The organism is Enhygromyxa salina, from assembly GCF_000737335.2.
Lineage (GTDB): Bacteria > Myxococcota_A > Polyangia > Nannocystales > Nannocystaceae > Plesiocystis > Plesiocystis salina_C.
Window position 1 is genome coordinate 1 of the sequence record NZ_JMCC02000011.1, and the last position, 56302, is coordinate 56302.

A 56302-nucleotide genomic window follows, 5' to 3' on the forward strand; every position below is an offset into this window, starting at 1 on the left:
GACCAAGCTGTGGGAGACTGGGAGGCTCGCCGCTTGAACCAAACTTGACTCAAATACACCGAAATTGGGGTGTCAAGGACACTAGAGGCGCTCGAGCGGTTCTTGCGTGAGGCGGACTTACACATCGACGCCAGCACGGCAACGCCCAAGTGGGATGGTCGGCCGATGAATCTGTCGGACACGTTGGATTGGATGTTCATCGCCGACAAGAGCCGGGCGGTGGGTACGCGCGTGGTGCCCCCCAATTGAGCGATTGCCCCTATCTGTGGGCACTTCGATGGGACGCAGCGGTACAGACACGTGCTCGACTCGCACAGAGGTCTTCGTGCACCACAGCTCGGTGTCCAAAGATGAGCGCGAGCTGCCGCGATGCGGTGCACCCCGGGGCCGACGCGTGCACCGTGTGCACGTCCACGCTCGAACTCAAGATCGACGTGGGCTGGCCCCTCACAGGTTGCTCTCGTCGGTATCAGGCTCGAGACGTAGCACGTATGGCGGCACCTTGAGCGCCATGGCCAAGTCGAGGTTGCCATTTCGCGAGGCACCAAACAGCAGATTGCGCGCCAGCGTCATCCCAGAGATCAGCGTATTCGCCTTCGCGTACTCTTGAATTGCTGAGCGAAGGTGGCTCGTGTCATGGCGCGAGGCGATCAGGGCGTTGAACATGCCCGAGCCATTCTGGGCTTGCGTGATGAGCTTGGACACGGAAGCAGGCCAGGCGGGGAAGGACTCACGTCGAGCGATGAGTCGAGGTCGAGATCGAGATCGAGATCGAGATCGAGGTCCAGCTCGAGACCGAAGTTAGAGCCGAGATTGAGCGTCGGCGCTTGCTGTGACGAGCGCTGGTTGGAGACGTCGAACAGCTTGACGGGCCCACAACCGGTGAGGTGGGTCGTGCACACACCCAAGGCACAAAATGGGCACATCGGCGTGAGCGTGGGACCGCGCGCGTGCTCGGGATTGACGCAGATCCCCATCTTGCAGAACGTACACATGGCGCGACGCGGGAGGCTCGTCCACGTCTCGCGGGCGACCGGCTCCCAGTATAGAGTTGAGCCCCTCGCCGACAAAGAAACGGTCAGTGAGCGAAGCCGGCTCCCTGTTTCCGCGCGGAAATGCCGAGCCCGGGCCCGGCCGTCTTTGCGGTCGTCTTTGCGGTCGTCTTTGCGGCCGTAGTAGGCGCGGTCTCGTCGTCCTCGGCCTAGAGCTCGCCGCGGCGGGCGAGGATCACCCCAGCTTCACGCGGCAACGCAGCCGCACTACGGAGGGTCGGCGGGCCGCCATGAGTCGCCTAGCGATGGATAGCTGGGGCTCCCCCTACGATGAGGGGTTGATGCCCGTTCTAGGCTACTCTCCCCCGCGATGCTGACCGTCCATCACCTCGAGAACTCCCGCTCCCAGCGAATCCTGTGGCTGCTCGAGGAGCTCGGTGTCGAGTACGAGATCAAGCGCTATCAACGGGACAAGCACACCAGCCTGGCGCCGCCCGAGCTGCGGGCCGTTCACCCCTTGGGCAAGTCGCCGGTGATCACCGACGGCGACGTGACGGTCGCGGAGTCTGGCGCGATCACGGAGTACCTCGTCGCCAAGTACGGCGCGGGCCGGTTGATCCCACCCGCGGACACGCCCGCGCGGCTGCAATACACCTATTGGCTGCATTATGCCGAGGGCACCTTCATGCCGCTCATGGTCATGACGCTGGTATTCAATCGCGTGGAGACAGCGCCGATGCCGTTCTTCATCAAGCCGATCGCCAAGAACATCGCGGACAAGGTCCGCGCCAACTTCATCAGCCCCAACGTCAAGCGCAACCTGGACTTCATGGAGTCGACCCTGGCGACCACCGAGTGGTTCGCCGGGCCCGAGATGACGGCCGCCGACATTCTGATGAGCTTTCCGGTTGAAGCCGCCGCGACGCGGAGCGGCATGGCCTCGCAGTACCCAAAGCTGAACGGGTTCTTGCAACGCATCCACGCGCTGCCGGCGTATGAGCGGGCGCTCGAGCGCGGCGGACCGTACGAGCTGTTGAGCTGACCGTGGCTGACAGCGGTCGCCAATTCACTGGATCTCGAGCGCGTCTCCGCGACAATGTGGGAATATAGCCACAACGAGTGAAGCGACACATCAGCCTATTTCTTCGCAGCTTTCTTCTTCGCAGCTTTCTTCTTCGCAGCTTTCTTCTTCGCAGCCACCGGGGCCGGAGCGTCTCCATCGAGCTGCTTGATCAACCGCTTGGGCGCCTGGGCACGGTAGCTCTCGTCGATCCACGCCTGCAACATCGCCAGATCAGGCCCCAGCCCGTCCTCGAAGCTCGCCGACACCCAGCCGCTGCGGCCCAAGCCGTACGCGGTTGGCTTGGTGTTCGGCAGCATGAGCGCGACGTCCTTCGAGCGCGGGAGCTTGCACGAGATGTTCAGCGGCTCGCCCTCGAGGCTGAGGTACGCGAAGGTCTTGTCGTTGACGGCCAGGTCCATGTGCCCCGGCCACGGGCTCTTGTAGTGGACGCCGGGATACCTCATCCCAAACGCCCGCAGCGCCAACAGCACCTCGTCGTGCGGCCCCTTCTTCTTCGCCTTTGCCATGCGCTCGATCCCCGCCTCGATGGTGCGTCCAACTCGCTCGCCCGCGCAAGCTGTGACCTTGGCCAAGCAGGATCGCACGCCGGGCAACGTGACCAAGGACCGCTGGCGGCCCAGTACGCGCTTCGTCGCTGATCGTCGGCCGTCGGGGCCAGGCGGTGGCTCGAGGCCGACGCGCCCCTCGAGTTTGCGGTACTCAGGATCCCCGTGCCGCGATCCACTGCGTCAACACTCGATCGAGCTCGGCGGCGGCGTGGCCCCTGGGGCCCTGCGACGATGTTCGGAGTCGTTGCGATCCCCATGGTCGCCTGCCGCCCCGGCCCGCCCACGCCGGTCGTGCCGGCCACCTCACCCGCCTCGCTCGATGTGCAGGGACATGGGCGTCGACGGGATCATCACGGACTACCCTGACGTGCTGCTGCGCGTGCTCGGGCGCAGTGCAACGCGTGATCCCGAGGCCGCCGACGCGTCAACCTCGATCCCGCCAGACCCGGTCGATACGGCGATCCCGAAGACTCTGCGCGCGGTCTCGGTCGGCCTGGTCAGTCGGGCCGACCGGAGCTCGCAGCTGGCGATGTTGGGGTTTCGGTGCGTGAGCGATCCACTGCCGACGACCGCCGACTGAGGTGCCCTCGATGAGGTCACGCCGGTCGTGGGCATCCCTCGGCCGCATCGGCCGGCCCCGGACCGTCGGCGACCGTGAGGCTGGGATCGAGCGCGTGCTGCCAAGCATGGAACCGGTCCGGTTCCGGTCTGGCTGGCCACTCACCGCGAGCTGCACACCAGCCGACGCGTGGGGGTGGTCTTCGCCCAGCCCGCCACGGAGCCCGCCATGGCCATGGACTGAGCCCAGCGACAAAAGCGACCACCCACCCGCCAGATCCGCGATACTATGAGCCCCACCTCGGAGCCATCCATGCCGCGCCTGATCCCCTGCCCCGCTTGCCACTCTCACGTGCTCGTCGACGAGCACACCTGCCCCCACTGCAGCGCATCACTGCGGACCGCCGCGCCCAAGCTGCCGGTCGTGCTGATGGGTCTGGCGCTGGCCGGTTGCCCAGCCGTTGGCGAGCCGGACTACGGCGTGCCGGATACGGGGCTAGAAGAGACCACGACGAGCACGGACACGGACACGGACACGGACACCGGGATGACCTCGGATACCGACTCCGGGACCGACTCCGTTGGCGAGCCGGAGTACGGCGTGCCCGATACGTCCCCGTAGCACGATCAGCTTCGGCTCCCGCCCGCTCCAGCCGGGTGCGCCAATTCCTGAATCGTGCCGATGACGTGCGCGACGTCGATCGGCTTTTGGATCAGCCGGCCAAAGCCCGACTCGCGGGCGAGCGCGCGCGCGCGCTGGCTGCCGTCGGCCGTCACCGCGATGCTCTGGACCGCTCCCCCCAAGTGTGTGGGCCGCTGCCGGATTCGGCGCATGAGCTCGTGGCCGTTCATTCGCGGCATGTCGATGTCACTCATGAGCACATGTGGCGCAAAGTTCACCAAGTCGTCGAGCACCGCTTGCGCCGTCGTGCGGGTCGCCGTGACCGCCCCAGACAGCGTCAAGATCATCGCAAGGAGCTCGAGCGTGTCGAGATCGTCATCGACCAGCATCACGCGAACGCCTGCGAGCGCGTGCGCCTGCGTGCTCATGAATCCTCGCCCCCGGACGGTTGGCCTGGACCACAGGGGTATCGGATCGTGCTCGCCCCATCGCGCTCGACCTTGTCGGCGACCGCCGGCCTCCTCGCGGTCGGGCCCAACTCGAAGCTACGCCTCACCGGTGTCCCCTGCTTCCAGTGTGAGCGCGGGGCCGAGTGAGCGCGGACTCGAGCAAGCTATGACGCACGGTTCAAATAGCTGCAAAGCCTGTGCCGCAAGAGGTGACTACATACGGGGCACCTTGCCCGACAGCTCGAAAAATCGGGCGCGACTGGAACCCCACTCGCGCCCGCCCGACTCTCACACGAATACGAAAAACTCGAATTAGATGCTTGCGATGAAATCGTCGGCCTGCTGCTCAGCCCACTCTCGGGCCTCGCCGTAGCGCTGCTGAAGCCTGGCGACCAATTGGTCGCGGCGTCCCTTGACTTGCTCGAGGTCTTGGTCGGTCAGCTTGCCCCACTTGGTCCGGGCCTGGCCCCTGAGCTCATCCCATTTTCCTTCGATCTGTGTCCAGTTCATTGGTGTCCTTTCATGCTTGGTGATATGAATTGCTGCGCTCGACGACCGCGATTGTTGGGCTACGAAGACTCGTAGGCATCGAGTCGCTCCTCGAGCTTGGCGAGGGCTTCATCGAGCTTGCGGACGGCGTCCTGCGATGTCTCGAGCGTGGCCTGCTCGACAGCCTCGAGCTTGGCGTCAACGTCAGCCTTGGCCGCGTCGAGCTCCTGCGTGACCTTGGCCTCGACCTCGCGTCCGTCGGCCTTCGCCTTGGCCTTCGCCGCCTCGACCCGGGTGGCGAACTCGTCGGCCTTGGCCTTGGCCTTGGCCTTGGCGTCGTCGGCCTCATCCGCGATCTCGTTGCCGGCCTGCTCGAGCTTATCGCCGGCCTTCTCGACCCCAGCTTCAATCTTGTCGCCGGCCTGTTCGGCCTCTTTCTTGGCCTGGTCGTCGACCTTGGTCCCCTCGCAGCTGACCGAGAAGGTGAGCGCGAGCAAGATGGCCATTGGCGTCCAGATGTTGAGTGTGTTCATTGTTGCTCCGTTTCGTGAGTTGATGTGTAAAATCGTGTTCAGCCCGGCTCGCTGGCGTTGGCGGCGTTTTGCACGTGGAGCGTGCTCGCGTCGATCGACGCGCCGCCGACCTGTTGCGCGCCAAAGTCGAGCGTGCGGATTGGAAAGGGAATGCTCAGGCCGGCCTCATCAATGGCCCGCTTGATGCGAATGATCATGTCCGAGCGCGCCTCGAGGTAGCCAAACTGCGCGGGGTCACCCAGCCACACCCGAACGTCGAAGTCGATTGAGCTCGAGCCAAAGCTCTTGAAGAACACCTCGATATCACGATCTCGATCTCGCCATTCGACCTCTTCGAGCGCCTCGATCACGACCTCACGCGCGCGCTCGAGGTCGTCCGCGTACGCGACCCCCAGCTCGATGTCGACGCGGCGCTCTTTGGTGCGACTATAGTTCGTGATCACATTTTGAGACAGATCCTTGTTGGGCACGATGACGTGCAGCCCGTCAAAGGTGCGCATCACCGTGCGGCGCAGGTGGGTCTCCTCGACGGTGCCGATCTTGTCGCCAATCTCAATGATGTCGCCCGGCTCAAACGAGCCGCGAAACGCCAGCATGGCCCCGGCCATGAAGTTGGCGGCGATGTCCTGGAACGCGAAGCCAAGCGCGAGTCCAATCACCCCGACCCCAGCCAGCAGCGAGGTCACGGCCTTGTCGAGGTGCAGGAGGCTCAGCGCGACCGAGATCCCTGCGATGACAACCCCGACCTTGGCGACGCTCCCCAGCAGGGCCGACAGCGCCTCGTTGTTGGTGACCCTGTCAAAGCCGCGCCGGGTCCAGTTGCCCACGTGACGGGCAAGGAGACCAAACAGCGCGACGACCACGGCGGCGAGCAAGAAGTTCGGCAACATCTCGATCGAGGTCTCGGTCCAGCTGGTGAGCTTGCCGTACAGACCATCGAGGGCCGAGGCGAGCGTCTCGGGAAGCGCTGGCGATGTGGCGTGGAGACCGAGGACAGATTCTATTTCAAGGTGGCCGTGCATGTTGCACGGCGCTGTTGTGCACGACGCGTACCAGACTGGGAGCGGGCTCTGTGTGCACGCCCGTCGAGGGCGGTGTGACGCGACCGCTCGGCGTGGCGCACCTGTGTGCCAAAATGAACCGCCGCGAGTCGCTGGTTCGGGTCAGCGCGGCTCAGCGCGGATCCACGAAGGGCACCGTGAAGTAGAAGCGGGCCCCGCCCTCCGCGGCTTGATCGACCGCGATCTGGCCGTGATGGGCCTCCACGAGGCTCTTGGCGATTGCGAGCCCAAGCCCGGAGCCGGAGCTCTTGGCCCGATCCTCGGCCTGCCAAAAGCGCTCGAAGACCTGGCCGCGATCTCGCTCGTCGATGCCGGGGCCACGATCGCTGATCGAGATCTCGACGCAGTCGGTGCTCGCTGGGCTTGCCCGCACGCGAACCTCGATCTGGCTCGCGCTTGGACCGTACTTGATCGCGTTGCGCAGCAGGTTGTCCATCACCTGAATCAGGCGCTCGCGGTCGGCTTGGATCTCGCCCAGGCCGTCGTCGACCTCCAGGACGAGCTCGTTGCCGTGGCGCTGGGCGAGCGCCGCGACCTCGGCGAGCGCAGCTCGGGCGAGCGCGCCAGGGTCGAGCGCCCGAAGCTCCAGCTCGATCTTCCCGCTCTCGAACTGCGAGACATCGAGCAGATCCGTGATCAGTCGATTCGAGCGAGTGACCGCGCGCCGAATGCTGTCGATCGCCATCCGCCGCGTGCCCGGGTCCTCGTTCTCGAGCAGCGCGAGCGACAGCTGAATGTTGTTGAGGGGTCCGCGAAGGTCATGAGAGACGACCGCGAGCACCCCGTCCCGGGCCGCGACCGCCTGACGCAGCTCCGTGCTGACCCGCAGCAGCTCGCGCGCGCGCGCCTCGGCCTCGGTTCGCGCGCGGGCGCTGTGACGCAGGGCGGCCCGCTGCTCCGCGCGAGCCTCCCGCTCCGCGACGCGACCCAGCAGCATCCCGAGGTTCGCCAGCAGCTGAACCAGGGCCAGGTCGCCGCGGGCGTCTGGCTTCGTCGCAAAGAACTCCAGGGCCGCGACGACGACGCTCCCCGAGATGATCGGGAGCACAAAGTAGTGATGCAGCCCCAGGGTCGCGGCCAGCTCAGCCCGCTCGCTGCCGTGCTCTGCCTCGAGGTGGTGGAGCACGAGCGGGGTCTGATCGTGGATCGCCCGATCCGCCAGCGAGAACCGCTCGAGCTCCCCGGAGTCGGTGCGAAGCCGCTCGAGCTCGGGGCCGCCAGCGAAGTGCCACAGCTGCGTGCCGCGGGCGCGGGCGTCCTCGCGGTCTACGGCGAGCGCGTGACCGACAGCCCAACCCATGTGCTCGCAGATCATCTCGAGCGCCTCTGCGACGACATCTTCGAGGTTGCCGGACTCGTTGGCGGCCTCTGACATGGCGTAGGTCAGGGCCAGGTCCTCGCGCAGGAGCGTCAGCGAGCGCCGGGTGCCAGCGAGCCGCTCGCTGGGCCGCCTGCTGCTCACTGCCCTCCCTCCTGCTCCGCTTCGTTGCCTGGACCGTCTTCGAGCCGCCCGAGCCGGCGATACAGGGTACGCCGCGCGAGCCCGAGGACCTCGGCGGCCCGCGTCTTGTTGCCCTCCACCGCCTCGAGGACCCGTCGAATGTAGCGACCCTCGAGCTCGGCCAAGGTGATTAGCTCTTCGGGTTCAGCAGCGTGAATGACCAACTTGGCGTGCTCGTAGCAGGTGACCTTGTCGGGCAAGTCCGCGAGGGTGAGCTCGTCGTAGCGAGCCAGGGCGACCGCGCGCTCCATGCAGTTTTCTAGCTCACGGACGTTGCCCGGCCAGTCGTAGGCCAAGAGCTTGTCCGCGACGGCGGCGGTGATGCCCTTGACGGGCTTGCCGCTGCGCTCGGCGATACGCGTCAAGAAGAATTGCGCGAGCAGCAGCACATCTCGACCCCGGACCCGCAGCGGCGCGACGTGAATGTTGACGACGTTGATCCGATAAAACAGGTCCTCGCGAAAGCGCTTCTCTTCGACCTCGGTCTCGATGTCACGGTTGGTCGCCGCGACCACGCGAGCCCCAACCGCCACCGTCTTGTCACTGCCGACGGCCCGAACGCTGCGCTCTTGCAGCGCCCGCAGCAGCTTTGGCTGCATCTCGATCGGCAGCTCGCCGATCTCGTCGAGGAACACGGTCCCGCGCCCGGCTTGAACGAACAGGCCGTCGCGCGAGCGCTGGGCCCCCGTGAAGGCCCCACGCACGTGACCAAACAGCTCGCTCTCGAGCAATTGAGGCGGGATCGCAGCGCAGTTGATCGCGACGAAGGGCTGCTCGGCCCGCTCGCTCTGGCGGTGCAGCTCGCGGGCCACGAGCTCCTTGCCAACCCCGCTCTCTCCGGTCACGAGCACCGGAACGTCGGCATCTGCGACCCGCTCGATCAGGCTCTGGGTCCGGGCCATCGCGCTGCTCTCGCCGATCAGGGTCGACGCGTCGGCGCGGTGGATCATCCGCCTGAGCCGGTGGACCTCGTCCTCGAGCGCGGCCTGATGCAGCGCCCGCTCGAGCCGATGAAGGATCTGCTGAAGATCGACGGGCTTGCTCGCAAAGTCGTGGGCGCCCGCGCGCAACGCCGCGACCGCGGTGGCCATGTTGGCCTTTCCGGTCATCACCAGCACGGGCATGTTGGGGTAGCGCGCGCGGACACGCGTGCACAGCTCCACCCCGCTCAGCCCGTCCATGTGGACGTCGGTCAGCAACGCGTCGAAAGGGTCGGCCTCGAGCTGCTCGAGCGCGGCCTCACCAGAACCGACCGCGCTGGCCTGATAGCCCTGCGCTCGCAAGTTGGCGCACAGCAGCTCGCGGGTGTCGAGATCATCGTCGACGACCAGGATTTTGCTGTCCATCTGGGAGCTTCTAGCATGGCTTGGTCGAGCAAACCCGCGGCCGGCGAGCCATGCGGATCAGCCCGCTGCCCTCGGTGAACCTGACTACGAAGGTGTCCGCAAGCGGGCGATCGGTGAACCTGTCCACGAAGGTGTCCGCAAGCAGGCGAGAAGCCCTCGCCCGAGCTGAAAACACCCCGACACTTAGTGTCAGCTTGTCACGACCGGCAGCGAGCGCCGGCCCGCGGGCGGCGGCAGGTCCGACCACGGCTGTTCGCGCAGCTCGAAGCCGCCAAAGTCATAGGGGCTCCCCGGCGCAGCGCGGGCGTGCACGATCACCTCGCGCAGCCCTTGCTTGCGCAGCTTGTCGGCCCGGTAATAGCAAAACGGATTGTTGCCCCGCCGCCCCAATGTGCTGTGGCTGGTGAACGAGCACCCGGCCCGGCACACGTCGGCGTAGTAGCAGCTCGCGCAGTGGCCCCACAGCTCGTCGGTGCTGCGATCACGGGTGAACCTGATCGCCTCGCTGTCCCAGATCTGTTCGAGGCTGAGCTCGCGCACGTTGCCGCCCTGATACGGCGCGGTGGGTAGCGAGGGGCAGCCCTTGACGGTCCCGTCGGACTCGATGCCCAGCACATAACGGCCAGCCTGGCAGCCGGGAAAGAACCGGTCGCGCCGATCCGGGCGCGAGCGTAGCAGCGGCTCGTGCGGCCCGTAGTAGCCCAGGTTGTTGCCAAGCGTGACGCGAAACGATTCCATCTCCGAGGCGCCGCGAGCCTGCGCGCGGGCGCTGGCTCCCGCCTGGATCTGCGCGAGCGTGTCAATGATCTCCAGGACCATGTAGGGCTGCACGATCCACTCTGGGTGATCGGCCGCGCGACCCATCGGCGCGGTCAGCTGCCCACGCCAGACCAACACTCCAGCGGCCTCGAGCTCGGCTGCGATCGCCGGGAGCTCGTGCATGTTGAGCTGGTTGATCTGCGAGTTGCTGGTCACCACCATGCCGGCCGCGCGCGCGTGCTCGATCGCTCGCATCGCCGCGTCGTGGCTGCCTGGGCTGGCCCGCAGCCTATCGTGGACCGCGGCCGTGCCGTCGATCGACACACCGACGGCGGCCAGGCCCGCGTCGCGCAGACGCTGAGCCCGAGCAGCCGTCAGCCCGCGGCCGCCGGTCTGCATGGTCACGCGGACGCCGGCTTTGGCGAGGTGCTCGACGAGTTGGTACACGTCGCTGCGCAGGTAGGCTTCGCCGCCGATCAGCGTGACCTCGCGGCTGCCAAGCTCGACGAGCGCGTCGGCGACCGCGAGCAGCTCGGCGGTGTCGAGCTCGTCGTCGCGCACTGGACCGGCTCGGGATCCACAGTGGGCGCAGGCGTGGTCGCAGCGAAGCGTGATCTCCCAAACGGTGTAGATCGGGCGGGGCTGATCGACCTCGTGCTCGCGAATGGTGCGGGAGCTCGACATGCGCGTCGAAGCTACCACCGACGCGGTCGACCCGGTGGCGATTGTGGCGGTTGTGGCTGGAGCTGCTCGAGCGCGAGCTGACGCAGCGTTGACGCACCGGTCCGCCCGTGAGTCAATGCGATCCGGCCGCCATGGACATCAAGAAGCTCGCACTCGATCTCGCTACTCGCTACCGCGCCGTGATCCTCGTTGGCGTTGGCCTGCCCGTGGGGCTCGCGTTCGATGCCGGCCTCCGCCTGCGCGCCAAGGTCTACGATCTGCTGGGCGCCGCACCCGAGCGCCACGACGAGAAGGTCGCCGAGGTCCAAGATCAGGTCCGCCGCTGGGCCGCGCAGCCGGCGGATCAGCGCAAGCCCATGTGCACGGATCGCAAGACGTGGATGAACCTCTCGACCCGGTTCGAGCCCAAGCACCAGTGGCACCAGATACGCATGGGCAACCTGCGCGACATCTTGCGGGTCGACGTAGAGGCCAAGACGATCCACGTCGAGCCCTTCGTGACGGTCGGCCAGGCAACAAGCTACCTGATCGATCGCGGCCACATGCTGGCCGTCAACCTGGAGATCGCGGAAGCCACGCTGGGCGGCCTGGCGATGGCGGTGGGCATGACAACGCACTCGCACAAGGTCGGGCTGCTCAGCGAGACGGTGGTCGCCTACGAGGTCGTGACCGCCAGCGGTGAGCTGCTGCGGGTCACGGCAGACTCACACCCCGAGCTCTACCGCGCGCTGCCCTGGTCGCACGGCACCCTGGGCCTGCTCGTGGGCCTCGAGCTGAAGATCATCCCGGTCAAGTCGCACGTGCACATGCGCTACGAGCCAACCCACTCGCAGGCGGAGTACTGCGCCCGCATGTACGACCTGTCAACCATGGACGACGGGCCGGACTTCATCGAGGCCACCGTGTACTCGCGGGATCAGGCCGTGATCATGAAGGGTGAATTCGCCGATCCGGTCACGCCCGAGCAGCGCGCCAAGATCAACCCAATTGGCCGCTGGTACAAGCCGTGGTTTTACACCCACGTGCGCGAATACCTCAATGGCGGGGGCGATGAGTACATCCCGCTTCGCCACTATCTGCTTCGCCACAATCGCAGCATCTTCTGGGTCGTCGAGCACATGATCCCCGGCGGCAATCACCCGCTGTTTCGTGCGCTGCTGGGCTGGATGATGCCGCCCAAGATCGCCTTCTTGAAGTTCTCGACCACGCCGGCCGTGCGCAAGATGACCTTCACCATGCAGGTGTTTCAGGACATCACCCTGCCCATGAGCGCGATGGCGGACGCGGTCAACAAGTCCGACGAGCTGTTCGACATGTACCCAATCCTGCTGTACCCGTGCCGGGTCTACGATCGCGGGCCGGGCAGCGGGCAGCTGCGCAACCCGGCGGCGAAGGATCGGGTCCTGGGTCGGGACTACGCGATGTACTTTGATCTTGGGGTCTACGGCGTGCCAGGGCCGATCCAGCGGGGCGAGAAGTTCAAGACCGTGCACGCGATGCGCGAGATGGAGGCGTTCACCCAGAGCGTGCGTGGGTTCCCGTTCTTGTATGCGGACACCTTCATGACGCCCAAGGAATTCGAGGAGATGTTCGACCTGTCGCTGTACCGGGAGGTCCGGGCCAAGTACGCCGCGGAAGGGGCGTTTCCCACGCTGTACGACAAGATCAAGCCCGAGGTCGATGTGCTCGCGGTGCTCGAAGAAGAAGATGAATGGGACGCTGAGTGGGGCGCGCTCGACCCCGACCCGAGCGCGGCCTGATGACGGGCTATCCGGCTGCCCGGCTTCCTGGCCCATCCACGATCCATCGCGCCGTGTTCAACACCAGCTGCAGGTTGTCCCGCGCGTCCGGGTGCTGCACGCCCACGCCAAACCACTCGCCTTCGTGGTCAACGTAGCGCGCTGACAGCATCGCTGCTTCGCCGAACATGGCGACCCGCCCACGTCCAAGCTCGCGCACGGCCGCCAGCGCCCAGCCCCCGGCCGCGCGCCGCTGGGTATGCTCCGAGAACTCCCAAGCGACCTCCGGCATCAGCGTGACGGCGTCAGCTGGCATCACGACCAGCGCCGTGGCGTCGTCCGGCGTCTCGAAGGTCGCGCCCGTGAATGACTGCAATTGCTCGAGCCGCTCCTCGATCCGCGCGCCGTCGGTGATGGGATGGCCCGCGAGGATCGTCCCGTCCGCCCGGCTAAATCCAATGATCGATTGTTCGATCTGCCCCGGCTCGCGCTCGCGGAACCCAAACCCATTGTTGAGCGCAAACCCAACCCGGGCCGCGAGCGCCTCGGCGGCCCCGGGAAACGGCATGTGATCCGCGACCACCCACAGCCCGCCGCCAGCTTCGACCCAGTCGCCGACCGCCGCGATCTCGTCTGGGGTGAACGCCGAGGGCGTTGGCAGCGACCAGTCGCCCACGTTCTTCGCGTTGAGTGGGTTGACGATCACCAGCAGGTCGACGCTCGCCAGCACCGTGGCGTTGAACGGGGCGTCGACGAACTCGACCGTGAAGCCATCTCCCGTGAGGGCCTCGGCGAACACCGCGTAGTTTGAGCGAATACGATAGTTGTTGTGGCCGGCGTCGATCGCCACCCGTGGGCCCGTCCCGGCGGCAAAGCTTGGTGTTGGAACCTCGATCGCCACGCTCGGCGCGGCGTTGGGCCCAGCGCCCGGCGTGACGATCACCCGTGGCGGCGCCCACTCATTGGACGCGGCTGCTGCTGCTGCGGGGGGATCGGAGCTCGCGGAAACGACCGCGGCGGCCCCGGGCGAGGGCGCGCTCGGACAGGCCAGCAACAAGCACGCAGCCGCGACGGGCAACCAGGGCATCGATCGCCAGGTCATCTGTCCCAGCCTACCAGCCTCGCTGCGCACAACATCACGATGTTTGCGGCGATCCTGGACCCAAGCGCCAGCACGATCTAGCGTGCGCCCATGGCCAACCCGACCGCCACCCTCGAGACCTCGCTCGGCACCTTCAAGATCGAGCTCTACACCGACCTGATGCCGATCACCGCTGGCAACTTCGTGAAGCTGGCCAAGAGCGGCTTTTATGACGGCCTGCACTTTCACCGCGTGATCAACAAATTCATGCTGCAGTTCGGCTGCCCGCACAGCCGCGACCCCAACAGCCGCCGGGCCGGCACCGGGGACGGCCCCGATGGCACGATCCAGGACGAGCACCCCGCGAACGCGAAGCTCTCGAACGAGCCCGGCACCCTGTCCATGGCCAACACCGGCCGCCCGAACAGCGGCAGCTGCCAGTTCTTCGTCAACACGGTGCACAACGCCTACCTCGACTGGTTCAGCGCAGGGCAGTCGAAGCACCCCGTGTTTGGCCGCGTGACCGAGGGCATGGACGTCGTCCACGCGATCGAGCAGACCCCGACCGACGGCAACGATCGCCCGCGCACGCCCGTGCAGATGATCCGCGTCACCGTCACCGACTGATCCAGGGTGTCTTCAGCTCGGGCGAGGGCTCCTCGCCCGCCTAGTCCCGAATCAAGCGCTGCGCGCTCGACTCGGGCCTACTATGTCTTCAAGGGGGCTTTCGAAAGCCCCTCGCTTCGGCGGCGGAGCCCCCTTCGCTCACCCCAAACGCTCGCCTGTCGGCTCGTACTAGCCCCAAATCACTCACCTTTTCCAATTCAGCGCTTGATTTGGGCCTACTAGGAAGGGCGCTGGGGCGCGAGCCGGGGGCCGCACCCGGCGGCCCAGTCGTCGAGGCGCGTGAGCGTGCTGTCGAGCACCTCGGCCGAGCGCGCGATGCCTGCCATCGCGGCCTCGAGCGCGTCACGAGCCCGGATCAGTCGGCTGCGGATCGTGCCCGATGGCATGCCAAGCACCCGCGCGATCTCCTCTGTGCTCAGCTCCTCCCAGTAGTGCAGCTCGAGCACGACCTGGTAGTTGATCGGGATCGCCCGCAGCCCTTCGAGCAAGAGTCGCTGCTCTTGCGCGTGAACGATCACCGAGGTCGGGCTGGGGTCGACGGCTTCGATCGCGACCTCGTCGAGCTCGACCTCTCCCGGCTTGCGGTAGGTCTTTCGCAAGTGCGCACAAAACACGCGATACGCGATGCACAGCAAGTAGCCGCGAAACCGGCTGCCGTCCGCGATCCTGTCCCGACCTTCGAGGGTCGCGGTGAAGGTCTCTTGGATCAGGTCAGCGACCTGGTCCGCCCCAACCTTGTTGCGAAAGAAGCGAGCGACTGGCGGATAGTGCCGGACGAAGAGAAGCTCTCCCGCCTCAGCATCGCCGGCCCGCCACGCAACGAGTAGCTCGGCGTCGCTGGTCGGGGTGGCTGGGTGGTTCGAGGACTCGGTCATGATGATCGACACCGCGAGCACCGCTCGCCGTGCCAATCATAATCGAGCGGAGACTGCGTCGCACCCTGCCCTCGCGTCAGGTGGTTCGACCTGCTCAGGACGGACAGGTCGTGCGCGGTTTGAAGATGATTGTGGTCGTGGGTCCCATCGTGCCGACCACGGCCTCGCCGGGCGAGCTGTCGCGAACATCGACGCTGAAGTCGATCGTCGCGCCGTTGGGGTCGCTGAAGGTGATCGAGTTGCTCGTGGTCGTTGGCAACGGATACGCGGTGGGCGGCGTGGAAGCCGGGGTGTAGAGGACCCCCAAGATGCTGTGGCCGGGGTTGACGAAGGTGACCGTGATCGTCGAGTGGGTCTCGAAGCTCAGGCTCTGTGGATCCACAGGGCCCCCGACGGAGATGGTGTAGCTGGACTGGTGACAGGTCATCTCATGGCTTGGCCTCACTCGCCCGCCAACCGGCGCTCGTCGCCAGTCGCGCTGACGCTGTCGAGCAAGATCGCCAGCGTCGCCTCACCCATGGCCACCGTCTTTGCGTGAGCACGCGCCGACGCGAGCGCCGCTGCTCCGGCTGCACGATCCGCGGGCGCCCCACGCAACGCGAGCACACCGCGAAACAACTCGAGCTCCATCCGCTCCATGCCCGCGAGCTCCTGCCCGTCGAAGCGTGCGAGCCCCGCCCGGGCCGACTCGAGCTGGCCCGAGGCGACATCGACGCTGATCAGCCCAAACCTGGCGTCCACGGCTTGCTCGTCGCCGCCGCCCTTGGCCTCGATCACCGCGAGCGCCGACTCGAACTCGACCCGCGCGTCGTCGATCTTACCCGTGGCGAGCAGCGCCCAACCCAGGCCCGCGCGGAAGTACGCGACGTAGACATCGTCGGCCCCGTAGGCGTCCGCATACCCCTGGACCGCCCGCCGGTAGGCGAGGATCGCCGGCTCGGGCTCCGCCAAGAAGTAGTGGGCTGCCGCGACCAGAGAAGCAGCCTCGGCCTGTTCAATGGATGTCTGCGACACACGCTCGAACGCAGCCGCAGCCGCGCGCCCATGCCCGAGCGCCGCGTCGCTGAGACCTCGAGCGAGCGCGAGCTGACCCAGCACCAGCTGCGCGCGCCCGGTGTTGCGCAGCTCGAGCTCTTTGGCGTGCGCCCAGATCTGCACGGCGCGCTCGAGCATGGTTTGAGCGAGCTCGGCGTCCCCGGCCTCGAGCGCGAGCTGCCCCAGGTTGTAGGCCGCGAGCGCGACGTCGGGGTGACGTGGACCGTGGACGCGCTCGAGCAAGTCGAGCGCGTGGGCGAACAGCTCGAGCGCGCGATCACGGTCACCTTGGTTGAGCACGACCACGCCCAGCGAAGTGCTGGTGTGGGCGGCGAACAGCAGGTCTTGGTGGTCTGGGTCGCCCTCGAACACCGCCACCAGCGGCTCGAGCAGGTTGAACGCGGCCACGAATTGCTTGTCGAGCAGCTCGAGGTTGCCGCGGACATAGTCGAGCCGGGCCATGGCATGCGGCTCGAGGTGATCGGCGCCGACACGCCGGGCCGCCGCGTCGGCGCGCCGCAGCCACCGACGTCCCGCCTCTACGTCCGTCTGTTGGGTCGCGGAGAAGCTTGCCATCCGCCGCCAGCTGTCCGCGACCACACGATCGTGGTGGGCGACCTCGGCGAGATCGGCGGCTTGCTCGAGGGCCTCGAGCCCCGCGGCCGCGTGGCCGCCATCGAGCAACGCCCGACCTCGGGCGTGCGCGAGCTCGGCGGTCAACGGCGGATAGTCGAGCTCACCCACTTGCGCGGTGAGCTGCTCGAGCCTTGCCAGCGCCGTTTCATGGTGAGCGATCAGCAGCTCGGCCTCGATGCCCGCGAGCTCGTCGCGAGCCCGCTCGACCGCGGCAGCGAGCGCCCTTGGGGGATCGGGCGGGCCTCCCTGGCTTGCCTCGCGCGCGCAGGCGCGTGGATCGTCTAGCCGCAGCACCGCCCGCGGGGCCTCGCGCAGCGTCTGGAGATCGCCAGCGAGCATGAGCTCGACCAGGTGTTGGGTCGATCGGCGTTGGCGCTCGAGGCAGGCGCCGAGGCGATCGAGCACGATCGGATCACCGCCAGCGCGCCCGCGACACAGCTGGGCGCGGCTGTCGATCCAGCGCGCGCGCCAGCGATCGAGGCTCGCCACGATCGCGGCCTCGCTGTCGACGAGCCAGGTCGCGTTGGGTGCTGCCGCCGCGTCGGCCAACACCTGACCAAGCTGCGCGCGCTGACTTCGATCCCACGTGAGCCCGAGCTCGCTCGCTACCCCCGCGCAGTCTTCGACGCTCGCGTCGTCCCCCCACCAGGCCACGCTCGCGCCGCTGAACAGCCCGACGCCCACCGCGACCACGGCTGAACCGAGCAGCCAAGACCGACGCCGCCGCCGACCCAGCCCATGCTCGAACGCGGCGACCAGATCGTCGAGGGTCTCCCACCGGTCATCGGGCTGTTCCGCGAGACCCCGACGGATCAGCGGCCAGATCCAGTTGGGGACCCAACCCCGACCGCGCTGCTTGGTAGGTGGTGTCAGCGGTCGCCAGTCCACGTCGCCACTGAGCATCTCGTTGAGGGTGCGCCGCGCAAACGGCCGCCGCCCCCACAGCCCCTCGTAGAGCGACACGCACAGCGCGAACTGATCCGCGCGAGCATCCGACCAGCCCTGAAACTGCTCTGGAGGCATGTAGGCCGGCGTACCCTTGACCTCGCCGCTGCGGCTGACGAGCGAACGCCGAGCGTCATCGGTGATGGACTGCGAGCGATCCAGATCCCAGGTCTGTTCGAGATCTTCGGAGGTGGAGGACTGACGATCGAGCGCCGCGAGTCCAAAGTCCGCGACCGCGACCCGGCCTTCCGCGCTGCGCAGCACGTTGTCGGGCTTGAAGTCACGGTGCACGACCCCAGCCGAGTGGGCGGCCGCCAGCCCGCGCGCGGCGTCGAGGTAGGCCCTGAGCACGGGCTCCCAGCCGGGCGCGTGGGCGATCCAATCGCGCAGGCTGCCGCCGTTGACGTACTCCATGGCCAAGAACACGCGGCCGTGCTGCTCCCCCACCTCGTAGACGTGCACGACGTTGGGGTGCGCGAGACGAGCGAGGGCCCGCGCCTCTACCCGCAGACGTTCGGTGAAGCGCTGGTTGGCGAGATGGGCGTGGACAAATTTGACCGCGACCGCGCGATCGAGCTGCTCGTCAATTGCGAGCTGAACCTCGCCCATCGCCCCCGCGCCGAGCCGCCGAACGATCCGATAACGGCCCACGCGCAGGGCCCCGCGGCCCGCGAACATGCGTGAACGAACCAACTCGAACAGCCGCTGGCCCTCGATGTCACCGGCCCAACCACCCTCTGGCTGCTCGCTGCCCCGCGTCACTCCGCCGCGCTCGCTCGGCCGGCGCGTGAAGGTGGACTCGTCATCCGTGGATGATGCCGGAGCACCCGACAGGGGCGCCGCAGCATTCGGCATCGTCGTCAACGTCATGGGCTCGCGCCTGCGCGCCGAGCATACTCGGGGCCGCTGCGCGAAACGACCGCTGGCACGCGCGAATCCATGGCCCGCGGACTTGCGCGCGGATGACAAAGATCACCGCGATTTTTTGCAGCGGTTTCGGCTGGGTCGCCACGCGAGCGATCGGAGCACGATCAGAGCAGGCGCAAGAACGCGAGCAACGCCGCGCGCTGGTCGTCGCTCAGTCCCCGCGAATCGCCGGTTGCTGGGCCAAGCTCGTGATCACACGAACGCTCGAGATCCTCGCGCAGGCGCACGCCCTCGAGCACGGCTTCGAGGCTGTCGGCGCCGCCGTTGGTGAAGTACGGCCACTTCAAGTACAGCCGCCGCAGCGCAGCCACGCGCGCACCTTCGGGGTGGACCCACGGGACGATGCCGGTCTTCGCGTAGGCGTTGCTGGCCCAGACCAGCGGCGCGTTGTCGCTGAAGATCAGCCGCCGCCACGGCTCGAGATCACCGCCGGGCCCCAGCGCGACGCGGGTGCTTGGATCATCGGCGACCAGCCGGGCTTGATGGCAACCCTCGCAGGTGCTCGCGAACAATTGCGCGCCGCGAGCCTCGAGCGGATCAAACTGCGCGCGCCCTCGCGTCGCGGGGTTGCTTGGCATCGACCACCGGATCAAGAACCGCAGCAACGCCCGCCGCAGCGTCTCGCCATCGACGCCGCCCGCAGGCCAGCCCGGGAGCTCGGCCAGCCACCCGAGCGCGTCGACATCCAGCGCAAACCAGGGCGCGCGGGCGCTGTGGCGGTTGGCCACGCCAAACTCGTTGTCGATCATCTTGGTCGTGGTCCGGTCCAGCGCGCGGCTAAAGTGCGGGCGGTTGGGGACCAGACCGATCAGCGGCTTGCTGCTGGCGTGGATCGGGCGGCCCTCGAACTCTCGACCGGTGAAGTGGACGCGGCCGTCACCGCGGCCCTCGAAGTGGCAGGTCTCGCAGGTGAAGCGGCTGCGCTTGCCGGTCGCGTCGTTCCACGGCGCCATCGCGGTGGTGAACACCAGCGCTTCGCCAAGTCGCTCCTCGAAGCTGCGATCATCGGGCGGCGCGGGCTTGGAGGTCACGGCGTCCGCGGTGATGTGCAGCCAGCGATCCAGGAGCGGATCGGCAGCCCACAGCGCCTCGGCGCCAAGTCGCGCGACGTCGGTGGTCCCCGGCAGGCCCGGCCAGCGCTCGACCTCTGGGGCCGCCTCGAACCCCTGCGCCCAGCGCAGCGTCAGCAGATCGGGCGTCGCGTAGCCGGCCAGCTGCAGCGCGGGCGTGGGCGTGGGATCGCTGGCGTTGATCCGCCACCGCGACCACTTGGGCGTGACGACCCCGAGCTCCGAGACGTTGACGCTGGTCAGCCGCTCGACCCCAGACTCGCGCAGCGCATACACGAACACGAACGAGTCGATGTAGCCAAAGCCCCCGTCGCGGCGCTCGAGTGGGTGATCTTCGACGCCAGTGAGCGCCAGCAAGCGATCCCCCACCGGATCCGCAGGCCCCAGCTCGAACGACCAGATCGGCCCGTCGTGCTGCGGGCCCGGAAGCGCGTGCAGCTGGCCATCCATGATCCGATCCACGCGGATCCGATGCTCGAGCAGGCAATTGCCAACCAACAGATCGGGCTCTGCATGCAGCGCGATCGGTCCCCGGCAGTAGGGCTGCCGCGCGACCACCTCGAGCTCGCCGTCGTCGCCGGGCTCCAAGCGGTGGAGCTGGCCGTGGCCTTCGTCGGCGACCCAGGCTGCCTTCGGTGTGGCCGCGATCGCCCGCGGCGCCAAGCCTCCGGGCAGCGCGATGTCCCCCAGTCGCTCGAGCGTCGTCGCGTCGTAGCGCGCCACTCGAGCCTCACCGGTTCCCACCACCAACAGCTCGCGGCCCCGCGTGGCCAGGTCGGTGGGGTCGTGCGGCGTCGCGGCCGTGTGCACCACCGCGCCGTGCTCATCGAACACCACCAGCTGATCGGCCCCGCGCAGCAAGCCCGCGAACCGGCGATCATCCAGGGCGAGCACGCGGTAGGGGTTCGCGCCCAGACGCTGGTCCGAAGCGGGGATCGCCGCGAAGTCGAGCTGCCCGCGCTGCGCATCCTCGAGCGCGAGCAAGCGAGCCCGCGCCTCGGCGTGTGGATCTGCTTCGGGTTCCTGGGCGACCTCGGCGACGACCGGCTCGGGCTCACGACAGCCAAGCAGCGCCGCCGCCATCCAGGCGGCGACGATCGCTCGCTGAGGCGTGACTACCAGCCGCCGTCTTCCTTGTCGTCGGCCTTCTTCTCTTCGGCCTTGTCGTCGCCGTCTTTCTTGTCGTCGGCCTTGTCAGCCTTCTCGTCGTCCTTCTTCTCTTCTTTCTTGTCACAGGCGACGGCCGTGAACGCGAAGGTCAGAGCCATGGTCAGCGCGAGCGCGTACTTTTGCATGGACCGGAGTCTACCCGACCGTCAGCTCGAACATCACCGTGGTGGCTTCGTGCGGCGGCGGATCCAGGGGGAGCCAACCGGTGGCTTCGGCCGTGACGGTCTGCGCGTCGCTGTTTGACGGAGCGCCCGTCCAGCCCGAGGGCCACCAGCGCAGCGTGGCCGGACCGGCAGCCGGACCCAGCTGAACCGACACGGGCCCGTCGATCTCGCAGCGAAGCCGCTGGGGCTGGATCTGACACGCGAGGGTCACGGGGCCGTTGGTGGCCTGCAGCAGCGGACCGCGTTCGTCTGCGAGGGTCCGCAGGCTGTGGGCCACGATCGTGCGGACCCCGTCGCGCTCCGAGCTGCTCGCCATCCGCAGCGGGCCCGTCAGCTCAACGGGCCCGAGCTCCAAGCTGCGCTCGTCGAGCACGCGCGCAAGGTCGACCCACGCCAGCGCACCGTTGGCCCAGCTGACCGTCGCCCGGGTGGCTTCGAACTCGACCGTGGGCGCGGCCGCCAGCACGGGCGCGGGATCAAACGGCTGGGTGGACACTTGCTGCAAGCTCGCGAAGCAGCGCGACCCGGTGTGCGGCTGCTCGACGCCCAGCCCGATCCACACGGCCTCACCGCCAAGCACGTGCCGGGCTGGCCCAGCGAAGTCCAGCCGCGGGCCCGCGCGCGTCCAGCCTTCCAGACCCGCGAGCAGCACCGCCCCAGCGTCCTCACCAGTGGTCTGCACATACCACCACGGCGCGCTCGTATCGGTCTGGCCGCGCTCGATTACAGCGTGTTCGCGCAGCGCCAAGCTGCCCTCGTAGGGGCGCGCGGCCGCGTCGAGGCCCGGGTACACGCAGCTCACCCGCACGCTCGGGCTTGGGCCTGGGCTGACGTCGGCGGGATCGAGCGACACGGACGACGAGAGCATCGCGCTCGAGATCCAGTCTGCTGGCAACTTCGCCCGCTGCTCGCTGGATTGCTCCGGGGGAACCGCGTACCGGGACCACGCAAACCCGGGCGCCACCTCGAACGCGTAGGCGCCCGAACGCCGCATCTCGAACCGCTGATCCAGCGCGGTGACGATCGTCGCGTCGTAGGGCCGCGCCCCCTCGGTCTCGCTCGCAAACCAAGTCGTCGCCGCATAGCTGAGCTTCTTGTAGCGATCGTGGTAGCTGGCCTTGCGCGTGCTCGAGCCAACGTTGTGGAGCACCAGCCCTGCGCCGTCGCGGTCGTGCTCGACCATCCACCCGATCGCCGGGATCGCGTGGACAAAGTCGCCAAGGTCGGCCGGCAGCGGCTGCTCGGGCGCGGTCCAAAATTCGTGGTCTGGCGGCAGGGCCAAGACCGCGAGCGCCCGGGTCATGAAGTACTGCGAGCCGGGGCGCACGTAGTTCTCGAGCACCCGCGGCTGTTCGCCATGGTGGCCGCGGGTCAGGACCTCGTTGGCGTCGAACATGCCCGCGTCCACGTGAAAGCGCAGGTTGCCCGAGCTCATCCGCCGCGCGAGCCCAGGCTCGACGAAGTCATCACCGGCGACCACCGAGCTGTGCAGGGCAGCCAGCACGGCGCTGCGATACGCCAGCGAGCGACCGATAGGCGGTACGCGCCCCTGACTGTCGAACAAGTACGGGAGCTGGGCCAAGAACGCCTGGGTCCGCGCGGCGACCCGCTGCGCCCGCGCCTGCTCGGGCGCGCCCTCGTGCTCGATCGCCGTGCGCCAGAACGTGAGCTCGGGGTGGATGACGAACGCGTTGTACCAATCGAAGCGGTGCGGGGCGCCGTCGCTGTAGAACCCGTCGCCGACGTAGTCGCGCTCGAGCAGGTCGAGCTGCCGCTCGAGCGCGCCGCGTGGAACCGGCTGTTCAAACGCGATCCTCGCGGTGTTGCGGGCGATCTGAAAGCCCAGCCAGTTGGCCGCGAGCGGCACTTCTGCGGCGCGCAGCCACGCCATGACACGCGCCCGCTCGAACGGACCCCAGCGATCCCACATGCGCGCGCGGGTCTGCACCAAGAACGCCGCCACGCTCGCGGCCTCGACCTTGCGCTGGGTCCAGCCCTCGCCGATCGGGTACCAGTAGTCGGGGCTGCGCGGGTCGGTTCCGTTGACGACGATGTCCCGCGCGAGCGCGGCGACGTCCAGCTCGTTGCCGGCCACGACCACCCGATCGGGGTTGCACGCGCACGCAAGCCAGGCGCCCAACGCCGGCAACATGCGGATCGCCCCTTCCATCGAGGCTGGCAGCTTCTCGCCGCCCGCGTAGCGCGTCCGGGCCCCCGCGGGGGAACGATTGGCGACAAAGCCTAGCAGCAGGCGACCGAACACGGCTTCGTAGTGGGCGCGGGTCCAGCCGGTGTGGGGTGATCGCGCGCGGTCCTCAGGGGGGTCGAGCGCGATGACTTGGGGGGTGGCCCGATCTTGACGCAGGTCCGCGGTGGCCTGCTCGTTGCCGCTGGGCGAAGCGGGTCCGCACGCCAGCGCCACAGCGAGGGAGCACACCGCCAGCCACCGCCAAGCCCTTCGACCGGGCCCCCGACCTGGGCCTTCGCCCGGTCCACCCACCCGGACCATGGCTCACGACACCGTCGAGATCGGGGCGAACAGTCCGTAGCCAAGCGCGAGGGCCAGGAACCCGACGAATTGCAAGGTGCCGAGCGCGCTCCCCAGGATCCGATCTGCCGTGCGCACCCCTTCGAGCGCTCGCCGTCGCGGGTCCAAGATCGTGGACGTGCCGGCGGGGTCCATGCGCGCGATCGTACCACGCGAGACGCCCTCGCCCGAGCCGAAAACCTTCGATTGACCGCGCGAACGCTCGTTCGCTTGGCGCCAAACCACGCCGTCATGCAACAGCGACGGCGCTGGCGAGACCCGCGGGCCGATGCCGCCGAGGCGACGGCTGGCGGGTGCGGCGGAGTTTGTCTTGACGTCCTGGCCGGGTAGGTCGCGCACGACCGCCGCTCAGGGCTGAACGTCGGATGCGCTACGTGGCAAGAACTCGGTGCCACAGCGACGACACGAGTTTTGCGGGCTTGCTGAGCAGGGAACGGGCGCGTTCGTGATGGATTGATCTGGCTGATTCAGCCACAGACTTGCGCGGCCCCAACTCGGGCAACAACAACACCAGCATGTTGATTGCGCTACCCACAATCGGAGTGCTGCAACACCCCCCAACCGAGCCGACGGAGAAGATCAAATGTCCCGGTTTCTAGCGGGATTCATCGCGGTCTGCGTCGCGGGTGAGGGAGCCACCATCGCCGTCTTAGCAGCGCTCGATGGGGGCTGGGTTTGGTCGCTCATGGTGGTCGTGGTGACCGCCGCGGGACTTCTGGAGTGGTGGAGGCAACGCAGGCGGAACCCAGAGGCTGCGGAATCGGCGGACAACATGCTCGTCGTGCTGTTGGTCACCATGACACTGCTCGGTTTCAGGTAGGGGCGTGCGCGGGCGAGTCGTCGTTGAGATGGGGTCGATCAGCCGCGCTCGTCGTCGTCTCGGCGCAGCAAGCGGCCAGGCATGTTGGCGCGTGTGTATTCGGGTATGAGCTTGCCGGAGGAAGCCCATACATCGAGGGTCATCTGCCAGACCATGGCGACCCGTTCGCCGGGGGTGCCATGGCGAACGAGCGCGGCGTCCGACTGCTTTGCGAGCGTCGTCACCGTCCCTGGCCACCCAGCGCGGGCACGGGCACGGGCACGGGCACGGGCACGCCGCTGACTGTCCTCGCTCACCCACTCAGTCTACCCACGGGAGCCCGATCATTCGCTGTTGATTGGCGCTCTAGACCCGAATCAAGCGCTGCGCGCTCGACTCGGGCCTACTATGTCTTCAAGGGGGCTTTCGAAAGCCCCTCGCTTCGGCGGCGGAGCCCCCTTCGCTCACCCCAAACGCTCGCCTGTCGGCTCGTACTAGCCCCAAATCATTCACCTTTTCCAATTCAGCGCTTGATTTGGGTCTAGAGCCCCACGACGCAGACCCCAACATCCTCATATCCAGGCGGCGCCTCCATGAAGAAGGGCTCGCACACGTGGGCCGGGTTGACCATCTGACACGGGCCGTCGCCGTCCAGCAGATTGCAGTAGGGCGTGCAGCAACCATCGCCAGCGCAGTCCGCAACCGCGTCGGCGCCCACGCATGCCAAGCTCGCGTCGCAGTCGTTGACGAACATGCACGCTTGGTCGGCCGGCACCGACTCGCCCTCATCGACGCAGCCAAACAACGACCCGGTCCACACACACTCCGAGCCGGCCCCGCAGTCGTTGATCAGCGGGTCGCACGCTTGTACGCACAGCGAGGGCCCCTGGGCCGCGACCGCACACACCCAGCCGTCAATGCACGCGGGCATGGAGATGTCACCAGTGCAGAACGGATGGCAGGTGCCGCCCATGAGGTCTTGGTCGTAGCCAAAGCAAAAGCTGGTCGCGTCGCAGTCGTCGTTGGCCTGCATCACGCCCTCGGTCGTGCACGGCTCCCCGGGCGCGCCCGTGCTGTTGACCGGCACGCACTTGGTGCCGTCCCAGGACGGACCGTTCTCCGCGAAGGGCACACACTTCATGCCGTCTGGACAGTCTTGCGCGAACATGTCGCAGTCGGTGATGACCGTCTGAAAGTCCCCGTCGTCGCACCAGTCGAGGCCGCCCGTGTCGCAGTCGTCGGCCTCGGTGGTGGTGGGGGTGTCCGTTGTCTCGTCGCTCGTCTCGGGGTTGGTCGCCGTGGTGGTCGCGTCGCTGCTCGACTCGGGGCTGGTCGTCGACTCGCCGCTGCTGGTGTCCGCCGAGCCAGGCCCGCACGCGCCAACTAGCAAGAGAACGCCTGTGGCCACAACGCTGCGCCGAAACCTCATCGTCGCATCATAGCGCGCAGGCACCACCTTCGCGCGCCCAACTTGATGCGCCCTCACGCAGCGCATAGCGTAGCGTTCGACGCCGCCCGCCGTCGCAACGCATGCGTGAGCACGAGCAACACCCTTCCAGCGCGGCCCATCACGCGGGCCCGCGCCCGCGCCTGCCGGCCCCGGCGTGGATGTTGGCGTGGCCGTCCGGCGTGCAGCCGGTCAGCCTGCGCGCCAACACGCGTGGCGTCGAGTTTCTGTATCGGGCGCCCGGTGATCGGTGGTTTCGCGTGGAGGCCTCGATCGATCTCCGCCGGCCCTCCGCGCTGCGCGTGCGTGGACTTCCCGGGCCTGATCCAGCCACGCTCGCGCGCTTGAGCAAGGCCGTCGAGCGCTGCTTGCTGCGCTCTCCGTCTGCGCGCGCGTGGCTGGCCGGGGCCCAGGCGTGGGTCACCAGGCTCGAGGGCATGCAGGTGTTTGGCGCCGCCGGGCCAAGCTCGGATCCGCTGATCCGCGGCGTCGACGAGCTGCTTGGCCACGCGGCGCGGGTGCGGAGCGGCGAACATCTCGGGCCGGAGCAGCCGGAGCAGCCAGAACAGCTCTCGAACATCGAAGCGGCCCTCGCCGGGGCCGGCCAGCAGCTCGGCGCGTCCACCCTCGCGCAGTTCAGTGTGGCCTTGCTGCTTGCGTGCGGAGCGTTCGAGCGCGCGCTCGCATGTTGGGGCCGCCACGCCGCCACGATTGAAGCCGACGACAGCCGCGGCGCGCTCGCGTGCGCGGCGATCATGTCGGCCTACCGTGGCGACGTCGCCAACGCCCACGCCAACGCCAAGCGCCTCGCCGCCCAGACCCGCGACGGCAGCGACGCCCGCCACGCTGGCGAGCTGCTCGAGCTGCTTGGCCAACCCCAGCTCGCGGCGCCGCTGTTGAGCGTGGCAGCCAGCGACGCGGGTGAGGACGCCAGCGCCTTCGATGTCCACTTTCGGCTCGCGTACGTCGCCGCCGCCGCCCACGGTCCCGATCAAACCCGCCGCGCCGCCGCGCGCATGCTCGAGCTCGCCCGCCGCCCAGAACAGCTGCTGGCGACCGCCCGGATGCAGCGTGAAGCAGGCGAGTTCCTGCTCGCCGAGGCCACCCTCGCGCAGCTGGTCCGCGACCACCCCCACGCCCACGAACGCACGCGACACACGGCCACGCTGGAGCTCGCAACCTCCAAGCTGTGGCGCCGCGATCACGAGGGCGCGGCCTCGCTGGCCCGGGACCTGCTCGCCACCAACGCCAACGACCCCGCGGCCCTGCGCACGCTCGGCGTCGCCCTGCACCTTGGCGGCCGCTCGCCGGCCGGGCTCGAGCTGCTGGTCCGCGCGCTCGAGATCGATCCGCGCGACGACGAGGCCAGGCTGTGGCGCGCCGAGATCCTCGATCAGCTCGGTGACTACTCGGCCGCCCGGTTCGAGGTCAACGAGGTCTCGATCGGCGACTTCCCAGCCTGGCAGCTGCTGCGCGCCCTCGTCGAGGAGCACCACACGCCCAACCGCAGGATCGATCACGACACCTGGTTCATCGTCGACACCAACATCCGCGCGCTGCTTGGCGACGAAGCCCCAGCCAACACCAAGGCCAACCACCAGATCGCAACCGCCAGCATCACCCGGGCGCTGGCGCGGCTGGGGGGCAACCGCTCGAAGCGGCTGACCACCGCGAACGCCGAAGGCGAGCTGCGCTGGCTCGAGATCGAGTCGCCCCGCCACCGCGCCGAGCTTCTGCAGCTGCACGCCTGCCACCGCCCGATCGACGACGTCGTCGCCGCGTTCGAGCAGCTCGCCGCCGCGCACCCAGCCGTCCCCTTCTTCGTCACCTACCCGGCCGAGCTGCTGATGTGGCGTGGCGAGTACGAGCGCGCGTTCTTGCTGTTCGAGCAGGTCTGGTACGCGACCCGCACGCGCTGGGGCTACGTGGGGGCCGGCGCGGCCGCGATGTTGCTTGGCCGCGACGAGCGGGCGCTCGAGCTGTGGGAAGAGGGCAAGGCTCACTACCTCTACATCGACGCCGAGGCGACCTACTGCTATCGCGGCGAGCTGCTGCGCAAGCGCGGCGAGCTCGACCAGGCCCGGCCGGATCTCGAGCTCGCGGTTCAGGCCAGGCCGGAGCGATTGGGCGCGTGGGTCAACCTCGCGCTGCTCGAGCACGCTGCCGGCCGCGAGGGCCCGATGCGCGAGGCCGTCGCCCGGGTCGAGGCGCTGTGCCCCGCGTTCGCGTGGGAGGCCCGCCGCGACGCGCAGCTGGGCGACCCCAACCCGCGCCCGCCAAACGATCTGGCCCGCTACATGTCGACCCTGCTCGAGCTGCTGCGGGGCAACCGATCTTCGGTGATGTACACGATCGTGGATCGCAATGACGCGCTGCGCGTGCTGCCGGTCGTGAAGCCGGATGTCTGGCGGGACTTCGGTCGCCGCAGCTTGGCGTTGTTCGAAGATGAGCTGTTGGCCGCGCTGGTTGGGGCCAGCACATGACAGGTTCGTGGATGTCCGCCAGCCATGGGTCGCCGCCGATCGAGTGTTTTTGTGGACCGAACGAAGCCCCACCCCGTTGGTGCGGGCCGTGCCAGCCGTCGCGCCCGCAGTCTCCGTCCCCCACGACCCAAGACTGCGCGCGACCGCCCGCAAGCTGACGATCGCCGCCTGGGTCGCACTCGCCGTCGCCGTGGTGCTGTCCAAGCTGGGGATCAGCTGGCTGTTCGCGCCCTCGAACCCTGCGGGCGAGCTCGTGAATCAGCTGCTGTGGACCCCGCCCAAGCGGTTCCTGATCGGGGTGGCCGTGATCGCCGGGCTCGCGCCGCTCCTCGCTGGCGGATGGCTTCGGGCACCGGCAAGCGTCGCAATCGAGCGAGTCCGTCGCCGCCGCGTGATCGGGCTCGTCGGCTTGTTTGGCCTCACGCTCATGGCCGCGCTGACTTCGTTCGACATGGCGCTGCTGCGGCGGGCGATCGAGCTGGGGGTCGCCCGAGAGCACTGGGACTTCGGCTGTGTCTGGCCTTCGGGTGACTACCAGGCTGCATTCGTTGGCTCCGGCCAACTCGCGGTGGTGCTGCGCATCCAAGCCGCGGTGGTCGACACGCTGGCCCGCTCCCCTCGCGCGGGCCGGGGCTCGTGGCGGCTATGGCGGGTGGGCCTGGCCTGTGTGCTGGCGGCCTGTGCTGCTGCCCCGTTCGCCTGGCTGGGCATAGAGGACCACGTGGCGTCGCAGTACCCGCGGACGTGGCTGCTGCCCAGCGTGGCCTACATCGTCGCGTTCGGCGTGTTCGAGCTGTGTGCACGGCTTGGGCTGCTTGGCCGCGCGGGTGCCCAGCGGCGCCGCAGCCAGGCTTCAAAGCCCAAGCCTTCATCCCCCACCTCAGCGCCGCCGCGCCAGCGTGGCCACACCCGCCCGCGCCTGACCCCAGATCCTGCCGCGCTCGCGCTCGGCCATCGGGCGCTCGCCCGGGCGCGAAGGTGGCTGTGGCTCAGCGGCCTGGTCGGCTCCGGCGCGGTCATCGTGCTCATCAACCTCAGCGCGATCCACTTGGCTGAATCCTTCGATCGTCGCGGGGGGGCGGTGCTGCCCGCGATGTTGCTGATCTGTGTCGGCCTGCTGGCGTGGGTCGTGTTCCAAGCCTCACTGCCCAGCCCGGCTCCACCGCGAACGCGCCCGCGCTTGGCCAGCGCCGGGCTCGAGCGCGTGGTCGAGCTCATCGAGCAAGCGATCGCCCAGCTCGAGCGCGGCCACGACCAACCATTCGAGGTGACCTACTACGACTTCACCGCGCGCTTCGAGGCGCTCACCCCCGACGAGCTCGAGCGCCTCGCAACCCTCGGGCTCGACTCAACCCGCCTGCGCAGCCTGCCCGCGACCTGGGTCGACGCGACGCAGAGCTTCGACCCAGAGCTGCGCCGGGGCATCCATCGGGAGCTCATGCAGATCCAGGCCACGATCATCGGCCGGCCGAGCGCGGATCCCTACCGCGCAGATCTTGGCGCGTGCAGCCTGGTCGACAGCATTGGACTGGGTTGGCTACGCCGCGGCCAGGCCCGGGACGGCGAGCTCAATCAGGCCCACGGCCTTCGCAATTGGGCGATCTTCGCCGCGGTGTTGGGCTGGGTCGCGATCACGACCGGGGTTGGCCTCGCCACGACGAGCGTCCCTCTGAAGCTATGCATGCCAGGCGTTGGCGACTGTCAGCTCGCGCTGCCCTGGCTCGAGTGGGACCTCGTCGGTGCCGCGTTGCTGACGCTCGCGCCGATCGTCGCGTGGGTGATCGGCTTGGCCCACCGCAGCGTCGCCGCGCGCTGCTTCGAGTTCGCGTTGCCCTGCCCGGCCAACGACGCGCCGGCTGCCCCGCCCTACTCGGTGGCGTTCAACACCACCTATTTGCAGCTGTCCTGCAAGCGCACGTCCTGGTTCCTGGCCAGCATCGCCGGGTGCCAGCTGTTGCTGGCCGCCGTCCCGCTGCTGACAGCCGTGAGCGCCGCGTCCGACTCCTTGCTCGAGGACGCGCTCGGCGGCCCCGGCGTGTGCGTGTTGCTTGGGGCTCTCGTTGGCTTCGCGCTGGTCTGCGTGCCCTTGATCCGCCACGGCCACCGGCGCCTGTGTGCCCACATTTGGCTCGCGCGGCTGGATCGACGAAACACCAACAACGACGAAGACATCTCGGCCATGGTCGCCGCGATGGTGGGCCACCGGATCCGGCTGGTGACCAGCTCGCCCCCACCACGCGATGCGATCGAGGCCCTGATCGCGTGTGTGGCTGCGGCTCCGCTGCCCGTCCAGGACCGCGTCGCAACCCTCGAGCGGCTCGAGCTGGCGCGCGCGCGCGGAGCCTCGCTCACGCCCGAAGAGCTGCTCGAGCTCGAGGCCGAGCTGTGGGTCTGCGAGCTGTGGGTCGCAGAATCGGGCGCTTGTTAGCTCGCCTGAACGCGAAGCTCGAGCTTCGATCGAGCCGCAGTAGGCGTAGCCGCCAGCGGGGTTGATCCGCGAGCGGGGCAGCAGCTCGACACGCGCCCCGTAGAACAAGACCTTTGCCATGGTGCGTGTCCACGCTGACCCCGTCGCCATCCCAACTACATGCTTCGAGGGAGCCGTCTACTTCGCGGCCGCGTTGTCCTCTTCGCGATACTCGTTGAGCCGATACTGAATCTTGCGCGGCGAGATCCCCAGGATCCGAGCCGCCTTGGACGTTGACCCCCCAACGTGCTCGAGCGTCTGCAAGATCGAATACCGCTCGAGCTCGCGCAGGCTCGCCCCCGGTACGGTCGGCAACCCCGTGCTCGAGCGCCCCGAGTTCATCAGCTCGCGCGGCAGCTCGCGGGGCTCGATCTCTTCCCCGCGCGCGAGCGCGACCGCGTGCTCGATGCAGCTCTCGAGCTGGGTGATGTTGCCCGGCCAGTCGAAGTTGAGCAGCACCCCAAGCGCCCGCTCGGCGAAGCCCGTGACCGCCTTGCCGTTGGTTCGGGCGTGGCGCTGGAGGAAGTGGGTCGCCAGCAGCGGGATGTCGTCGCGACGCTCGCGCAGGGTTGGAACGCGCACGCAGATCACGTTGAGCCGGTAGAACAGATCCTCTCGAAACGCCCCCGCTTGGACCTCGTCGTGGACCTCGCGGTCGCTGGCCGCGAGCACCCGCACGTCAATCGGAACGCTCTCGGTCCCGCCCATTCGCTCGATCGCGCCCTCTTGCAGCGCGCGCAAGATCTTGGCCTGGGTGGGCATGGGCAGATCGGCGACCTCATCGAGAAACAAGGTGCCGCCGGCCGCCTGCACGAACCGACCCTCGCGGCGCTCGACCGCGCCCGCGAACGCGCCAGCCTCGTAGCCAAACAGCTCGCGGTCGAGGGTCTCTTCACTCATCGCCGAGCAGTGGACCGGCACGAACGGGCCCTTGCCGCGCTTGCTGAGCTCGTGGAGGGTCACGGCCACGCTCTCTTTGCCAGTCCCGTTCTCACCAATGAGCAGCACCGAAGCGTCGGAGCCGGCGACCTGCTCGACGAGGTTCATCATCTCGCGGAACGCTCGTGACCGACCGATCAGGTTGTCGTAGTCGGCCTCCTCGTCGAGGCCGTCACGCCGCGCGAGCTCGCTGCGCAGGCGCTCCGCCTCGAGCCGCAAGGCGCGGTGCTGCAGCACGCGCTCGACGACGACCAACAGCTGTCCAAGGTGCAGCGGCTTGGTCAGGTAGTCGTCGGCGCCCTGCTGGATCGCCTCGACCGCGCTCTCTACGGTGCCGAACGCGGTCATGACGACGACCGAGACATCCGGGATCCGCTCGCGCACTTTGTCCATGAGCTCGATGCCGTTCATGCCCGGCATCTTGAGGTCCGTGATGACGATCTCGGGGGTCCACCCCTCGATCCTCCCGAGCGCCTTGAAGGCGTCCCCAGCAGACACCACCTCGTATCCCTCTTCGCGCAAGAGTTCGGTGAGCGCGGATCGTGCAGCGCTCTCATCATCGACGACGAGAATTCGGGCGGGCGCAGTTTTTTTGTCGACCATCCTGTTATCCCTGCCCCGAAAACCGGTAGAAGAGAACGAGACTTTCGCGCAAATTATGCATAAATGTCGCTAGAGCGCACATATTTCTGGAATTGCGAAAAAATTGCGCGTGCGGATGGGTTTCGCTGGCAGCCCGGACGGGCTTGGATGCTCCCCGAATGCCTTCCAACACTACATGGACCCTTGGCCTGGATCTGCGCGAGGGCGCCGAAGGGCCGCTCGTCTTTGCCGTCTGGCTGTCAAACCAAATTCAGGCCGACCTGGTGCCCATCCACGTGATCGAGCCGGACCAGCGGCGGCTGCTGGCGAGCGCCGACAAGCACGAAGAAGCGGTCGCCCTCGCTGAGGACGCTCTGGCCCGCACGCTCGAGCGCGTTGGCGCCGACACGGCCCTCGAGAACGTGCGTCTGGTCGAGGTCGGGAGCCCCGAAGACGTGCTCGCCGGCGCCGCAACGGACAGCGAAGGGCTGATCATCGGTCGGCTCGCGCCGCGCGGCAAAGATCGCCTGTTGCGTCTGGGCGGCGTCGCCCGGCGCCTGCTTCGCCGGCTGCCTGCCCCAACGATCGTGGTCCCGCCGGACACCCGCGCGCAGAACATTGGCAAGGGTCCGATCGTGCTGGCGGCCGACGCCCACGAAGACTCGATCGGCGCCGCCCGCTTCGCGCTGCGGATGGCCGAGCTGCTTGGCCGCGAGCTGATCTTGGCCCACGTCGTGCCCATGCCCTACGGCTGGAGCATCGGCTATCTCCCGCCCACCTCCGTCAGGCAGGTCCGCGCCGACCTGCGCGCTGGCGGTGAGCGCACCCTCGAGCGCTGGGCCAGCCAGCATGGGATCACGGGCCTGCGCGGGGTCGTGACCGAGGGCATCGTGCCCGACGAACTCGGCCGGCTCGCCAAGGCCGAAGACGCCCTGATGGTTGTCACTGGCTCGCGCAAGCTCAACGCGATCGAGCGCCTGTTCGTCACGTCCGTGGGCAGCGAGCTGAGCGCCAGCGCGCCCTGTCCGGTCGCGGTCGTGCCCCCAGACTACATGTCCTAAGGTTCGGGGAGTCCCACCGTGAGTGAAGCAAGCACCATCGATCCCGTGGCCGCGTGGACCCTGCAAAAGCGCAAGGTCCTGGTCCCCTTCGACTTCTCCGAGGCTTCTCGCAAGGCGCTGGCTGTCGCGCGGACCTTCGTGGCCGACGTTGGCCAGCCCAACGGCGGCACGGTCTCCGTCATCCACGTGATCACCCCGCCACCGATCACCGCGCCGGGGCGGCTGTTGCGTGGGCCCTTCGACGAGGAGCGGGCGATCGCGCAGGGCTTCACCGCGCTCCGCGAGGCGCTCGCCGACGCCGGCGCGCCCGAGTTCGATCCCCACGTACGCGTGGCCTCGAACCCCGCCGAAGAGATCGTCAGCTACGCGGACTTCGAGCAGATCGAGCTCATCGTGATCTCCTCGCACGCGCGCAAGGGCTTCGATCGCTGGCTGATCGGCTCTACGGCCGAGCGCGTGGTTCGGCTCGCCCCGTGTCCGGTGTTGGTGTTGCGCGGTCCTCGGCCGCAGTGAAAGCATGAGCTGAGCATGCCGGACGATCGACAAATCATGCGCTGGGTGGTGGGCCTCGACCTTCGTCCCCACAGCCACGGGGCAATCAACTTCGCGCAGTGGCTGCGCGCCCACGACAAGCAACCGGAGCAGCTGCGCATTGATGGCCTGCACGTGGTCGAGGCGCGGATGTTCAACCTGCCCGGTGGCAAGTCGCGCGCCGAGGTCGTGGGCGACGCGCTGAAGGCCGCGCGCGTGGCTGTCTCGGTTCGCAACGCCAGCGAGGCGTTCGACAGCGTCAACGTCGTCGAGTCGATCCCCTCTGTCGATCGCGGGGTCGTTGACGTGCTCAGCACCGCCGCCGGGCTGTGGATCACGGACGGCATCATCCTGGGTCGGCGCGGGCCCGGGGAGCACGGCGCCCTGATCCGGCTGGGCAAGGTCGCGCGCAACTTGCTGCGAAAGCTGCCGGCGCCAACCTTCGTGGTCCCGCCGGATCTCGAGCTGGCCCACGTTGGACCTGGGCCCATCCTCTGCGCGGTCCAGCTCGACGCGCGCGGCGTCGAGGTGGCCCGCTACGCCGAGCGTCTCGCCAGGCGACTCGGTCGCAGCGCCCGCTTGGTCCACGTGATCGACACCGGCGATCCAATCGGCCTGCAGTATCTGCCCGAGGGCAGCTGGGACGATCTTCACGCCCGTCAACGCGACGACGCCCAGGACAAGATCGTGCAGTGGCGCGACGCCGCGGGGCTCACAGCCTACACGCTGCTCGCCCAAGGCCAGACGGTGCCCAGGCTGGTCAGCGCCGCGCGGGAGCTGGACGCGTGCATGATCCTGTGTGGCTCGCGGCAGCTGAGCTTGGCCGAGCGCATGTGGATCTCCAGCGTTGGCTCGAGCCTGGCCGCGGCGGCACACCTGCCCGTTGGCGTCATTCCGTCGAGCGAGAGCTAACCAATCAAGACCGTCGCGCTGCCCCCAACGATGACCCCGCCATGGGTGGTTGGATCACCGATCCGGGCGGCGGGCTTGCGATCAATCGTCACGCTGGTCGACCCCACCGCGACCTCGTTGACCGGCCCCGGTCCGCAGGCGCAGGTTGAACCTTGCATCGCGGCTGGGCGGCTGTCGATCACGACAGAGGTTGAGCCCGCCGCGAGGATGACCCCGCCAACGTGGGCGTTGGGGCTTGCGAGCGGGCAGGTGTGCGGATCACCAAGGCGGGCGGCGTGTGGCACGGCTGGTTCTCAGGGCGCGGACATGCTCACGTTTTGGTAGCAGCCCTTGGCGTCAACGAACACGTGGACCAGGCGATTGTTCTGGAATGCCCAATTCAGCAATGGCTGGCCGGCGCTCATGGACCCGCAGCCGGCGACTCGCTCGGTCCGCACGTTGCCCGAGATCTTGACGTAGAACTCCAAAATGTCGCCATCCTTGCCGACCGTCATTGATGTAATCACGCCGGTGTGCTCCCCGGCCTTCGCGTCTTTGGGCGCGGGGTACTTGTCCTTGCTGGGCCCAGCGTGGGTGACCGGCGAGAGGCTGACGAGCAACGCGGCGATGGCAACAGGGAGATATCGCTTCATCGTGTGGATGTATCACGCGCCACGCGGTCCCCGCAATCCAACCGGGAGACGGGGTACGCCGGCCCTCACGGGTCCTTTGGGCCCCACTCGCGCCGGACCATCGGGCAGCGCTATCCTCCGGCATGGCCCTCGCGCCCGGCATCCACTTTCTCAAGCCAAGCATCCCGATCTACGTGTTCGAGGGTGACCAACCAGGCCCGTCCGCGCTGATCCAAGCCGGGATCCACGGCGACGAGATCGCGGGCGTGCACGCGCTGCAAGAGCTGCTCGAGGCCAACCTGCGCCCCACGCATGGCCGGCTGCTGGTCTGCCCGATCATGAACCCCCGCGCGTACCGGGAGCGGCAGCGGGCCGCCGCGGGCGGCTTGGACCTCAACCGCTGCTTCCCCGGCGACGCGAACGCCGAAGCCTGGGAGCGACGCCTCGCCCGGCAATTCATGGACCTCGTCGAGGACGAGCGGCCGGCGCTCATGGCTACCCTGCACGAGTCGCACAAGCGCTACGACAAAGCTGCGGATCACCCAACCTTTGGCCAGACCCTGGTCTATGGTGTCGAGCCGATGCCGCCAATTATTGGGCGCACGATCGAGCGGCTCAATCGGCGGTTCGAGTCGGCGCAAGAGCGGTGGGATCCGCAGTATTTCCCGGTCTCGACCTCGTCGACCGAGGTGATCGTCGATGCAATTGGCTGCGTGGGGATCTGCGTGGAGACCTGGATGGGGTTCGAAGAGCGGCACCGCATCGAGATGCAAAAAGCGGTGGTCGAGTATTTGCTCGATGACGTTGGGGTTCGGCGGATCTAGTCCCGAATCAAGCGCTGCGCGCTCGACTCGGGCCTAGGGCCCCTGCCCGATCCACTCCCCGCCGTCGCTGTCGATCTCTTTCTTCCAGATCGGCACGTCCTGCTTGAGCCGCTCGATCACCTCCCTGCAAGCCCGGAACGCCTCGTCACGGTGGGGCGCGCTCGCGGCGATCACCACCGCGGTCTCGCCGATCTCCAGCCGCCCCACCCGGTGTTGCAAGGCCACCCGCGCCCCCGGGATCTCGGCCTCGACCGCCAGCGCGATCTCATCCATCTTGGCCACCGCCATCGCGGGGTAGGCCTCGTACTCGAGCCAGCGAACGGTCTTGCCGCGGCTGTGCTCGCGCACGTTCCCGGTGAAGGTGGTGACGCCGCCCGCGTTGCGATGCTCGACCGCCGCGACCACCTCGGCGAGCGACAGCGCCGTCTCGCGTAGAACCGAGCGCTGCCCCGCGTGATCCACCGGCGCACCGCCGCTGACGGGCGGAATTAGCGCGACCTCCTGCCCCGCCAAGATCGACCCCGATTCACCGACAAACTCGTGATCCACAGCCACCCGGCAGTGCGCCAGCTCGGCCCCAACTTCAGGATGGGCAGCGCAGATCCGCTCGCGCAGCTGCCCGACCGTAGCGGGTTCGCTGAGCTCGAGCTCGACCTGAGCGGCGCCAATTCGCTGCCGTAGCCCGGCAAACAACAACACTGTCACTCGCACGCGTGCCTCCTGATAGTTCGTCGCCGCACGTTGTCTGGTTCAGATATAGTGGGGTGGTCTGGATCGGGCAAACTCGACCCGAGGGTCGCCAGCCAGACCCATCCTCTGAACGCAAATTCGAGATGATCATCTCCGACCCACGCCGGGGAACCGCGAAATTCGATCGCGCGCTAGCGCGCTCCCATACTGATCGCGCCACCTGGGCTCAGCGTCGCCAACCAGCGCCGAGCCGCGTCGGAGACTCCCTTGGTACCCACCTCGCCGACCCTAAAACTGGTCTCGCGGACCACCGCCGCGCCCTTCGAGGCGTCCGCCTCGAAGGGCATCGCGGTCCGCATCACCCCCCAACCCCGTTTGTACAGCGCTGAAACGATGTCACGATCGAGCGCCGTCAAGCACCAAGCTGCGCAGACGCACCCGGCGTCCGAGCCAGATGAGCAGGCGTGGGCCAACGATGATCGCGCCCACGAGCTCGCCAGCGAGGTCGAGGCCGCGCTCGAGCTAGAGATCGCCGACGAGCCCTACCCGCAGCTGCCGGCCAACCACCAAGAGGCCCTGCGTGCCGAGCTGCAGCACCGGCTCGGCGCGTACCTCAGCGCCGGCCGGGCCCGCGTGGTGATCACCGACAACCTGCGCACCATGATGTCGGTCAAGCGCGGCCACGGGGTCTACACATTTCGGCTGCACCACATGTTCATCGACGCGCCGCCCGCCATGCTGCGGGCCGTGGTCGCCTACGCCGAGCAGCAAGACGCCGAGGCATCAGAGCAGCTGCGCAACTTCATCGACGCCAACGAAGACGTGATCCGCCAGCGCGGCGGCCCGCGGCCGTTCACCGTCGACGTCGAGGGGCGCTACCACAACCTGCAAGAGATCTTCGACGCCCTCAACGCCGACTATTTTGGCGGCGCGATCAAAGCCCGCATCACCTGGGGCCCCCGCACCAACCGCAAGCGCGGCCGGGCGTCGATCAAGCTTGGCAGCTACACCGTCGAAGACGAGCTGATCCGCATCCACCCAGTGTTGGACGCCGCCGACGTGCCCCGCCACTATCTGGCGTGGGTCGTCTACCACGAGATGCTCCACGAGGTTCACGACATGCCGATCGTCGACGGCCGCCGCGTGTACCACACCCGCGCGTTTCGTCAGGCCGAGGCCAAGTTCGATCAGTACGCCGAAGCGGTGCTGTGGGAGCGGCAGAACCTCGAGAAGCTGCTGAATCGCTGACGGCTCTCCGATCGGGTGGAAACCGTGGGGCCCAGGGCCCCCGTCCGCCTCACGAGTCCCCCCTCGCTTCGCTCACGGCGCCAGTCGAGCGAGGCCGGCCGGCTTCGCGAGCGGTGATTTTGACCGTCGTCGCCAGAAGACCGATCGGGACCGCCGCAAGGCGTCCACATGTCCGCTTGGCTCGTCGGCGTGGTAGAGCAATTTTCGGGCAGCCTTGCAGACCCGCGGCGCTCCCCTACGTATCTGGGTGTCCACATACGCGGCGGCTGCCGCCCGTTGGCACATACCGACCCAAGAAAGGCATAGATCAATGGCCGAGACACCCAACAACATGGATATCCAGACCTCGCTCGCGCGGACCTACAAGCTCGAGTCCGGCAATCTCCACGTGCTCGCCCTCAGGAAGGAGCTACAAGAGCGCGCGCACATGCTCGGCGACGACGAGATCATGATTCTGGCCAGCATCAAGGAGAAGCTCAACTCGGGCCTCCCAGACAAGATCAAGCAGGCGGCTGACACCGTCGGCGGCTTCGTCTGGTAGCAACTACCCAATCGAGCATTGGCCCGACCAACGCGGGGCAGGAACCGCTGCGGGGTTCCAGCTCCGCGTCCTCCCGCACCTTCGTCTCACTTCAATGGATCTACATTGCACTTAGTTGAACTCCTTGCACTTCGCTCCGAGCCCTGCGCCGGTGTCTCGCTTGGGTTGACCCGGCGGTGCCCGCTGACTTGCGAGCACTGCTCGACCGCGTCCACGATGGCCAGTGAAGAGCACCCAGCCGAGCTCTTCATTCGCTTTGTCAAGACCTTCACGCCGGACAGCCACCCGCAGATCCTCGCGATGTCGGGCGGTGAGGCGCTCTTGCGTCCGACGCTCGTCAGACAATTGGCCGAACGGGCCCGCGAGGCGGGGACCCGCTCGTCGGTGCTCTCGGGGCTGTTCTTTGCGTCATCGGCCCGGATCCCGCCGTCGATCCTCGCCGCGATCCGGGCTGTCGATCATTTCTCGGTCAGCCTCGATGTGTTCCACGAGCGCCAAGTCGCCCGCGCCGACGTGTTTCGGGTGCTCGACGCCTTGCTCGGCGAGGGCGTCGACCTGAGCCTGCACATCGTCGGTCGCAGCCCTGACGACCCCTACCTCGAAGACGTCATTGGCGACGTCCGCAGGACCTACGCCGACACGATCCCGATGCTCGTCAACCTGACCGCGGCCTTCGGTCGCGCGCGGGCGTGGTTGACGCGCAAGCTCCCCGATCGCCCTGCGGTGATCGACGCCAACCCCTGCGCAATGGCAGCTTGGCCAGTCGTCGGCTTTGACGGGACGATCGTCGCGTGTGGCAATGACGACGCCCTCGACCAACGGCCGGCGCACCTGCGGCTCGGGCACGCGAGCGTCGACGACTGGGCGACGATCCGCGCGCGCAGCCTCGAGTCTGCCATGCTCCGGGCGATTCGCCTGTACGGGCCCAAGTACGTCGCGGCCACACTCGGCTCTGGACTCGGCTCTGGGCCCGGCTCTGGGCCCGGCTGCAGTGGCTACTGTGACACGTGCATGAGCCTGCCCGAAGATCCAGTGGTCGCGCCTCGCGTCGCCGAGCGCATGGCCAAGCCGTCAACCAGCATCGTCGAGGCCGAGGCCGCCAAGCTGATCCACAGAGCCGGCGCGCTCGGCTTTGCTGGGCGCCAGGGGCTTGGTGGCTACGCACACCTCATCGCGCTGGGGTCCAAGCCGTGAAGCTGACGCACCGGGAGGTCGACGCGATCCGAGCCGAGCGCGGGCGATCGATGCTGCTGTTCGTCACCGACCGCTGCCCCGTTGGCTGCGGCCACTGCTCCGTCGACTCGCGGGCCGACAGCCCGTCGATCACCGACTTCGAGCGCTTCGATCGGATCGTCGATTGGATCGCCACCAACGCCAAGCTCGAGGTCATCGGGATCTCTGGCGGCGAGCCCTTCGTCGAGCGCCGCGGCCTGTCGATCGCAACCCAGCGCTTCGCCGACGCGGGCAAGCGTCAAGTCGTGTTCACGAGCGGGGTCTGGGCGACACGCGAGCGTGTGCCCCAGTGGATCCGCGCCGTGCTCAATCGTTGCGACTGTGTGTACCTCAGCACCGATGCGTTTCACGCCAAGGCGATCGACGATGCGTGCCTGGTCCGCGCGGCGCAGACGATCGCGGCCGCCAACCCATGGATCGTCCTGCAGGTGCTCGACGACGAGCTCGAGCAAGAGCGGGCCGCCAAGCTGCTCGAGCAGGCGCTCGGTCGACACTGGCAGCGACACGCCGAGATTAACCTGGTGACGCCGCTCACCCACGGTCGCGGCGCCAACGTGTTCAGCCGCCTCGCCCGGGTCGAGGGCCGCGCGTTTGGCCCCTGCTCGCTGGCCCGCTCGCCGATGGTCCGCTACGACGGCGCGGTCTCGGCCTGCTGCAACGAGAGCGTGATCATGGCCAAGGGTCCATCGCGTCTGCGTAGAGCTGCCACCGATCACAACAGTCTCGACGCCGCGACCGACGGGTTCCACGCCGACTCGCTGCTGCGGGTGATCGGCGACGTCGGGCTTGGCGTGCTGACGCAACATCCACGATTTGCGGATCTCGCCAGCCAGCGATTCTCGAACAACTGCGATCTGTGCTGGAAGCTGCTCGAGCGCATGCCCGAGGGCAGCGACCCCTTGCTCGACGCGATCGCGTCGCTCCGACAAGACGACGACCTGTGAACCCCATGCACAGCCCCGGAAGACGCCTGCTTGCGAAGCTACAACTGGCCGCGCCAAGCTTTGGTGCGGCCGCCGAGCGGCTGTGGAGCAGCCCCCGGATCCGCGAGATCTACCCAGCTTACCTTGGTGCCATGCACATGATCGTGCGCTCGGCGGTGCCGCTGATGGATGCGGCCCGTGATCGCGCGCTCGCGCTTGGCAAGCATGATCCGCTCGGCGTCCAGCTCGCCGCATACCTTGGGCGCCACCGGGACGAAGAGGCGGGCCACGATCAATGGTTGCTCGAGGATCTCGCCGCGACTGGAGCCGACCCCGACGAGCCACTCACGGGCATTCCGTCGCCCACGATCGCGACCTTGGTCGGCGCTCAATACTATTGGCTGCACCATCACCACCCCGTGGCCTTGCTCGGGCACATCGCCGCGATCGAGAGCTACCCGCCGCCACCGGGCTTCGCGGAGCGTCTGCAAGGGCTGACCGGCTATCCCAAGTCGGCGTTTCGAGCGATCGCTCGGCACGCAGTGCTAGATCTTCGACACCGCCGCGAATTCTATGATCTCATCAATGAGCTGCCGCTCACCCGCGCGCACGAGAGCATGATCGGGCTGAGCGCCTTGCATACGATGCAGGTTGGCGTCGACGTCTTGCTCGAGATCCACGATCGCGTGGTCTCGCGGGCACCCGCGGTTGTGGCCCCAAAGTCTCCATGCTAGGAGCGCGGCTGCATGCGATGCGCCGCCGTCTGGGTGTGCACGCTCGGCCTTGGCCTGAGCGTGTCCTGCGTCTCCCCCAGCGTGGGCAACAGCGGGCCCGCGTCGGCGCGCACGCCTGAGCAAGCGCGCTACGAAGGTCCGGTCATCGATCTGCACACCCACGTGTTGTTTGACGAGCAGAGCGGCGAGCTCGCGCACGGCGGCGGCAACCCCGAGCAGCTGCTCGCGCTGCTCGAGGACCCACGGCTCGAGCGAGTCGGCGTCATCGTCATCGCGCCAACCCCCGGCATCCAGCGGACGCGGGAGCTCAACGATCAGCTCGCCGCGCTCGTCGCCGCCCACCCCGATCGCCTGCTTGCGATCGGCACCGTGCACCCCGCGGATGGCGACGACGCCCTCGCCGAGCTCACGCGGATCGAGCAGCTCGGGTTCGCCATGCTCAAGCTCCATCCAAACACCCAGCAGCTCGATCTTGCCAGCCCGGAGGTCAACGCCGTCGTGCACAAGGCCGGCGAGCTGGGCCTGCCGATCCTCTTTGACTTCTCCGGGCTGTTCAACGCGAGCGATCTCGGGCCCTACATCATGCTCGCCGCGAAGAACCCTGACGCGCAGCTGGTCCTCGCGCACATGGGGGGGACCAAGTTCCATGACCTGCTCCTGCTGTCGATGTTGAGCCAGTACACCTGGTTTCAGAACAACATCTGGGTCGAGCTGTCCGGCGTCGCGCGCATGTACACCCGCTCGCCCTACGCTGAACAGCTGGCGTTTGTCGCCCGCGCGATCGGCATGGATCGGGTGCTCTTTGGATCAGATTACCCCTTCTCCCGCACGCCCAGCGAGGCGATCGACGACGTCGAGGGCTTGGGGTTTCGCGCAGCCGAACAGCAGATGATCTTCCACGACAACGCGGCGTCCCTGCTCGGGTTGTGAACTCGGGCTGAGCGCAGGCGCGACGAGCCATCGCCGCGGATCTTGGTTCGTCGTTTTGCTGGACAGGCGTGGTAAACCTGGGCATAGGCGCAGCCATGAAACAGCTTTCTTTTCGCTCCCTCCTGACCGGCTCACTGCTCTGCTCGCTCGTCGCGTCTTGCACCGCTGACACGATCATCGAAGGCACCAGCTCGGCCTTGGACACGACTGGTGACGGCGACGGCGACGGCGACGGCGACGGCGACGGCGATGGCGATGGCGACCCAGGCGACGGCGACGGCGACGGCGATGGCGACGGCGACGGCGACCCAGGCGATGGCGACGGCGACGGCGACGGCGATGGTGATGGAGATGGTGATGGAGATGGCGACGGCGACGGCGACGGTGATGGAGATGGCGACGGCGACGGCGACGGCGACGGCGATGGCGACCCAGACCCCTTTTGCGGTGACAACATGGTCGACCCCGGCGAGGAGTGCGACGACGGCAACATGATCGACACCGACGCCTGCACGGCGTCGTGCATCATGGCCACCTGCGGCGACGGCTTCGTGCACGAGGGCGTCGAGGGCTGCGACGACGGCAACACCGACAACAACGACGGCTGCTCCAGCGTGTGCGAGCTCGAGGGCTGTGGCGACGGCGTGATCCAACCGGGCGAGGCTTGCGACGACGGCAACGACCTCGACACCGACGCGTGCACCAGCTTGTGCGCCGTCGCGACCTGCGGTGACATGTTTGTCCAGGCGGGCGTCGAAGACTGCGATGACGGCAACATGATCGACACCGACGACTGCACGTCGGCGTGCGAGTTCGCCGCGTGTGGCGACTCGTTCCTCCACCAGGGTGTAGAGGAGTGTGATGACGGCAACAACGTCGACACCGACGACTGCACCAACATGTGCACCAACGCGTTTTGCGGCGACGGGGCCGTTCACGAGGGCATGGAAGAGTGTGACGACGGCAACAACGTCAACACCGACGTCTGCGTCAACTGCATCTACGCAACCTGCGGCGACGGCTATGTCCACGCGTTTGTCGAGGACTGCGACGACGGCAACAACGACAACACCGACAGCTGCACGAACACCTGCGCCGACGCAGCGTGCGGCGACGGCTTCGTGCAACCCGGTGAACAGTGCGACGACGGCAACCTGATCGACGGCGACACCTGCTCGGCGATCTGTGAGTTCGAGCAACGCTGGGTGTTTGCGACCAGCACCCAGTACAACGGCAACCTCGGCGGGCTGCTTGGCGCCGACGCGATCTGCAACGCGCGAGCACAGGCCGCCGACTTGCCAGGCACCTACATGGCGTGGCTCTCGACCGACGGGGGCTCCCCCTTCAGCCGCTTCACGCCCACGAACCTGCCCTACCTGCTCGTGACCGGGACCAAGATCGCCGACAACTCGCTCGACCTCGCCGACGGCAACCTCGACGCCGCGATCGCCCGGACCGAGTTCGGGGGCATGTCGATCAACACGGGCATCTCGTGTGCCGGCAGCGTGCGCAACGTCTGGACGGGAACCGGCGCCAGCGGCATGGCCTCCGGCGGCAAGTGCAACAACTTCACGTCGAGCTCCGTGAACTCGACCGGCACGGTCGGACGCACGACCGCGTTTGTCGACGGAACCTGGTCAGCGTGCGGGCAGTCAACCTGCAACCTGACAGCGGCGCTCTACTGCTTCCAGCAGTAGCAAACGTGAACTCGGGCGCGTACCGCTGCGTCGGTCCGCGCTCCACGAGATGGTTGCCGCCTTCGGAGCGGCTCGCCGCTGACTAGAGTCGATCTTCGTGGGCCTCGGGCTCGATGATGACAGTGCGGGTCACGGCTGCCGAGAGAACCCGTCGACGACCCAAGTGGGCCCCGGAATCGGTGCCCAAGTGTCTCCGGAACTCGCAGTCAGGCACGGTCCTTCCAATAGCCCGGCCGGCGCTGCTGGTGCGCGACGGCGTAGACCACGGCGCTGTCACCCTCGAAGCCCACCATCAACGTGTAGCGGAAGACTCGCAGCGGGAACGCGCGCACATCCACCTGGGACGGGAAGTCGGGGACCTGGGCGCCGCTTCGGGGGAAGTGTCGGGCGCGGTCGAGGGCGGCGTCGACCTCAGCCTCGAAGCGCTCGCCGTAGCCCTCGCGGCGCTGCTCGAGGTAGACGATCGCCTCCACGTACTCGACGCGGGCGAGAGGGTGGAAGCGGAGCTGCATCAGCGTGCGAGGGCCTCGCGTCCGGCCTGGCGGACGTCTTCCCAGGACTCGAGTTCGACCTCGCCCCGACGAACCTGACCCATGCGGCGCAGAACCTCATCCCGCCAGGCCCGATCGATCTGCTCCTGGGCGTCGGCCGGGAGACTGTCGAACAGGGCCTCAGCGAGGCGCAGGCGCTCCTCGTCTGCCAGCGAGAGCGCCTGGTCGAGGATTGTGCGCGCGGCATCGGTCACGGTACCCAGTCTACGAAGCACCGGACGCCGACGCCATCGACATGTCCTCGTCGCCATCGAGCCGATCGACCAGGGGGCCGAAGTCGTCATAGTGGCCGATCGTGTGAATGGGGATGGGTGGCGCTCGAGGCCGGCGCTTACGGCCGCCGACGCACCAACCTCGACGCCGCGCGCACAGCGCAACCCTCTCGCTAGTTTCGTCACGCACGAGAGGCTCTCCGCGAGGCCACAGAGGTCGAGCAAGAGTTGGCCTGGCGGGGTGGGTCGCGGTCGCGGCGGGGGCCTCGGCCCGAGTCCAGCTTCGGCGATGGCGCGCGCGATCTTGTCGCTGTCATTGATGACCTCCACCAGGCGCATGTCGCCCTTGCAGGCGCCGAGAGTGGGTGCTGTCGGAGACCCTAGCAGGGTCTGGTCAACAGCCGTGGCAGGCGCCTGCCGAGGGGGAGCCTGGGCCTCGAGAGCCGCTCGCCGCCACCTATTCGGGCAGGCTCAGCAGCTCGATCTTCGCCCGCGTGAGCGAGATCGGGCCGTCCTTCGGTCCGACCGAGATCGAGACCCGATTGCGCGGACCAAGCTCGATCCGCAGCGTGGGCGTTGGCGTGTCCGCGCCCGCCGTGCACGCCTTGTCGAACGCGCCAAACACCTCTTGTTCATCCAGGGCGATCTTGGTCAGCAGCTTGCCCGCGCCGCGGGTCAGCCAGGTGATCTGCAGCTGCTTGGGCACGGTGTGCAGCTCGTCGGGCGGCGGCTGCCGGGCGAAGTCGTAGGTGTCGCGCTCGCCGTTGAAGCTGCGCATGGACACGTGCAACGGCACCTGCACGCCCTCGACGTGGAGCCGCCAGCGATAGCGCCGCGCGTACTTTGGCCACGCCGACACCGGTGGACCGTGCTTGGCGTGGGCCCGCAGCTGGGCGTCGCTCAGCCGCGCGCGCAGCTTCGAGCCGATGAAGGTGGCCCGCGAGATGTCGGGGTTGTCCAGGACCTCCGACCAGTCGCGCTGGGTCGGCTCGAGCTGCGCGCTGGCGACCGCTCGCACGTGCCCGCTGCCGGCCAACCACGCACTGGTCCAACCGCCCAGCCCCATCCCGACGATGAGCTTGTCCCAGCTGGCCCGGTTGCCCGTCAGCGGGTCCTTGAAGCCGGCCCGAAACAGCGCCGTCAGCTCGGCGTGGGGGAGCTCGAGGGTGCCCGCGAAAAATTGATCTTCGGTGTACGAGAACCACGCCAGGGTGACGCGCGCGGGCACGGGCTTTTGCGGCTCACCCACCAAGTGCCGCGAGCCGATCTCGCCCCAGCCGTTGTTGACGATCTTGCCGGACGGGACCCGCACGCTGTCGCCGGCCCACTCCGCCTGGCCCGCGATCAACTGCATGGGATAGCGCTCGTCCGCGCACTCGGTCGGGAGCCACTCGAAGGTGTCCGATGATCCAGGCGTTGTCATGGCTCAGCCAGCTTGCACGATGCGCTGACGCCGACCGCTCATGGCCCCGCCAGCGCTGAACTGCGGCTGGTTGAACCCGCCGTAGGAGGCCGAGAAGTGCAGGTAGTCGTGGCGCAGCCGCCGGTAGGCCGGCGTCCGCATGTTGATCCAGTGCTCGGCGGTCGAGGCCGTGCCAGCGAGGTGGGCCGCGACGTGGGCGTTGACGGTGGCGTAGATCTCTGCGAGCGCGCCTGGGATCGGGTGGTGGGCGGTGACCGACTCGAAGGTCAGCCCCGTCTCCGTTGCAAAGTCCGCCATGTGCTTGAGCGGGATCCGGTTGTAGCCGTTGCGGATCCCCCGGCGGGTCACCTTGAGCTCGTTCCAGAAATTGACCTCGGCGATCTCGCTGGCCCGATACCAGCCCGAGTCGATCAGCCACGCGCGCTCACGCGCGAACCGACGCTCCAGCGCGTCGTTGGAGAACTGATCGAAGTCCAGGATCTGCAGGCCGACCTCTTCGGAGTTGTCCCGGTAGCCGCCGCCAACGTCCGAGTGGACCCCCGGCATGTAGATCTCGACCCCGACCCCCGCACCGATCGCGCTGGCGATGTTGGTCAGCCGGAAGTTGGCCCGGTGCTCTTCGGCGGCTGCGAGCTGCACGACCTTCTTGGCCGAGCGGACCGCGTCGAGGTTGAGGTCTGCGGTGTCGTTGGTGTGCTTGACGCCGTAGGAAGCGACGGTGTCGAACAACCCGACAAAATTGACCTCGAGCAGCTCGACGGTGTGGCCAAGGGCTTCGATCCTGGGCTGCAGCGGGTTGTCGCCGTTGAGCACGTCGTGGACGAAGTGGCGCGCGCCCGCGGCCCCGCGGCTGAACCCGAACGCGTCGAGGTGGATGCGCTCGATGATGACACCGCTCGCGAGCCCGAGCTCGCGGATGCCCCGCAGCAGCTCCCGAACACCGGCCTGGACCTTGGCGACGACCCCGGTGTCGCCAAGCCCGGTCCCCATCCCGTAGTTCGAGTCGCCCTGGTGGTTCTGGGTGCCGATGCCCTCTACGTAGATCGAGTACGAGTGCTCGAAGTTGGAGTCGCCGATCAGCAGGGTCTCGAGCCGCGACACGTTGGTGTAGTCGTTCTCGAAGCTGCCCTCGCCGACGTTGTCTTGGTAGGTGGCGTTGTTGCGCAGCCGATCGCGGGTGTTCGCGCGGTTGTTGGCGGTGCCGTCGAAGAACAGGCTGACGCGAATGGTCGTCTTGGCGAGCGGCGGGGTCTCTTCTTCCACCTCCTCGGCCGGCGCCTCGAGCCGCGGGGCCTCGACCTCGATCGCCTTGGGAGACAGGACCCGCTGGACCTCGGCTTGGCGGGCGCGCAACAGCATCAGGTCGCCGCCGCTCGCCGCGATCCCGGCGACCCGTGCGAGCGCCTGGGCGGCGACGTCTCGGGGCTCTTCGTCGCGAAGGTTGAGCAGCACGGACAGCCGCTGGATCAGCTGGGGATCTTGGCGCCGCAGCGCGACCTCGAGCAACGCCCGCGCGCGACCGGGCTCGACCTGATCGGCGGCGTTGCCCAGCTTGGTGCCGCCGCGGACCAGCAGGTAGCGCTCGGAGCCGTCAAAGATGTGGATCGGGAGCATTTGAGGTCGCCGCCCCAGATTATACGCCTGGTTGGCTGCAGTGTGGGACGCTTAGTTTCCGCCGCGCCACGGGGCTTGCAGCGTGCACGCGCCAATGCCAAACCCGGTCCGTGCCCCGGCTGTTCGACAAGCTGCTGCGTCGCCGCAAGCTCGACGTCTCGGTCTCCCGCGAGGTCGCCGAGCGGGCTTCGGATCACTTGCTCGCCATGGACGACGCCCTCGAGCAGCTCGCCGAGCTCCCCGGCCTCGAAGACGTCAAGCGCACCCGCACGCTCCCCGCCCAGTTCTTGCCCCTGTGGGATCAGGCCCTCGCCTCGTACGACGCCTACGTGCAGGCCATGACGACGGGGCCGCGCACGCTCGCGGTTCAATGTCAGGCCGGCTGCTCGGCGTGCTGCCACGACGTCCCCACCGGGGTGCAGGCCGTGGAGCTGTTGGCGATCTACGCCAGCTACCGCGAGTTCGAGGACTTCGCTACGCTCCACAACCTCGCGTGCGATCTTTCCGACGCGTTCATGGCCCTGCTCGCGAACGAGGCGCCGGGCGAGACCGTGGTCCGCTCCGACAGCCCCACGTACGCGCGCGCGCAGCTGGGCTATCGCCAGGCCGGGCGCCCGTGCATGTTTCTCGACGCGGACCAGCGCTGCCGGATCTATGCCCGGCGACCGCTGACCTGCCGCATGCACCACGCGATCACCGATCCCAGCTGGTGCAGGGTCGACCACCCCAAGGCCGAAGACGCGGTCACGCCCCGGCTCGAGCCGCCAAGCGACATCCTCGAGCACATGCGGACGATCGCCAAGCGCCTGGATCTCCAGCTGCCCACGACCCTGTTCGCAGGCCTTGGGTTGCTGGGCGGTCAAGTGATGCAGACCCAACCCTTGCGTGTCCGCGACGAAACCAAGGCCAAGCGCCGCTCGCTCCCCAAATTCCGCGGGAAGTAAGCTCACCCGGCTGGGCACGGCTCGGCGCTGTACCGCCCGCGGCGGCAGTCACCGGCCTGATAGACTGCGCCGCAGATGGCCAAGCTCACGCGCAAGGAAGCCCTCGACTACCACACCCAAGGACGGCCCGGAAAGATCGCCGTCGTCCCCACCAAGCCGCTGACGAGTCAGCGCGACCTGTCGCTCGCTTACTCGCCCGGCGTCGCCGAGCCCTGCCTCGAGATCGCGAAGGATCCGAGCAAGGTCAATCTCTACACCGCGCGCGCGAACTTGGTCGCGGTGATCACCGACGGCACCGCGGTGCTCGGGCTTGGCGACATCGGCCCGCTCGCGTCAAAGCCGGTGATGGAGGGCAAGGGTGTGCTGTTCAAGAAGTTCGCCGACATCGACGTGTTCGATCTCGAGATCGACGCGAAGAAAGACCCCGACGCGTTCATCGCCTGCGTGGCCGCGCTCGAGCCAACCTTTGGCGGGATCAACCTCGAGGACATCGGCGCGCCCGAGTGCTTCTACATCGAGCAAGAGCTCAAGAAGCGCATGAAGATCCCGGTGTTCCACGATGATCAGCACGGCACCGCGATCATCTCGGGGGCGGCCCTGCTCAACGCCGCGGAGCTGACCGGGCGCAAGCTCGAGGACATCAAGATCGTCGTCAGCGGGGCCGGGGCCTCGGCGGTGTCCTGCTCTCGCTTCTACGTCTCGCTTGGGGTCAACCCCAAGAACCTGATGATGTGCGACAGCAAGGGCGTCATCCACACCGGCCGCGACAACCTCGACGCGACCAAGCAAGAGTTCGCCCGCGAGACCGACAAGCGGACCCTGGCTGAGGCCCTCGACGGCGCCGACATGTTGCTTGGGCTGTCGGTTGGCGGGCTCGTCAAGCCCGAGATGCTGGCCGGCATGAACAAGGATCCGATCGTGTTCGCGCTGGCCAACCCCGAGCCCGAGATCCCCTACGAGGAAGCCCGCAAGGCCCGGCCCGACGCGATCGTGGCCACCGGGCGCAGCGACCACGACAACCAGGTCAACAACGTGCTCGGGTTCCCGGGCATCTTCCGCGGGGCGCTCGATGTCCACGCGACCTCGATCACCGAAGAGATGAAGCTGGCGGCCGCCCACGCGCTGGCCGACCTCGCCCGCAAGGACGTGCCCGAGATCGTCAGCCGGGCCTACAACGAAGACTTCAGCTTTGGCCGCAACTACATCATTCCCAAGCCCTTTGATCCGCGGGTGATCCAGTGGGTCGCGCCCGCCGTGGCCAAGGCCGCGGTCGAGTGTGGGGTGGCCCAGATCCCGTTTGACGAGCCGGCCTACCGCGAGCGCATGCGGACCCTGCTTGGTGGCAGCACCGCCGTCATGCGTCGGTTCACCCGCCGCGCGCAGAAGCAGCCCAAGACGCTGGTGTTCCCCGAGGGTGAGGATCCACGGATCCTCGAGGCTTGCCGGATCATGATCGACGAGCGCATGGGTCGGCCGATCTTGCTCGGCGACGTGGACAAGATCCGCGAGCTCATGTCCAAGCAAGACATCGACCTCGAGGACGGCGCGTACGAGATCATCAACCCGCAGACGGATCCGCGCCTGCAAGACTACGCCACGCAATTCTACGAGCGGCGCCAACGCAAGGGCGTGGACCCCCACTTCGCGCTCACGGTCATGCGCCGCAACAATTTCTTTGGGACCATGATGGTCGAGCGCGGCGACGCCGACGGGCTGGTCTCGGGGATCCAGTATTCGTACCCCGAGACGATCCGCCCCGCGCTGCAGATCATCGGGCTCGCGCCGGGCATCCGCCGGGTGGCCGGCATGTACCTGATGCTGCACAAACGCGGGTTGTTGTTCTTCGCCGACACAACCGTCAACTTGGACACCAACGCCGAGCAGCTCGCCGACGTCGCAGAATTGGTCGCCGACTCGGCCAAGAACACCTTTGACGTGACCCCGCGGGTCGCGATGTTGAGCTACTCGAACTTTGGCTCGGCCAAGGGTGACACCAGCGACAAGGTCGCCCTCGCGACCAAGATCCTGACCAGCCGGCGGCCGGATCTGAAGGTCGAGGGTGACCTGCAGGCCAACGTCGCGCTGGACTACAACCTGCAAAAACACAGCTACCCGTTCACGCGCTTGGATGGGCCGGCGAACGTGCTGATCTTCCCGAACCTCGAGGCCGGAAACGTGGCCTACAAGTTGATCCGCGAGCTTGGCGACGTGCCGGCGGTCGGGCCGGTGTTGCTGGGTATGGCCAAGCCAATCTCGGTGCTGGAGCGGGACTGCTCGATCGACGCGATCGTGCACATGGTCGCGCTGACCGTGGTTCAGGCGCAGATGAAGGCTCAGGCCTAGGCCTAGACAGGCACACCCTGCGTCCGCGCCGGGTTTCGTTCGGACCGGATCCGCTGTGACCCCGTTGCAGCGGCGAGGGTGCGAGCGTAGCGTCGTGAGTCGCCATGTTTCACGTCGCACTCGCCCTGCTCTGCCTGCTCGGAACGGCTGGGTGTCTCGGCCTCGCGTATCTGGTCTTTCGCCACCAACACCCTGGGCTGAGATCCTCCGAGCGCCGCACACTCGCTGCGCCCGAGTCGCGATCGCCGTGGGTTGGCGTCGAGGTCGAGCCCACCAGCCATGTCTCGCGCGAAGAGATCTTCGCCGCGGCTCACCAACGCTCACTCGCACAACGACTCTCAACAGCGGGCGCCGCTCCCCGCGAGCACGCGCGCTCACGGCCGGTCGCGTTCGCGGGGGGCGAGTTGCCGGTGCGCGAGACCCTGCTCGCGCGACCCCAGCTTCCAAGCCCCCAGCTTCCAAGCCGGGCGCCCGATCCCGAGCGCCCGGCCGAGGCCCCGCTCCCGGCGGCGCCGCAGATCTCCCCGACCACCAGACTGGCGATCGACGGACTGCGGATCCAGCTCGATGTCGCGCAGCGGTTGTTTGCCCGGTGGCTGCGAGAGCGAGACACGCTCACGCTCGAGCACCTCGCCAAGGGTCCAGAGCAGCTGCTGCTCGAGACCCTCGCCGACATGGCGACCACCTGCGACGAAGCCATCGCGGCGGTGCTCGAACCCGCGTTGACTCGAGACGAGCGCGGCGGGCTTTGCCACGAAGTCGCCGCGCTGGCGCTGCTGCAGCGCGACGAGACCCACGCGCTGCGGCTCATCGATCGGGTTCTGGGCGGTCCAGCGGCCGCGCTGGCGCCCCACCAGGCGCTGTCGTTGTGGCGAGGGCGGCAAGTCGACGGCTGGTTGTGCGAGCGCGCGCGCGCGGACGCAGACAATCGAGGGTACTGGCTCACGCTGCTCGACAGCCGGCGCCTCGATCCCGGGTCCGAATTGCTGCGCGAGCTGTTGGCCGAAGATGATCCCAAGCTGCTCGTGCGTGGACTCGAGCTCGCCAGGTACCACGGCGACCCCGAGCTGCGCCGAAGCGCCGCCGCCCCGCACCTCGTCGACACGCGCGACCGCCCGCGCCACCTGGCCGCCGTCGAGCTGGCGCTGTTCGATCGTGAGTCGAGCGCCTGGGGCCGATGCCGCCAGCTCGCCAACGCGCACGGGTGCCCTCGGGCGACCGAGCTCGTCGCCAGCCTTGGAAGCGCGAGCGACCTCGCAGCGCTGATGCAGCGGCCCACCAACGCCGAAGGTGAGGGTCTGTGGCGGCTGTGCCGTTCGGGACGCAAAGCCGCCGCTGCGCTCGCCGCCCGGCGTCTGCAAGACACGCGCGGTGACAAGCTGGCCGCGAGCGCGCTGAGCTATGTGATCGGCCGGCCCCCGAACGGGGCGAAGACTGCCGAGGCGCTGCTGAACCACTGGGTGCGCCTCGCCCCGACCCTCTCGGGTGATCGTCGCTACCTCCACGGAGAGCTGTTCGGGGGCACAAACGGTCTGCGCTCGTGCTTGTCCAGTCTTCATGACCGTCACCATCAGGCGCTGGGCGAGGAGCTGTTTTATCGGTCGAAGGGCATGATCCGTTGGCCAGGCCGTGGCTTCGCCCGTGACACGCTCGCGGACATCCGCGCCGTTGGGACGCCGAACATCGACTTCGAGACGAGCTTTGAGCAGTAGTGCATCGAGTCCCCGCGTCGGCGCGCTCGCCGGCCTGGTAGACTACCGTCATGGCATGGCGACGTTGGCGGTGCTCGTGTTTCCCGATCGTGGCCTTGGTGCTCGCTGGCTGCTTGCTCGACAACCCGGCCTTTGACGAATCGCGGCTGAGCGCTGGCGATGGCAACGACGACGGGCAAGCAACGAGTGAGACCCGTGGCGGGGACCTGGACGCGGGCGACGGCGACGGCGACTCCGGCGACGGCGACTCGAGCACGGACAACGGCGACGGCGACTCCGGCCCGGGCGACGGCGACGGCGACGGCACCACCGAGACCGACACCGGCTCGTCCGAGACCGGCAACGACATGCCGTGCATGGGACTCGGCCCCGCGAAGTGCGAGACAACCGACGGCTGCCTGGGGGTGTACTACGAGCCGATGGAGCCGCTCCTCAATGACCCAAGCGACGGGTACTGCGTCGAGGATCCGGTCTACGACGGCTGCATACCCGAGCCCGCGTGCGACCCACCAGCGAGCCCGTATTGGTGCAAGATGGACTTCTACATCCGGGTCGAGCTCAACGGCTGCCTGCCCAGCGTCGTCGACCAGATGGGTCTCGACACTTGCAGCCCGCCGGGTAACAGCGTGTCGGAATGCGCGGGGAATCCCTGAGCCCGCGGATGACCACGCACGCGCACCACGGCGTCGGCCTGATCGTCAGCAACCACGCACGCACTCGCTTCTACGTCCAGCAAAAGGACGCGAGCTACCCCCACTACCCCCTGGCCTACAGCCTGTTCGGCGGCGCGTGTGAGCCCGATGAAGCCCCCGCGCAGGCGCTCGCGCGCGAGCTCGTCGAGGAGCTCGAAGACGCGGCCCACGAGCTACTCGCCGTCGGTCCAAGCTTGGTCGGCGAACACGTCGTCGGTCCAACCGGCTTCGCCTACTCGCTGTTCGAGGTCCAGATCACCAACGCGCAGATCGACCTGCTCGAGCGCGCGCCCGTGTTGGAGGGTGAGCGCGGCGCCGTGGTCAGTCGGGCGCAGCTGCGATCGCTGCCGTACATCTGGGGGCTCGAGGTCGTGATCGCGGCCTACCTCGAGCATCATTAAAGGCGGCCGGCTCTCACTCTTCGCCGTACAGCGTCCAGATCTCGCGACCCGTCTTGAGCACCTTCTTCTCGATCCGCGTCCCGCCTGCGCCCTCTGCTTGCGCGATCGCTTCGAGCTCCGCGAGGTCGGCCGCCGAGCCATCGCAAAATCCCATCGGCCGCGGGTTGTTGGGGAGGTTGAGTTGGACTTTGTACTCACCGCGGTCCCAGCGGGTCTGTGTCTCGTTGGTGTGGGGGTAGATCATGGCTGCCCGCAACCTATACCGCCGCGAGCGAGACGTCTGCGCCACGCGGGACTCGTCGCGTACCTGTGCCCGCGGACCCGTTCAAGCGGCCGCCGTTGCGGGTGATCACGTGCCATCACTCCACGGGCCGCGGTATGCTCCGCGCGCCATGTCTAGCTGGTCGAGCTGGTCGAGCTGGTTGGCGTGTTCATGAATTTCGAGGACGCGATCGGCTTGGACTTCGAGCGTGGCCTCGAGCGCCTGGACGCAGCCGTTGCGAGCTGATCCATCAACCGCGGACGTCCAGAGCAACGATCAGCTTGGAGGCAGACCGCGACTGACATAGAGTGTCGCGGTGAGCAATCTGCGTTGCATCGCGGTGGTTTCTGGGCTGCTGCTGCCGCTGTCTGGCTGTTACACGGGCGTCGACTTCGACGAGCAATTCACAGGCGCCAGCGGCAGTGAGTCCGAAGACGGCCTGAGCACCAGCTGGGATGCCGGCGATGGCGATCCGGGTGACGGCGATCCGGGTGACGGTGATTCGGGTGACGGCGATCCGGGTGACGGTGATCCGGGTGACGGCGACGGCGACGCCTCGTGTGGCGACGGTCAGCTCCAGCCTGGCGAGGAGTGTGACGAGGGCGCCCTCAACGGCGTGGGCGCGTGCACGGAAGCGTGCACCACCAACGTCTGCGGCGACGGCTACGTCGGGCCCGGTGAGGGCTGCGACGACGGCAACGCGATTGACAACGACGACTGCACCAACGAGTGCAAGGTCAGCTCCTGTGGAGATGGCGCGGTCCAGGGCACGGAGCTGTGCGACGACGGCAACGCCGACAACAACGACGCCTGCCTGGACACCTGCACGCCCGCGAGCTGCGGAGATGGCTTCATCCACGAGGGCGCCGAGGAATGTGACGACCAAAACGCCAGCAACGAGGACGCCTGCCTCAACGACTGCAGCGCGGCAACCTGTGGCGACGGGTTCGTTGGGCCTGGCGAAGCCTGCGACGACGGCAACGCCAACAACGGCGACGCGTGCACCAACAGCTGCGCCCTCGCAAGCTGCGGAGACGGGGTCGTCCAGCCCGGCGAAGCCTGCGACGACGGCAACAACAAGAACAACGACGCCTGCCTCAACAGCTGCGTGTTGGCCGAGTGTGGCGATGGGTTCAAGCACCAGGGCGTCGAGCAGTGCGACGACGGCAACAACCAAAACAACGACGCCTGCCTCAACAGCTGCGCCAACAACGTGTGCGGCGACGGCTTCAAGCACCAGGGCGTCGAGCAGTGCGACGACGGTGACAACCAGAACAACGACGCCTGCCTCAACACCTGCGTCAACAATGTGTGCGGCGACGGCTTCAAGAACCAGGGCGTCGAGCAGTGCGACGACGGCAACAACCAAAGCAACGACGGCTGCAGCGGCGTGTGCGTGTCCGAGGTGCCCAACAATAATTACTGCGCTTCGGTCAAGAACTGGGACGCGGCGTGGGCAAACTGGGAGGAGCAGGTCTTGGTTCGGACCAATCAAAAGCGCGCGGCGGGGGCCAACTGCCACAGCCAGGGCGTGTTTGGCCCGGCGCCCGCCCTGGTCATGCACGCGGCGCTGCGCTGCTCGGCCCGCAGGCACTCCAAAGACATGGTCACGCGCGACTTCTTCGCCCACGTGAACCCCGACAACCAGCAACCATGGGATCGCATGTCCTTGGCCGGCTATCCGTGGTCGCTCGCCAGCGAGAACATCGCCGCCGGACAAGCCTCGCCGTTGGCGGTCGTCAACGCGTGGATGGACTCCGATGGCCACTGCGCCAACCTGATGAACCCGGACTTCGAGGAGATCGGCGTCGGCTACTACCCGGGCGGCGACTACGCTCACTACTGGACCCAGAACTTCGGCACCCAGTGAGCGTGCGCGGCTGCGAGCGTGGCCCACAGCCCGGCCCCTCCCCGCAGGGAACTGGCAACGATTGGGTCAACTGAGTCGCTACTCTGGCTTCGCCTTCGGAAACTCGGCGAAGAAGCGATCGTGGGCCTCGCCGGATCCACACAAGAAGATCTTGTCGCCGATCGAGAAGGTCATTCCCACCCC

General features: G+C 67.8%; 56 protein-coding genes (1 of these 56 cut by a window edge). 26 read left to right on the forward strand and 30 right to left on the reverse strand.

Annotated features, from left to right (window positions below; genetic code table 11):
- Window positions 1-69 precede the first annotated feature (69 nt).
- A complete protein-coding gene (locus DB30_RS05770; protein ID WP_052546966.1) occupies window positions 70-249 on the forward strand; it encodes a hypothetical protein in 180 nt (59 codons plus the stop codon).
- A 198-nt stretch (window positions 250-447) separates the two neighbouring features.
- Here the strand turns inward: DB30_RS05770 and DB30_RS05775 are convergent, their stop codons facing one another.
- Window positions 448-705, reverse strand: coding sequence for a hypothetical protein (locus DB30_RS05775; protein ID WP_052546967.1), 258 nt, complete (start codon window positions 703-705; stop codon window positions 448-450).
- Between the two features lie 657 nt (window positions 706-1362).
- Here DB30_RS05775 and DB30_RS05780 point away from each other — a divergent pair.
- On the forward strand, window positions 1363-2034 hold the full coding sequence (locus DB30_RS05780) for a glutathione S-transferase family protein (protein WP_052546968.1): 672 nt from the start codon (window positions 1363-1365) through the stop codon (window positions 2032-2034).
- 95 nt (window positions 2035-2129) lie between these two features.
- Here DB30_RS05780 and DB30_RS05785 read toward each other — a convergent pair whose 3' ends face one another.
- Entirely contained in the window at window positions 2130-2660 is a 531-nt protein-coding gene (locus DB30_RS05785) for an MmcQ/YjbR family DNA-binding protein (protein WP_240480175.1), read from the reverse strand.
- 283 nt (window positions 2661-2943) lie between these two features.
- Between DB30_RS05785 and DB30_RS05790 the strand changes: the two genes are divergently transcribed.
- Both DB30_RS05790 and DB30_RS05795 read left to right on the forward strand, forming a co-directional pair.
- Window positions 2944-3204, forward strand: a complete 261-nt coding sequence (locus DB30_RS05790; RefSeq protein ID WP_165703640.1) for a hypothetical protein — start codon at window positions 2944-2946, stop codon at window positions 3202-3204.
- A gap of 267 nt (window positions 3205-3471) precedes the next feature.
- Window positions 3472-3804 (forward strand): hypothetical protein, encoded by a 333-nt coding sequence (locus DB30_RS05795; RefSeq protein WP_052546971.1) that lies wholly within the window; start codon window positions 3472-3474, stop codon window positions 3802-3804.
- A gap of 5 nt (window positions 3805-3809) precedes the next feature.
- Here DB30_RS05795 and DB30_RS05800 read toward each other — a convergent pair whose 3' ends face one another.
- The 7 genes from DB30_RS05800 to DB30_RS05830 all read right to left on the reverse strand — a co-directional run bounded on the left by DB30_RS05800 (window position 3810) and on the right by DB30_RS05830 (window position 10626).
- The gene (locus DB30_RS05800) at window positions 3810-4232 is read right to left on the reverse strand and encodes a response regulator (protein ID WP_052546972.1); all 423 of its coding nucleotides are present in this window, start codon (window positions 4230-4232) and stop codon (window positions 3810-3812) included.
- Between the two features lie 333 nt (window positions 4233-4565).
- Complete coding sequence (locus DB30_RS05805; protein WP_052546973.1) at window positions 4566-4763, reverse strand: CsbD family protein; 198 nt, start codon at window positions 4761-4763, stop codon at window positions 4566-4568.
- Between the two features lie 59 nt (window positions 4764-4822).
- Window positions 4823-5275 (reverse strand): hypothetical protein, encoded by a 453-nt coding sequence (locus tag DB30_RS05810; RefSeq protein WP_052546974.1) that lies wholly within the window; start codon window positions 5273-5275, stop codon window positions 4823-4825.
- A 38-nt stretch (window positions 5276-5313) separates the two neighbouring features.
- Window positions 5314-6297, reverse strand: a complete 984-nt coding sequence (locus DB30_RS05815) for a mechanosensitive ion channel family protein (protein ID WP_052546975.1) — start codon at window positions 6295-6297, stop codon at window positions 5314-5316.
- A 151-nt stretch (window positions 6298-6448) separates the two neighbouring features.
- Window positions 6449-7798 carry a sensor histidine kinase gene (locus DB30_RS05820; RefSeq protein WP_052546976.1) on the reverse strand — a complete coding sequence of 450 codons (1350 nt, stop codon included), beginning with the start codon at window positions 7796-7798 and terminating at the stop codon, window positions 6449-6451.
- Window positions 7795-9183: a sigma-54-dependent transcriptional regulator gene (locus DB30_RS05825; protein WP_052546977.1), complete on the reverse strand. Its 1389-nt coding sequence runs from the start codon at window positions 9181-9183 to the stop codon at window positions 7795-7797. Before DB30_RS05825 ends, DB30_RS05820 begins: the two co-directional genes overlap by 4 nt.
- 189 nt (window positions 9184-9372) lie before the next feature.
- A complete protein-coding gene (locus tag DB30_RS05830) occupies window positions 9373-10626 on the reverse strand; it encodes a radical SAM/SPASM domain-containing protein (protein ID WP_052546978.1) in 1254 nt (417 codons plus the stop codon).
- 107 nt (window positions 10627-10733) lie between these two features.
- Here DB30_RS05830 and DB30_RS05835 point away from each other — a divergent pair, with 107 nt between their 5' ends.
- Window positions 10734-12386 carry an FAD-binding oxidoreductase gene (locus DB30_RS05835; RefSeq protein WP_146658113.1) on the forward strand — a complete coding sequence of 551 codons (1653 nt, stop codon included), beginning with the start codon at window positions 10734-10736 and terminating at the stop codon, window positions 12384-12386.
- 7 nt (window positions 12387-12393) lie between these two features.
- Here DB30_RS05835 and DB30_RS05840 read toward each other — a convergent pair whose 3' ends face one another.
- Window positions 12394-13467, reverse strand: coding sequence for a motility-associated ABC transporter substrate-binding family protein (locus DB30_RS05840; protein ID WP_052546980.1), 1074 nt, complete (start codon window positions 13465-13467; stop codon window positions 12394-12396).
- Between the two features lie 90 nt (window positions 13468-13557).
- Here DB30_RS05840 and DB30_RS05845 point away from each other — a divergent pair, with 90 nt between their 5' ends.
- Window positions 13558-14073 carry a peptidylprolyl isomerase gene (locus DB30_RS05845; protein WP_052546981.1) on the forward strand — a complete coding sequence of 172 codons (516 nt, stop codon included), beginning with the start codon at window positions 13558-13560 and terminating at the stop codon, window positions 14071-14073.
- Between the two features lie 218 nt (window positions 14074-14291).
- On the opposite strand, the gene DB30_RS05850 is transcribed toward DB30_RS05845, so the two are convergent.
- The 7 genes from DB30_RS05850 to DB30_RS05880 form a co-directional block, all read right to left on the reverse strand.
- Entirely contained in the window at window positions 14292-14948 is a 657-nt protein-coding gene (locus tag DB30_RS05850) for an RNA polymerase sigma factor (protein WP_052547104.1), read from the reverse strand.
- A 94-nt stretch (window positions 14949-15042) separates the two neighbouring features.
- A complete protein-coding gene (locus tag DB30_RS05855; RefSeq protein ID WP_052546982.1) occupies window positions 15043-15375 on the reverse strand; it encodes a hypothetical protein in 333 nt (110 codons plus the stop codon).
- 14 nt (window positions 15376-15389) lie between these two features.
- Window positions 15390-18434, reverse strand: a complete 3045-nt coding sequence (locus DB30_RS05860; RefSeq protein WP_146658114.1) for a serine/threonine-protein kinase — start codon at window positions 18432-18434, stop codon at window positions 15390-15392.
- A gap of 161 nt (window positions 18435-18595) precedes the next feature.
- A complete protein-coding gene (locus DB30_RS05865; protein ID WP_052546984.1) occupies window positions 18596-20644 on the reverse strand; it encodes a YncE family protein in 2049 nt (682 codons plus the stop codon).
- A 32-nt stretch (window positions 20645-20676) separates the two neighbouring features.
- The gene (locus DB30_RS05870; protein ID WP_052546985.1) at window positions 20677-20856 is read right to left on the reverse strand and encodes a hypothetical protein; all 180 of its coding nucleotides are present in this window, start codon (window positions 20854-20856) and stop codon (window positions 20677-20679) included.
- A 10-nt stretch (window positions 20857-20866) separates the two neighbouring features.
- Window positions 20867-23332, reverse strand: a complete 2466-nt coding sequence (locus DB30_RS05875) for a DUF2264 domain-containing protein (protein ID WP_165703641.1) — start codon at window positions 23330-23332, stop codon at window positions 20867-20869.
- A gap of 75 nt (window positions 23333-23407) precedes the next feature.
- On the reverse strand, window positions 23408-23578 hold the full coding sequence (locus DB30_RS05880) for a hypothetical protein (RefSeq protein WP_153258241.1): 171 nt from the start codon (window positions 23576-23578) through the stop codon (window positions 23408-23410).
- 448 nt (window positions 23579-24026) lie between these two features.
- Between DB30_RS05880 and DB30_RS05885 the strand changes: the two genes are divergently transcribed.
- Window positions 24027-24263: a hypothetical protein gene (locus DB30_RS05885; protein WP_052546988.1), complete on the forward strand. Its 237-nt coding sequence runs from the start codon at window positions 24027-24029 to the stop codon at window positions 24261-24263.
- Window positions 24264-24301: 38 nt separating this feature from the next.
- On the opposite strand, the gene DB30_RS05890 is transcribed toward DB30_RS05885, so the two are convergent.
- Both DB30_RS05890 and DB30_RS05895 read right to left on the reverse strand, forming a co-directional pair.
- Window positions 24302-24487, reverse strand: a complete 186-nt coding sequence (locus tag DB30_RS05890) for a hypothetical protein (protein ID WP_052546989.1) — start codon at window positions 24485-24487, stop codon at window positions 24302-24304.
- Between the two features lie 296 nt (window positions 24488-24783).
- On the reverse strand, window positions 24784-25671 hold the full coding sequence (locus DB30_RS05895; protein ID WP_146658116.1) for a hypothetical protein: 888 nt from the start codon (window positions 25669-25671) through the stop codon (window positions 24784-24786).
- Between the two features lie 101 nt (window positions 25672-25772).
- Between DB30_RS05895 and DB30_RS05900 the strand changes: the two genes are divergently transcribed.
- Both DB30_RS05900 and DB30_RS05905 read left to right on the forward strand, forming a co-directional pair.
- The gene (locus DB30_RS05900) at window positions 25773-28172 is read left to right on the forward strand and encodes a tetratricopeptide repeat protein (RefSeq protein ID WP_052546991.1); all 2400 of its coding nucleotides are present in this window, start codon (window positions 25773-25775) and stop codon (window positions 28170-28172) included.
- An 88-nt stretch (window positions 28173-28260) separates the two neighbouring features.
- Window positions 28261-30600: a hypothetical protein gene (locus tag DB30_RS05905; protein WP_146658117.1), complete on the forward strand. Its 2340-nt coding sequence runs from the start codon at window positions 28261-28263 to the stop codon at window positions 30598-30600.
- A 177-nt stretch (window positions 30601-30777) separates the two neighbouring features.
- Here DB30_RS05905 and DB30_RS05910 read toward each other — a convergent pair whose 3' ends face one another.
- Window positions 30778-32181, reverse strand: coding sequence for a sigma-54-dependent transcriptional regulator (locus DB30_RS05910; RefSeq protein ID WP_052546993.1), 1404 nt, complete (start codon window positions 32179-32181; stop codon window positions 30778-30780).
- A 158-nt stretch (window positions 32182-32339) separates the two neighbouring features.
- Here DB30_RS05910 and DB30_RS05915 point away from each other — a divergent pair, with 158 nt between their 5' ends.
- The 3 genes from DB30_RS05915 to DB30_RS05925 are packed head-to-tail and all read left to right on the forward strand — an operon-like array spanning window position 32340 to window position 34664.
- The gene (locus DB30_RS05915; RefSeq protein ID WP_052546994.1) at window positions 32340-33221 is read left to right on the forward strand and encodes a universal stress protein; all 882 of its coding nucleotides are present in this window, start codon (window positions 32340-32342) and stop codon (window positions 33219-33221) included.
- Between the two features lie 18 nt (window positions 33222-33239).
- Window positions 33240-33734, forward strand: a complete 495-nt coding sequence (locus tag DB30_RS05920) for a universal stress protein (protein WP_205632917.1) — start codon at window positions 33240-33242, stop codon at window positions 33732-33734.
- A gap of 15 nt (window positions 33735-33749) precedes the next feature.
- The gene (locus DB30_RS05925; RefSeq protein WP_052546996.1) at window positions 33750-34664 is read left to right on the forward strand and encodes a universal stress protein; all 915 of its coding nucleotides are present in this window, start codon (window positions 33750-33752) and stop codon (window positions 34662-34664) included.
- Here DB30_RS05925 and DB30_RS05930 read toward each other — a convergent pair.
- Window positions 34661-34948: a PAAR domain-containing protein gene (locus tag DB30_RS05930; RefSeq protein ID WP_052546997.1), complete on the reverse strand. Its 288-nt coding sequence runs from the start codon at window positions 34946-34948 to the stop codon at window positions 34661-34663. The two genes, DB30_RS05925 and DB30_RS05930, sit on opposite strands and share 4 nt — an antisense overlap.
- A gap of 9 nt (window positions 34949-34957) precedes the next feature.
- Entirely contained in the window at window positions 34958-35296 is a 339-nt protein-coding gene (locus DB30_RS05935) for a hypothetical protein (RefSeq protein WP_052546998.1), read from the reverse strand.
- Between the two features lie 122 nt (window positions 35297-35418).
- Here DB30_RS05935 and DB30_RS05940 point away from each other — a divergent pair, with 122 nt between their 5' ends.
- On the forward strand, window positions 35419-36099 hold the full coding sequence (locus DB30_RS05940) for a M14 family metallopeptidase (RefSeq protein ID WP_052546999.1): 681 nt from the start codon (window positions 35419-35421) through the stop codon (window positions 36097-36099).
- 33 nt (window positions 36100-36132) lie between these two features.
- On the opposite strand, the gene moaD is transcribed toward DB30_RS05940, so the two are convergent.
- Window positions 36133-36810, reverse strand: a complete 678-nt coding sequence (gene moaD, locus DB30_RS05945) for a molybdopterin converting factor subunit 1 (RefSeq protein ID WP_052547000.1) — start codon at window positions 36808-36810, stop codon at window positions 36133-36135.
- Between the two features lie 372 nt (window positions 36811-37182).
- On the opposite strand from moaD, the gene DB30_RS05950 reads away from it, so the two are divergent.
- The 7 genes from DB30_RS05950 (at window position 37183) to DB30_RS05980 (ending at window position 44095) form a co-directional block, all read left to right on the forward strand.
- Window positions 37183-38037: a SprT-like domain-containing protein gene (locus DB30_RS05950; protein ID WP_146658118.1), complete on the forward strand. Its 855-nt coding sequence runs from the start codon at window positions 37183-37185 to the stop codon at window positions 38035-38037.
- Between the two features lie 310 nt (window positions 38038-38347).
- Entirely contained in the window at window positions 38348-38578 is a 231-nt protein-coding gene (locus DB30_RS05955) for a hypothetical protein (protein ID WP_052547001.1), read from the forward strand.
- A gap of 165 nt (window positions 38579-38743) precedes the next feature.
- Entirely contained in the window at window positions 38744-39772 is a 1029-nt protein-coding gene (locus DB30_RS05960) for a radical SAM protein (RefSeq protein WP_165703642.1), read from the forward strand.
- On the forward strand, window positions 39769-40755 hold the full coding sequence (locus DB30_RS05965; RefSeq protein WP_052547003.1) for a radical SAM protein: 987 nt from the start codon (window positions 39769-39771) through the stop codon (window positions 40753-40755). The genes DB30_RS05960 and DB30_RS05965 overlap by 4 nt, the downstream gene beginning before the upstream one ends.
- A gap of 5 nt (window positions 40756-40760) precedes the next feature.
- Entirely contained in the window at window positions 40761-41468 is a 708-nt protein-coding gene (locus tag DB30_RS05970) for an iron-containing redox enzyme family protein (protein WP_052547004.1), read from the forward strand.
- A gap of 12 nt (window positions 41469-41480) precedes the next feature.
- Window positions 41481-42398: an amidohydrolase family protein gene (locus DB30_RS05975; protein WP_052547005.1), complete on the forward strand. Its 918-nt coding sequence runs from the start codon at window positions 41481-41483 to the stop codon at window positions 42396-42398.
- Between the two features lie 95 nt (window positions 42399-42493).
- Entirely contained in the window at window positions 42494-44095 is a 1602-nt protein-coding gene (locus tag DB30_RS05980) for a DUF4215 domain-containing protein (RefSeq protein ID WP_052547006.1), read from the forward strand.
- A gap of 206 nt (window positions 44096-44301) precedes the next feature.
- On the opposite strand, the gene DB30_RS05985 is transcribed toward DB30_RS05980, so the two are convergent.
- From DB30_RS05985 to DB30_RS06000, 4 genes are all read right to left on the reverse strand, one after another.
- Window positions 44302-44607, reverse strand: coding sequence for a type II toxin-antitoxin system RelE/ParE family toxin (locus DB30_RS05985; RefSeq protein ID WP_052547007.1), 306 nt, complete (start codon window positions 44605-44607; stop codon window positions 44302-44304).
- Window positions 44607-44840 carry an addiction module protein gene (locus tag DB30_RS05990; protein ID WP_052547008.1) on the reverse strand — a complete coding sequence of 78 codons (234 nt, stop codon included), beginning with the start codon at window positions 44838-44840 and terminating at the stop codon, window positions 44607-44609. The genes DB30_RS05985 and DB30_RS05990 overlap by 1 nt, the downstream gene beginning before the upstream one ends.
- Window positions 44841-45315: 475 nt before the next feature.
- Window positions 45316-46281, reverse strand: coding sequence for a DUF2931 family protein (locus DB30_RS05995; RefSeq protein ID WP_052547009.1), 966 nt, complete (start codon window positions 46279-46281; stop codon window positions 45316-45318).
- A 3-nt stretch (window positions 46282-46284) separates the two neighbouring features.
- Window positions 46285-47895, reverse strand: a complete 1611-nt coding sequence (locus DB30_RS06000; protein ID WP_052547010.1) for a phospholipase effector Tle1 domain-containing protein — start codon at window positions 47893-47895, stop codon at window positions 46285-46287.
- Window positions 47896-48005: 110 nt separating this feature from the next.
- On the opposite strand from DB30_RS06000, the gene DB30_RS06005 reads away from it, so the two are divergent.
- From DB30_RS06005 to DB30_RS06025, 5 genes are all read left to right on the forward strand, one after another.
- The gene (locus DB30_RS06005) at window positions 48006-48839 is read left to right on the forward strand and encodes a YkgJ family cysteine cluster protein (RefSeq protein ID WP_052547011.1); all 834 of its coding nucleotides are present in this window, start codon (window positions 48006-48008) and stop codon (window positions 48837-48839) included.
- A gap of 75 nt (window positions 48840-48914) precedes the next feature.
- The gene (locus DB30_RS06010; protein WP_052547012.1) at window positions 48915-51182 is read left to right on the forward strand and encodes an NADP-dependent malic enzyme; all 2268 of its coding nucleotides are present in this window, start codon (window positions 48915-48917) and stop codon (window positions 51180-51182) included.
- Between the two features lie 104 nt (window positions 51183-51286).
- A complete protein-coding gene (locus DB30_RS06015) occupies window positions 51287-52894 on the forward strand; it encodes a hypothetical protein (RefSeq protein WP_052547013.1) in 1608 nt (535 codons plus the stop codon).
- Window positions 52895-52944: 50 nt separating this feature from the next.
- A complete protein-coding gene (locus tag DB30_RS06020; RefSeq protein ID WP_146658121.1) occupies window positions 52945-53547 on the forward strand; it encodes a hypothetical protein in 603 nt (200 codons plus the stop codon).
- Between the two features lie 8 nt (window positions 53548-53555).
- Window positions 53556-53987, forward strand: coding sequence for an NUDIX domain-containing protein (locus tag DB30_RS06025; protein ID WP_052547015.1), 432 nt, complete (start codon window positions 53556-53558; stop codon window positions 53985-53987).
- Window positions 53988-54000: 13 nt separating this feature from the next.
- Here the strand turns inward: DB30_RS06025 and DB30_RS06030 are convergent, their stop codons facing one another.
- Together DB30_RS06030 and DB30_RS06035 are read right to left on the reverse strand one after the other, a co-directional pair.
- Window positions 54001-54231 carry a hypothetical protein gene (locus tag DB30_RS06030; protein ID WP_052547016.1) on the reverse strand — a complete coding sequence of 77 codons (231 nt, stop codon included), beginning with the start codon at window positions 54229-54231 and terminating at the stop codon, window positions 54001-54003.
- Between the two features lie 105 nt (window positions 54232-54336).
- Window positions 54337-54522, reverse strand: a complete 186-nt coding sequence (locus DB30_RS06035) for a hypothetical protein (RefSeq protein ID WP_146658123.1) — start codon at window positions 54520-54522, stop codon at window positions 54337-54339.
- 43 nt (window positions 54523-54565) lie between these two features.
- On the opposite strand from DB30_RS06035, the gene DB30_RS06040 reads away from it, so the two are divergent.
- The gene (locus DB30_RS06040; protein WP_052547017.1) at window positions 54566-56119 is read left to right on the forward strand and encodes a DUF4215 domain-containing protein; all 1554 of its coding nucleotides are present in this window, start codon (window positions 54566-54568) and stop codon (window positions 56117-56119) included.
- A 78-nt stretch (window positions 56120-56197) separates the two neighbouring features.
- On the opposite strand, the gene DB30_RS06045 is transcribed toward DB30_RS06040, so the two are convergent.
- Window positions 56198-56302, reverse strand: the 3' end of a protein-coding gene (locus DB30_RS06045) for a potassium channel family protein (RefSeq protein WP_052547018.1). It continues 1527 nt past the right edge of the window; the window shows 105 of its 1632 coding nt (coding positions 1528-1632); its start codon lies off the right edge, out of view; the stop codon is at window positions 56198-56200.

What these genes read in the sequence shown, in the direction of transcription:
- DB30_RS05940 (WP_052546999.1), top strand. Translation starts at nt 35,419, where the DNA reads ATGGCCCTCGCGCCCGGCATCCACTTTCTCAAGCCAAGCATCCCGATC.
- DB30_RS05805 (WP_052546973.1), bottom strand. Translation starts at nt 4,763, where the DNA reads ATGAACTGGACACAGATCGAAGGAAAATGGGATGAGCTCAGGGGCCAG.
- DB30_RS05855 (WP_052546982.1), bottom strand. Translation starts at nt 15,375, where the DNA reads ATGACCTGTCACCAGTCCAGCTACACCATCTCCGTCGGGGGCCCTGTG.
- DB30_RS05795 (WP_052546971.1), top strand. Translation starts at nt 3,472, where the DNA reads ATGAGCCCCACCTCGGAGCCATCCATGCCGCGCCTGATCCCCTGCCCC.
- DB30_RS06025 (WP_052547015.1), top strand. Translation starts at nt 53,556, where the DNA reads ATGACCACGCACGCGCACCACGGCGTCGGCCTGATCGTCAGCAACCAC.
- DB30_RS06015 (WP_052547013.1), top strand. Translation starts at nt 51,287, where the DNA reads ATGTTTCACGTCGCACTCGCCCTGCTCTGCCTGCTCGGAACGGCTGGG.
- DB30_RS05975 (WP_052547005.1), top strand. Translation starts at nt 41,481, where the DNA reads ATGCGATGCGCCGCCGTCTGGGTGTGCACGCTCGGCCTTGGCCTGAGC.
- DB30_RS05865 (WP_052546984.1), bottom strand. Translation starts at nt 20,644, where the DNA reads ATGGCGGCGGCGCTGCTTGGCTGTCGTGAGCCCGAGCCGGTCGTCGCC.
- DB30_RS05925 (WP_052546996.1), top strand. Translation starts at nt 33,750, where the DNA reads ATGCCGGACGATCGACAAATCATGCGCTGGGTGGTGGGCCTCGACCTT.
- DB30_RS05895 (WP_146658116.1), bottom strand. Translation starts at nt 25,671, where the DNA reads ATGAGGTTTCGGCGCAGCGTTGTGGCCACAGGCGTTCTCTTGCTAGTT.
- DB30_RS05860 (WP_146658114.1), bottom strand. Translation starts at nt 18,434, where the DNA reads ATGACGTTGACGACGATGCCGAATGCTGCGGCGCCCCTGTCGGGTGCT.
- DB30_RS06000 (WP_052547010.1), bottom strand. Translation starts at nt 47,895, where the DNA reads ATGCTCCCGATCCACATCTTTGACGGCTCCGAGCGCTACCTGCTGGTC.
- DB30_RS05790 (WP_165703640.1), top strand. Translation starts at nt 2,944, where the DNA reads ATGTGCAGGGACATGGGCGTCGACGGGATCATCACGGACTACCCTGAC.
- DB30_RS06010 (WP_052547012.1), top strand. Translation starts at nt 48,915, where the DNA reads ATGGCCAAGCTCACGCGCAAGGAAGCCCTCGACTACCACACCCAAGGA.
- DB30_RS05870 (WP_052546985.1), bottom strand. Translation starts at nt 20,856, where the DNA reads ATGCAAAAGTACGCGCTCGCGCTGACCATGGCTCTGACCTTCGCGTTC.
- DB30_RS05780 (WP_052546968.1), top strand. Translation starts at nt 1,363, where the DNA reads ATGCTGACCGTCCATCACCTCGAGAACTCCCGCTCCCAGCGAATCCTG.
- DB30_RS05815 (WP_052546975.1), bottom strand. Translation starts at nt 6,297, where the DNA reads ATGCACGGCCACCTTGAAATAGAATCTGTCCTCGGTCTCCACGCCACA.
- DB30_RS05970 (WP_052547004.1), top strand. Translation starts at nt 40,761, where the DNA reads ATGCACAGCCCCGGAAGACGCCTGCTTGCGAAGCTACAACTGGCCGCG.
- DB30_RS05885 (WP_052546988.1), top strand. Translation starts at nt 24,027, where the DNA reads ATGTCCCGGTTTCTAGCGGGATTCATCGCGGTCTGCGTCGCGGGTGAG.
- DB30_RS05830 (WP_052546978.1), bottom strand. Translation starts at nt 10,626, where the DNA reads ATGTCGAGCTCCCGCACCATTCGCGAGCACGAGGTCGATCAGCCCCGC.
- DB30_RS06030 (WP_052547016.1), bottom strand. Translation starts at nt 54,231, where the DNA reads ATGATCTACCCCCACACCAACGAGACACAGACCCGCTGGGACCGCGGT.
- DB30_RS05845 (WP_052546981.1), top strand. Translation starts at nt 13,558, where the DNA reads ATGGCCAACCCGACCGCCACCCTCGAGACCTCGCTCGGCACCTTCAAG.
- DB30_RS05840 (WP_052546980.1), bottom strand. Translation starts at nt 13,467, where the DNA reads ATGACCTGGCGATCGATGCCCTGGTTGCCCGTCGCGGCTGCGTGCTTG.
- DB30_RS05825 (WP_052546977.1), bottom strand. Translation starts at nt 9,183, where the DNA reads ATGGACAGCAAAATCCTGGTCGTCGACGATGATCTCGACACCCGCGAG.
- DB30_RS05985 (WP_052547007.1), bottom strand. Translation starts at nt 44,607, where the DNA reads ATGCAGCTCCGCTTCCACCCTCTCGCCCGCGTCGAGTACGTGGAGGCG.
- DB30_RS05935 (WP_052546998.1), bottom strand. Translation starts at nt 35,296, where the DNA reads ATGAAGCGATATCTCCCTGTTGCCATCGCCGCGTTGCTCGTCAGCCTC.
- DB30_RS05910 (WP_052546993.1), bottom strand. Translation starts at nt 32,181, where the DNA reads ATGGTCGACAAAAAAACTGCGCCCGCCCGAATTCTCGTCGTCGATGAT.
- DB30_RS05915 (WP_052546994.1), top strand. Translation starts at nt 32,340, where the DNA reads ATGCCTTCCAACACTACATGGACCCTTGGCCTGGATCTGCGCGAGGGC.
- DB30_RS05955 (WP_052547001.1), top strand. Translation starts at nt 38,348, where the DNA reads ATGGCCGAGACACCCAACAACATGGATATCCAGACCTCGCTCGCGCGG.
- DB30_RS05950 (WP_146658118.1), top strand. Translation starts at nt 37,183, where the DNA reads ATGTCACGATCGAGCGCCGTCAAGCACCAAGCTGCGCAGACGCACCCG.
- DB30_RS05810 (WP_052546974.1), bottom strand. Translation starts at nt 5,275, where the DNA reads ATGAACACACTCAACATCTGGACGCCAATGGCCATCTTGCTCGCGCTC.
- DB30_RS05980 (WP_052547006.1), top strand. Translation starts at nt 42,494, where the DNA reads ATGAAACAGCTTTCTTTTCGCTCCCTCCTGACCGGCTCACTGCTCTGC.
- DB30_RS05880 (WP_153258241.1), bottom strand. Translation starts at nt 23,578, where the DNA reads ATGGACCCCGCCGGCACGTCCACGATCTTGGACCCGCGACGGCGAGCG.
- DB30_RS05995 (WP_052547009.1), bottom strand. Translation starts at nt 46,281, where the DNA reads ATGACAACGCCTGGATCATCGGACACCTTCGAGTGGCTCCCGACCGAG.
- DB30_RS06020 (WP_146658121.1), top strand. Translation starts at nt 52,945, where the DNA reads ATGGCATGGCGACGTTGGCGGTGCTCGTGTTTCCCGATCGTGGCCTTG.
- DB30_RS05800 (WP_052546972.1), bottom strand. Translation starts at nt 4,232, where the DNA reads ATGAGCACGCAGGCGCACGCGCTCGCAGGCGTTCGCGTGATGCTGGTC.
- DB30_RS05850 (WP_052547104.1), bottom strand. Translation starts at nt 14,948, where the DNA reads ATGACCGAGTCCTCGAACCACCCAGCCACCCCGACCAGCGACGCCGAG.
- DB30_RS05900 (WP_052546991.1), top strand. Translation starts at nt 25,773, where the DNA reads ATGCGTGAGCACGAGCAACACCCTTCCAGCGCGGCCCATCACGCGGGC.